General features: G+C 53.7%; 30 protein-coding genes, 4 tRNA genes and 2 pseudogenes. 16 read left to right on the forward strand and 20 right to left on the reverse strand.

Features of this window, described 5'->3' with window-relative positions; genetic code table 11:
- Positions 1–330 precede the first annotated feature (330 nt).
- A pseudogene (locus tag ACUHMQ_RS13140) lies at positions 331–519 on the forward strand (VOC family protein); the annotation flags it as partial.
- A 236-nt stretch (positions 520–755) separates the two neighbouring features.
- Here the strand turns inward: ACUHMQ_RS13140 and ACUHMQ_RS13145 are convergent.
- A tRNA-Ser gene (locus ACUHMQ_RS13145) sits at positions 756–845 on the reverse strand.
- A 125-nt stretch (positions 846–970) separates the two neighbouring features.
- Here ACUHMQ_RS13145 and ACUHMQ_RS13150 point away from each other — a divergent pair.
- The gene (locus ACUHMQ_RS13150) at positions 971–1,660 is read left to right on the forward strand and encodes a Bax inhibitor-1/YccA family protein (protein WP_445295919.1); all 690 of its coding nucleotides are present in this window, start codon (positions 971–973) and stop codon (positions 1,658–1,660) included.
- Positions 1,661–1,738: 78 nt separating this feature from the next.
- Here ACUHMQ_RS13150 and ACUHMQ_RS13155 read toward each other — a convergent pair whose 3' ends face one another.
- The 7 genes from ACUHMQ_RS13155 to ACUHMQ_RS13185 form a co-directional block, all read right to left on the reverse strand.
- Positions 1,739–2,209 carry a YehS family protein gene (locus ACUHMQ_RS13155; RefSeq protein ID WP_445295920.1) on the reverse strand — a complete coding sequence of 157 codons (471 nt, stop codon included), beginning with the start codon at positions 2,207–2,209 and terminating at the stop codon, positions 1,739–1,741.
- Positions 2,210–2,229: 20 nt separating this feature from the next.
- Positions 2,230–4,494: a RelA/SpoT family protein gene (locus ACUHMQ_RS13160; protein WP_445295921.1), complete on the reverse strand. Its 2,265-nt coding sequence runs from the start codon at positions 4,492–4,494 to the stop codon at positions 2,230–2,232.
- A gap of 386 nt (positions 4,495–4,880) precedes the next feature.
- Positions 4,881–5,606 carry a substrate-binding periplasmic protein gene (locus ACUHMQ_RS13165; protein WP_445295922.1) on the reverse strand — a complete coding sequence of 242 codons (726 nt, stop codon included), beginning with the start codon at positions 5,604–5,606 and terminating at the stop codon, positions 4,881–4,883.
- 241 nt (positions 5,607–5,847) lie between these two features.
- Entirely contained in the window at positions 5,848–6,600 is a 753-nt protein-coding gene (locus ACUHMQ_RS13170; protein ID WP_445295923.1) for a substrate-binding periplasmic protein, read from the reverse strand.
- A 133-nt stretch (positions 6,601–6,733) separates the two neighbouring features.
- Positions 6,734–7,486: a substrate-binding periplasmic protein gene (locus ACUHMQ_RS13175; RefSeq protein ID WP_445295924.1), complete on the reverse strand. Its 753-nt coding sequence runs from the start codon at positions 7,484–7,486 to the stop codon at positions 6,734–6,736.
- Between the two features lie 271 nt (positions 7,487–7,757).
- Positions 7,758–8,405, reverse strand: coding sequence for an NAD(P)-dependent oxidoreductase (locus ACUHMQ_RS13180; RefSeq protein WP_445295925.1), 648 nt, complete (start codon positions 8,403–8,405; stop codon positions 7,758–7,760).
- Between the two features lie 19 nt (positions 8,406–8,424).
- Positions 8,425–9,042, reverse strand: a complete 618-nt coding sequence (locus tag ACUHMQ_RS13185) for a DsbA family protein (protein WP_445295926.1) — start codon at positions 9,040–9,042, stop codon at positions 8,425–8,427.
- Between the two features lie 103 nt (positions 9,043–9,145).
- Here ACUHMQ_RS13185 and ACUHMQ_RS13190 point away from each other — a divergent pair, with 103 nt between their 5' ends.
- The 6 genes and pseudogenes from ACUHMQ_RS13190 (at position 9,146) to mobA (ending at position 15,873) form a co-directional block, all read left to right on the forward strand.
- Positions 9,146–10,051: a LysR family transcriptional regulator gene (locus tag ACUHMQ_RS13190; protein ID WP_445295927.1), complete on the forward strand. Its 906-nt coding sequence runs from the start codon at positions 9,146–9,148 to the stop codon at positions 10,049–10,051.
- 305 nt (positions 10,052–10,356) lie between these two features.
- A pseudogene (locus tag ACUHMQ_RS13195) lies at positions 10,357–11,784 on the forward strand (L-lactate MFS transporter).
- Positions 11,785–11,989: 205 nt separating this feature from the next.
- Positions 11,990–14,269, forward strand: a complete 2,280-nt coding sequence (locus tag ACUHMQ_RS13200) for an FdhF/YdeP family oxidoreductase (protein ID WP_445295928.1) — start codon at positions 11,990–11,992, stop codon at positions 14,267–14,269.
- 14 nt (positions 14,270–14,283) lie between these two features.
- On the forward strand, positions 14,284–14,502 hold the full coding sequence (locus ACUHMQ_RS13205) for a hypothetical protein (protein WP_445295929.1): 219 nt from the start codon (positions 14,284–14,286) through the stop codon (positions 14,500–14,502).
- Positions 14,487–15,299 carry a formate dehydrogenase accessory sulfurtransferase FdhD gene (fdhD, locus tag ACUHMQ_RS13210; protein WP_445295930.1) on the forward strand — a complete coding sequence of 271 codons (813 nt, stop codon included), beginning with the start codon at positions 14,487–14,489 and terminating at the stop codon, positions 15,297–15,299. The genes ACUHMQ_RS13205 and fdhD overlap by 16 nt, the downstream gene beginning before the upstream one ends.
- A complete protein-coding gene (gene mobA, locus ACUHMQ_RS13215; RefSeq protein WP_445295931.1) occupies positions 15,292–15,873 on the forward strand; it encodes a molybdenum cofactor guanylyltransferase MobA in 582 nt (193 codons plus the stop codon). The genes fdhD and mobA overlap by 8 nt, the downstream gene beginning before the upstream one ends.
- 228 nt (positions 15,874–16,101) lie before the next feature.
- On the opposite strand, the gene recQ is transcribed toward mobA, so the two are convergent.
- The 7 genes from recQ to gspL all read right to left on the reverse strand — a co-directional run bounded on the left by recQ (position 16,102) and on the right by gspL (position 26,764).
- Positions 16,102–17,913, reverse strand: a complete 1,812-nt coding sequence (gene recQ / locus ACUHMQ_RS13220) for a DNA helicase RecQ (protein WP_445295932.1) — start codon at positions 17,911–17,913, stop codon at positions 16,102–16,104.
- A 30-nt stretch (positions 17,914–17,943) separates the two neighbouring features.
- The gene (locus tag ACUHMQ_RS13225; protein WP_445295933.1) at positions 17,944–18,453 is read right to left on the reverse strand and encodes a retropepsin-like aspartic protease family protein; all 510 of its coding nucleotides are present in this window, start codon (positions 18,451–18,453) and stop codon (positions 17,944–17,946) included.
- An 18-nt stretch (positions 18,454–18,471) separates the two neighbouring features.
- A complete protein-coding gene (gene purL / locus ACUHMQ_RS13230; RefSeq protein ID WP_445295934.1) occupies positions 18,472–22,428 on the reverse strand; it encodes a phosphoribosylformylglycinamidine synthase in 3,957 nt (1,318 codons plus the stop codon).
- Between the two features lie 495 nt (positions 22,429–22,923).
- Positions 22,924–24,318 (reverse strand): glutamate--tRNA ligase, encoded by a 1,395-nt coding sequence (gene gltX, locus ACUHMQ_RS13235; protein WP_445295935.1) that lies wholly within the window; start codon positions 24,316–24,318, stop codon positions 22,924–22,926.
- 68 nt (positions 24,319–24,386) lie between these two features.
- Positions 24,387–25,127 carry a type II secretion system protein N gene (gene gspN, locus ACUHMQ_RS13240; RefSeq protein WP_445295936.1) on the reverse strand — a complete coding sequence of 247 codons (741 nt, stop codon included), beginning with the start codon at positions 25,125–25,127 and terminating at the stop codon, positions 24,387–24,389.
- Positions 25,124–25,585: a type II secretion system protein M gene (locus tag ACUHMQ_RS13245; RefSeq protein WP_445295937.1), complete on the reverse strand. Its 462-nt coding sequence runs from the start codon at positions 25,583–25,585 to the stop codon at positions 25,124–25,126. The genes gspN and ACUHMQ_RS13245 overlap by 4 nt, the downstream gene beginning before the upstream one ends.
- 6 nt (positions 25,586–25,591) lie before the next feature.
- Positions 25,592–26,764, reverse strand: coding sequence for a type II secretion system protein GspL (gspL, locus tag ACUHMQ_RS13250; RefSeq protein WP_445295938.1), 1,173 nt, complete (start codon positions 26,762–26,764; stop codon positions 25,592–25,594).
- 256 nt (positions 26,765–27,020) lie between these two features.
- On the opposite strand from gspL, the gene ACUHMQ_RS13255 reads away from it, so the two are divergent.
- From ACUHMQ_RS13255 to ACUHMQ_RS13290, 8 genes are all read left to right on the forward strand, one after another.
- Positions 27,021–27,105, forward strand: a tRNA-Leu gene (locus tag ACUHMQ_RS13255).
- A 73-nt stretch (positions 27,106–27,178) separates the two neighbouring features.
- On the forward strand, positions 27,179–28,486 hold the full coding sequence (tig, locus tag ACUHMQ_RS13260) for a trigger factor (RefSeq protein WP_445295939.1): 1,308 nt from the start codon (positions 27,179–27,181) through the stop codon (positions 28,484–28,486).
- A 116-nt stretch (positions 28,487–28,602) separates the two neighbouring features.
- The gene (gene clpP, locus ACUHMQ_RS13265) at positions 28,603–29,250 is read left to right on the forward strand and encodes an ATP-dependent Clp endopeptidase proteolytic subunit ClpP (protein ID WP_445295940.1); all 648 of its coding nucleotides are present in this window, start codon (positions 28,603–28,605) and stop codon (positions 29,248–29,250) included.
- 80 nt (positions 29,251–29,330) lie between these two features.
- A complete protein-coding gene (gene clpX / locus ACUHMQ_RS13270) occupies positions 29,331–30,602 on the forward strand; it encodes an ATP-dependent Clp protease ATP-binding subunit ClpX (protein ID WP_445295941.1) in 1,272 nt (423 codons plus the stop codon).
- 158 nt (positions 30,603–30,760) lie between these two features.
- On the forward strand, positions 30,761–33,187 hold the full coding sequence (gene lon / locus ACUHMQ_RS13275; protein WP_445295942.1) for an endopeptidase La: 2,427 nt from the start codon (positions 30,761–30,763) through the stop codon (positions 33,185–33,187).
- 269 nt (positions 33,188–33,456) lie between these two features.
- Positions 33,457–33,532 (forward strand) — tRNA-Val (locus ACUHMQ_RS13280).
- A 62-nt stretch (positions 33,533–33,594) separates the two neighbouring features.
- Positions 33,595–33,671 (forward strand) — tRNA-Asp (locus ACUHMQ_RS13285).
- A gap of 93 nt (positions 33,672–33,764) precedes the next feature.
- Complete coding sequence (locus tag ACUHMQ_RS13290; protein ID WP_445295943.1) at positions 33,765–35,576, forward strand: peptidylprolyl isomerase; 1,812 nt, start codon at positions 33,765–33,767, stop codon at positions 35,574–35,576.
- Between the two features lie 87 nt (positions 35,577–35,663).
- Here the strand turns inward: ACUHMQ_RS13290 and ACUHMQ_RS13295 are convergent, their stop codons facing one another.
- The 5 genes from ACUHMQ_RS13295 to ACUHMQ_RS13315 all read right to left on the reverse strand — a co-directional run bounded on the left by ACUHMQ_RS13295 (position 35,664) and on the right by ACUHMQ_RS13315 (position 39,732).
- A complete protein-coding gene (locus ACUHMQ_RS13295) occupies positions 35,664–36,536 on the reverse strand; it encodes a CheR family methyltransferase (protein ID WP_445295944.1) in 873 nt (290 codons plus the stop codon).
- A gap of 207 nt (positions 36,537–36,743) precedes the next feature.
- Positions 36,744–38,246, reverse strand: coding sequence for a serine/threonine-protein kinase (locus ACUHMQ_RS13300; RefSeq protein ID WP_445295945.1), 1,503 nt, complete (start codon positions 38,244–38,246; stop codon positions 36,744–36,746).
- A 97-nt stretch (positions 38,247–38,343) separates the two neighbouring features.
- Entirely contained in the window at positions 38,344–38,751 is a 408-nt protein-coding gene (locus ACUHMQ_RS13305; RefSeq protein WP_445295946.1) for a DUF2721 domain-containing protein, read from the reverse strand.
- A 9-nt stretch (positions 38,752–38,760) separates the two neighbouring features.
- Complete coding sequence (locus ACUHMQ_RS13310; RefSeq protein ID WP_445295947.1) at positions 38,761–39,276, reverse strand: peroxiredoxin; 516 nt, start codon at positions 39,274–39,276, stop codon at positions 38,761–38,763.
- Between the two features lie 327 nt (positions 39,277–39,603).
- On the reverse strand, positions 39,604–39,732 hold the full coding sequence (locus ACUHMQ_RS13315; RefSeq protein WP_445295948.1) for a hypothetical protein: 129 nt from the start codon (positions 39,730–39,732) through the stop codon (positions 39,604–39,606).
- Between the last annotated feature and the right edge of the window lie 717 nt (positions 39,733–40,449).

Here is a 40,449-nt window from a genome sequence, read left to right on the forward strand (position 1 = left end):
CCAAAGCTCGTCACTGAGCATCAATCGGGGCATAGCAAACCCGCAGGGTGATTAGTATAGGAACCGTAATTCTGCGGGTTTGCTGCGCTTCTTCAATATACCGAAGTCAAAACGTCAACAGACCCTAGTCACTCTCAATAGTTACCGTCGCAGACGATTACGCGAGTGTGCCACCTTATCAAGAACGCGAATTGCTCAAGAAATCGGTCAGTCTTCTGTAAGCCATTTGAACGCTTGTCATCTATCGGAGAACTGAAATGATCAGTTAAGAACACGATTTGTCTCTGGTTCAACGGTACTGTAGTGGATGCCGTGTAGTTCTACGCTGCGACGTTTCCAGACAGTTCGGTAAAGGCGATACATCACGCGCCTGGCGGTTATCCCGATGACAAGCAGGGGGATATCCTGATGGTCGAGTTTACCGTGATAGGTATCCCTTGCCTGGGTCTGAATGGCGGCTCGGCATTCACGCACAACGAGGCATTCTCCTTCCTGGTTGCGACAGATGACCAAGTCTAAACCAACCGCCTGTGGAGTGCGATCATCGGAATCGGCGGTCAGGAAAGCACGTGCGGTTGGTGTAACGACCAGTCTCGGCTATAACTACGTGCACCCCGTCGAAAGTCAGATCGTGTCATATACAGTACTTGAATTCGAAAACAGTGAAGGGGGAATTAAAGCATAGGTAGAAACGTGGGTAGGGATTTTTCGATAACAAAAAAGCCCTGAATAATCAGGGCTTTTTATGTGTATCTTGGCGGAAGCGGTGAGATTCGAACTCACGGTAGGCTCTCACCTACGACGGTTTTCAAGACCGCTGCCTTAAACCACTCGGCCACGCTTCCTTTAGCGGCGGCGATAGTACTGCAATATAAGCGTTTTGGCTATGGGTAACAGCGTAGGGGTTTGAAACTTTCTTGAATTGGCTTAATCTCATGTATTGTCTAGAACCCACTTGAGGAGTATTTCCATGCAATCGCAATGGCAAACCGTGAGTACCAGTTACGGCGGTGCCGATCTCGTCACCAGTCGCAACAAGGTACTACGCAATACCTATATGTTGTTGGCCCTGTCGATGATTCCGACTGCGCTGGGTGCGTGGGTTGGCATGAGCATGAAGTTCATGGTCGGCGGCTGGTTGGGGGTAATTGCGTTTTTGGCAGTCAGTTTCGGTGCGTTCTTTGCTATCGAGAAGACCAAGCACAGCGCCATGGGCGTGGTGCTATTACTGGCTTACACGGGGTTTATGGGGCTATGGCTCTCCCAGTACCTGCAGATAGCGATGCGTTTTAGCAATGGTGGTCAGTTGATTGCCATGGCGGCGGGCGGCACAGCGGCTATTTTCTTTTCCTTGGCGACACTGGCAACGGTGAGTAAAAAGGACTTTTCCTTTATGGGCAAGTTCTTGTTCATCGGCTTGATTCTACTGTTTGTCGCCGGCTTGGCGAATGTCTTCTTCCAGATTCCGGCTTTGTCGCTGACGCTATCGGCCATTGCTACGTTGGTTTTCTCGGCGTTTATTCTGGTTGATGTCAGCCGTATCGTGAACGGTGGTGAAACTAATTACGTTACAGCAACGCTGTCCTTGTATCTGAATATCTATAACCTGTTTGTCAGCTTGCTTAACCTGCTGATGGCCTTTGGCGGTGAACGCGACTAAGCGGTTTGCCTCTAAGCGAAAACAAAACCCCGGCTGTTTGGCCGGGGTTTTTACTTTTTTACTTTGTACTGCTGTGGTTCAGTGTGTATCTGGCCGTAATCTTAAGGTAAGGCCCTTAAGGAAATTGCGCAGGAATTGGTCGCCACAGCGGCGATAGTTTTTATGGTCCGGTTTACGGAAAAGTGCGCTGAGTTCTGGTTTGGAAACCTTGAAGCCGGCTTGTTCCAACGTGACCAGAATATCCTCTTCGCGTAATTCGAAGGCGACCCGCAGTTTTTTCAAGACGGTGTTGTTGTAGACGGGCAGTTCAATAGGTGGCGGAGGGCGGTTCTCATCTCGGCCCCGCTTGTGGATGATCAGGCCATCGAGAAAGTGCGCCATCACGGCTTCTGGGCAATCTGTATAACCTTCTTCATCTTCTTTTTTTAGATAGGCGATGATATCGGCTTTGTCGACCTCCAGCCCGCCTAGTTTGATGATGCTGGCAATGCGGGTATCGCTGATGTTGAGGATATAGCGGATGCTGCGCATCACGTCGTTGTGAATCATGCGGGTCTTTCTTGTATGGATTAGCGCCGGGTGACGCTGATCACGCCAGGTACGTTTTTTATATTATCCATGACACGACGCAGTGTTTGGGCATCACGAATCTCCAGCGTGAAGCGCATCCGGGCGATCTGGTTGCGGCTGTTGGATTGCGCGGCCGTCACATTGATTTTGTCGCGTGAGAACAAGTCGGAAATGTCGCGCAGAAGGCTGGGTCTATCGTGCGCTTCCACAGCCACATCTGCGGCAAAGACTTGGCTATGTTGAGGGCTTGTAAGCTTATCGCCCCAGTCTGCGGTAATCAGGCGCTCCGGCGCATTGGCCGACAGGCGCTTGAGGGTAGCGCAATCCCGGCGGTGGATGCTGATGCCGCGCCCTTTTGTCACAAAGCCAATCACCGCATCGGGCGGTACGGGCTTGCAACATTTGGCCAACATGGTCATCAGCTTGTCGACACCCTCAATCAAGATGCCCTCGCCATGAGTGTCGGCTCGGGAGCGCTTGATGATGTCTTCCGCGCCTACTGGTGTTGCAGCAGGGGCGGGAGCTAATGCAATGGCCAAGTCGCGTGCAGTGATTTCGTTTTGGCCAATCGCTGCCAAAAGCTCATTCAGTTGCTTGAAGCCAAGTTTGTCGGCCAGTTCTTCCAGATTCGGGTGAGTACCGGCACGGCCAATTTCACGGTCGAGAATGGTACGGCCGGCTTCGATGGCGACATCGAGATTTTGCTGGCGTACCCAGTGACGCACCTTGGTGATGGCGCGATGGCTTTTGAGGTAACCTTGGTGTAGCCAGTCCAGACTAGGGCCACCTTCCTTGGCTGCGATGATTTCGACGCGCTGACCAGTTTGCAACGGTGTGCCAAGCGGCACGATATGGCCATCTACTTTTGCACCACGACAGCGATGACCAAGGTCGGTATGCAGGTGATAGGCAAAATCGACGGGTGTTGAGCCATGCGGCAGGACTATAACGCGGCCCGCAGGGGTCAATGCGTAGACGCTGTCGTCAAATTGCTCTGCTTGAAAAGCCTCGGCCAGCGCTGCCGTATGGCCGCGCCAGGTGTTGAAGGTATCGGCCGATACATTGTCTGATTGTTCGACAGTTTGCTGGCTCATGTCGTCGCGCCAGTCGAGCAGCTGACGTAGCCAGGCAATCTTTTCTTCATAGCGGGCATCGCCTTGCCCACCTTCCTTATAACGCCAATGCGCAGCTACGCCGTATTCGGCATGCTCGTGCATGTCGAAGGTGCGAATCTGCACCTCCAGCGCTTTGTCGTTAGGGCCCATCACTACTGTGTGCAAGCTACGGTAGAAGTTACCCTTGGGCTTACTGATGTAGTCGTCGAACTCACCGGGAATGGGTTGCCAGAGGTTATGTACAACGCCCAGCGCGGTGTAACACTCGGGAATCGTGCTAACCAGCACCCGAATGGCGCGGATGTCATACATCTCACTGAAGTCGAGCCGCTTCTTCTTCATCTTCTTGTAAATGCTGAAGATGTGCTTGGGGCGGCCCATCAGATCGGCTTTGATGCCCTGTTTGAGCAGTTCCTCGCGTAGAAATACGATCGATTCCGCAATGAAGTTTTCCCGATCTACGCGCTTCTCATCGAGCAGACTGGCGATCTTCTTATAGGTAACGGGTTCCAGATGGCGAAAGCCCAGGTCTTCCAGTTCCCATTTGATCTGCCAGACACCAAGCCGATTCGCCAACGGGGCAAAGATGTCGAGCGTCTCGCGGGCAATGGGCACGCGTACAGCTTCATCACACTTGGCCAGATAGTGCATGGTCTGAGTACGCCAAGCCAGTTTGACCAGCACGACGCGGATGTCCTCTACCATGGCCAGCAGCATTTTGCGTACGGTTTCTATCTGCTGCTGGGCTTCTTCCTTACGGTTGGCCTCAACACGGCTTAGCGCCGCCATTTTGCGTACTTTGCTGATGCCATCCACCAGCTTGGCTACCGTACTGCCAAAACGGGCGTCAATCTGGTCATGCGCATCGGGCAGGTAATCCGGTAAACAGAACAGCAGGCTGGCGATCACAGTGTCGGCAGATAGGCGCAAGTCGGCGACGATGCTTGCGGCCGCAACAGCATGCGGGAAAACCGGCGCATGGATCGGTTCATAACGGCGACCGGCATACAGCGTCTGGGCCCATTCCATAGCAACGGCCAGCTGGGCCATTTCTACTGGTGAGTAACGGTCGGTCAAGCGTGAAAGCCAGGCTTGTGGGTCGGCGGCTTCAGCTACGGAAACGGCGAGGGGGCGAGTAGGAGCAACCATGGCGTAATTATGCCACGCACCCTTGAAGGGCTTGGCGATGAGAACAACGAAACGTGATTAGACAGAAGACAAAAAATAAAATCCAGAAACAGTTTGCAAATGCGAATAATTATCGATAATATTTATTCATCTGCTCAGTCAGCTCCGGCGGTTGCGATCGGGAAGCGAATGGCCTAGTTGATCTGGTAGATGCATCGCATTGAGGCGTCCCTCAACTGCCTCAATGCGATGTGTGCGTCATCACCCAGTACGGATTACCGGCCCCACAAAGGGGCCGGCTTTTTTTGTCCTAAGCAATCAGTAGGGTGAAGCGTTACGGTACATGAGTCTCTCGAGCAGCACATGAACCCTAATCATGGCTGCACAGTAAGATTGTGAATAGGTTCTTAGGGTGTAGCTTGACCCAATTCTTGTATCCAGATAGCAAGCTGTCCCGATGCGCGTAGCTTCGCAAGACCGGCATTCATGCGCTCCTGCAGCCATTTTGCGCGGGGTGACTTGATATTGAATAGCACGGTCAGTGGACCTGCCTTGATCGGTGGTTCATAGACCACGATAGGTACTGGTGGCGTAGCCATATTGGCAAGTATCCATCGTGCAACATGCCGGTCGATGGGGTAGGCATCGATGCGTTCCTGAATAAGCGCCTTCACGCCAAGGTCGTCATCCGCAATGATGATGGCTTGTTTCCCGGATTCTTTGATCATGTTGATTAATTCGGGATACTGGTTATAAGAGTAGCCATTCGGCAAACCGAGCTGGTAGCCCTTCATTTGACTGGGTTTGGTCATATCCAGCGGTTTGTTTTGCCGGTACAGTAAGATAACGTCGCTGGACATGATGGTTTCGGAAGGCAAGAAGTCGACCAGTTTTTCCGGTGTTGGTGCCCAGAGAATTGCGCCATCCAGCATGCCGCGCTTCGCGATCTCCAAACCACGCTTCCACGATAGGTAGACGAATTCCGCATTAATGCCTTCTTCGGCAAGCGCGGCGCGCACAATGCGTGTGCCAATGCCGCCATGGGGCAAGGATTCCCCTGCATAGGGAGGCCATTCACCGTTGGCCAAGCGTACGGTCTCTGCCGCATGGGCCGCTGTAATTAGCGCCAGCATGGTTAACACCCACCAACGGAGCTGCATTGTTCCCCCTCTTTTGCCAGCCTGTAAGACTAACTATGTAAGTACGATAGTCTAGAAATGGGGCAATTGAAGCGGGGGGGAGGGTAAAGAAAATATGCTGGAATTGGATTACCGGTGTGTCACGTAGAAGGTGAACAGTAATTAAGCATTGCCCTATAGATCATCCTTTTGTAGCAGGCTATATACGCTACCAGTACGCTGCCGGGCTAAACATTTAAGGAATGGCTCTGTTGATGTCATCAATCCAGATCGCCAACTGGCCTGATGCGCGGAGTTTCGCCAATCCTGCATTCATGCGCTGTTGCAACCATTTGGCGCGCGGTGATTTATTATTGAATAGCACTGTGAGCGCTTCAGATCGGATTGGCCGGCCATGCATCAGAATCAGCCCGGCAGGTATCTGTGTATTGGCCAACACCCAACGCGCGACATTCCGGTCTATTGGGTAGACATCAATCCGTTCCTGGATTAGCGCTTTTACGCCCAGATCGTCATCCGCAATGATGGCCGCGGGTTTGCCGGACTCACGCACCATATCGATCAGGGTGGGTATCGTTTCGTAGGAATATCCATTGGGTATGCCGATTTGGTAGCCTTTTGCCTGCTCAGGCTTTGTGACATTCCATGGCTTGTTCTTTCGATAGAGCAGTACGACCTCGCTGGTAATGATGGGGTCGGAAGACAGAAAGTCTACTTCGCGTTCTGGTGTGATTGCCCATAGGATTGACCCATCAAGCATGCCCCGGCGGGCAATTTCCAAGCCTCGTTTCCAGGACAGATGCACGTATTCAACCTTGATGCCTTCCCCGGCGAGGGCTGCGCTGATGATACGTGCGCCGATACCGCCATGGGGTAGCTCTTTTCCTACGTAAGGCGGCCACTCACCATTGGCCAAGCGTACAGTCTCCATCGCGTGGGGAGATGTGAGCAGGGCGATCGCCATAACCAGCCAACAGCCTAGCTGCATTGTTTTTCTCCCAAGGAAGCCTATGGGAAAACGACAATTCAATGGCTGTTCTAGGCGGGACCAGCTTGCCGGCAGGTTTGGATTGTTTTTTGAATGATGGGACACAACGAAAAGGAGGGATCGATTGAACCGGTTAAGGCGCGGGAGGCGCTGCTTCTTTAAGCCACGCATTTAGCTGGCCCGAAGCGCGTAGTTTCGCAAGACCAGCATTCAGGCGCTCTTGCAGCCACTTTGACCGCGGCGACTTACGTGAGAATAACACGACTAACTTATCTACCCTGATGGGGGGTTCATGTACAAGAATAGGTATGCTCGGTGTGGGCATGTTGGCCAGTACCCAAAGGCCGACTTGGCGGTCGATGGGGAAAATATCTATCCGCTCTTGAAGCAGTGCTTTTATGCCAGCTTCGTCATCTGCCACAACCACCGCAGTTTTACCAGACTCACGAACCAAGCTGGTCAATTCGGGCATCTTTTCGTATGAGTAGCCGTTGGCCATGCCGAATTGAAACCCTTTGGACTGCACCGGCTTGTTGGCTTCCAATGGCTTGTTCTGCCGATAGAGCAGTACGAAGTCCGTCAACATGATCGGGTCGGAGAACAGGAAGTCTATTTCGCGCTCCGGAAGAGGTACCCAAAGGATGGCGCCATCGAGCATGCCTCGTTTGGCGATTTCCAAGCCACGTTTCCAGGACAGATATTCAAACTCAGCGGAAATACCTTCTTCGGCAAGCGCGGCCCGGACAATACGCGTGCCTATACCGCCATCGGGTAGCGATTCGCCCGCATAGGGCGGCCATTCCCCATTAGCCAATTTGACGGTATTGGCTGAATAGGACGTCACGGATATAAGCAGTAAGGCAAGCAGCCAGAAAAGAAGCCGCATTCTTCCCCCTCTATCGGCAAAAGAGACCAGCCTTAAGCGTACGATAGACCTAGAACCCTATCGATTGAAATTGCTTAGCCAACTGGTCATTAATCCGAGAGGATTTGTGCTGAAAAGATAAAAAAACGGGGAAGAGGGCATAGGTGAAAGTGAATGTGCAACACGTTATATGTGTGCAGATGATCTGTGCGCCTATCTTTAATTAGGGGGATGCATGATGGGGTAGCCATTTGCGCCATATCCGATTTTTATATGGCGCAAACAAGAAGTTTTAGTGCTGGCTGGCTGCAGTAAAGCGGCGGCGTATGTGCTTGGATGTTTCGACTTCGTCGAGAATGGCGACAGCCAAGTCGGCCGTTGAAATACCGGCAGGTTGATCACCTTCGAACAGTACATCGTCCGCGCCAAGGCGATATTTACCGCTACGGGGTCCTGGGGCAAGGCCGACGGGTGGGGAAATAAAGGTCCAGTCCAGCCGGGTTTCCTTTTGGATACGATTCAAGGCTTCACGGGCTGCAAGGGCACCTTGTTTCCATTCGGCTGGAAAGTCCGGTGTGTCGATTAACTGCAATCCTGGTGCGATAAACAAGCTGCCTGCGCCACCAACGCTGACAAAGCGCTTCACCCCTGCCGCATTGACACCTGCGACGATGGCATCCTGGCCTTTCAGGAATAACTCGTAGATGTCAGCTTTATCCCATCCCGGATTAAAAGCGCTGATGACTACGTCAGCACCGGTTACGGCGTTTGTAACCTCTTTGGCGTTGTAAACATCAGCTTGTACAACCCGTAGTTTGGGTTGGCTGGCCAGTTTTGCAGGGTTACGGCTCAGGGCAGTCACCTCGTGTCCACGTTGCAGGGCTTCGGTTAGCACGGCACTGCCTACAAAGCCGGTGGCGCCGATCAGAGCGATTTTCATGGTTTGTTTCCCTTCAGATTTAAGCGGTATGAGCCGCAATGTGGTCAATCAAGTCTTGCGTTTGATAAAGCAGATGGCTCGGAACAAGCCGGCCATTCAGTAGTAGCGAAGGCACGCCTTGCAGGCGGTGCTGCTGCATCAGGCTTTGAGCCAGCATCATCTGGTTGATGGAACCGCTAGGCCAGCCGGTGTGCAAGTCGTTTTCGAATGTTGCTGCGTTCAAGCCAAATTCAGCGGCGACTTCCGCAAGCTTTGCCGGGCTGTGAGTCATGCCTTCCTTATAGCGTAGTGCCTGAATACGGCTTAAAGCTGCAAGGCTATGCGTTGGGTTGGCAGTGGCGATGCGAATCCATGCCTGGGTTGCTGTGGTGGAGTCGAACGGCAGGGCATGGTTTGCGAGTACATCGTCCCGGTAGGCGGTACTGAAAACTTGACCGGTTAATTCGGCAATGCGTTGATCGTTCTGCCAGAAGTAAGCCGCTTTCTCGGCATTCATAGATTGCGGTCTGGCGAACAGGCCGGTGGGCAGCAGCGTCCACTCGGGTTGGAATGCAGCGTCGACTGCGTTGAGTGCTGGGTGTGCGCCGTAGCACCAACCGCAGAGTGGGTCGAAAAGCAGCGTTAGTTTGGGTTGCATGATTTGGGTCCGTGTTGTTGATGGACGTATCTTGCCCATACTTATTGATCGGATAAACGCGATAATGGAGAATTTATAGTTCTTAAATAGAGAACAATAAGTCATGAAGCAATTCGACCTGAATCGCTTAGCGATCTTCGCGACGGTAGTGGAAACCGGCGGTTTTACGGCGGCAGCCGAGCGGCTAGGGATGGCCAAGTCACAGGTGAGTCAGCAGGTATCCAAATTGGAAACCGAGCTGGGTATGGCTTTGTTTACTCGTACTACGCGTCGGGTGGTGGTGACGGATACTGGCCGGATGCTATACGCCGATAGCGCCCCGCTGCTGGCGGGACTTAATAACGCGGTAGAGCGTGTCAGCGGTGATGGCCAATTGGAAGGTCGTCTACGGGTGACCGCGGGTGCGTCTTACAGTGATGGCGTATTGGGCAAGATGCTTGCAGCGTTTGCTATGCAACACCCCGGATTGGAGGTGGAGTTGATTGCGAGCGACACCACGTTCGATTTGCTGGCTGATGGCATCGACTTGGCGATCCGTGGTGGTTTCCTACGGGATTCCACACTGCGTGCAGTGAGGCTGGGTGGCTTTGACCAAGTGGCAGTTGCCGCACCTGAACTGTTGACACGATTGAGGGCACCTCAAAAGCCCAGTGATTTGAATGGGCGGCCTTGGGTAGCCCTGAGGGTGCTGTCCGCACCATTGACTTGGCACTTCAGCCAGGCCGGTACAGAAACCCAAACGATACGCGCCCGCGCAGCCATGCGGGTCAATAGCGCAACTGTAGCCCGTGAATGCGCACGTGCCGGCGTAGGGTATACGGTGCTGCCAGATTACATGCTGCCTGCTGACTTGGCACAAGGCAGCTTGGTGCAGGTTTTACCGGAGTGGCATCTGCCGCGTGCTGGCATTTATGCAGTTTATCCGTCAGCGCCTTACCTTCCTGCCAAGGTCCGTATTTTGATCGAATTTCTGCAGGAAAATCTCCAGACGGACGTCAAGCCAAGCTAGCTGTTGCTTGGACTTTCTATACAGATTTACAACGTAGCAGGCCGTATTTTCGCGGTATCTGTGCGATGTAGATGGCGTTATATTGATCTATATAAGATAATGCTCATGCATGTGTTGCTAGCTTACTTACAAGAACATAACTGTCTGAAAAATTTGTGAAACGCCCGATGTTTACTGACGGCTAACTTAGAAACCGGTTGGTCTGTCACGCCATTTCCACGACCCAAGGCTGCAATTCATGCGACACGCCATCTTCGAGTAACGGGTCATACTGCCCACAACTAGGGAGCACCTAGATGAGTTTGTTGGAAACATTGGACAAGCGACACAGCATTGCTGATTCGCATTTCAATCGCTGGCTGATTCCCCCTGCCGCTCTTGCCATACACCTGTGCATAGGTCAGGCCTATGCGTTTTCTGTATTCAACTCCCCGCTGAACAAGGCGTATGGCTGGAGTATTCCCAGCCTGGGGTGGATTTTCTCGTTGGCCATCGTATTTCTTGGCTTGTCAGCAGCATTTGGTGGCAAATGGCTGGAGCGGGTAGGACCGCGCACTACCATGTTTACTGCCGCGCTGTGTTTTGGTGGTGGGTTCCTGGTTTCCGCCCTCGGTATACATCTGCAGCAGCTCTGGCTGGTCTATCTGGGATATGGTGTGATCGGCGGTATTGGCTTGGGACTCGGGTATGTATCTCCGGTCTCGACCTTGATCAAGTGGTTTCCAGATCGCCGAGGCATGGCTACAGGCATGGCTATCATGGGTTTCGGTGGTGGCGCCATGATAGGTGCGCCACTTGCCGTAATGCTGATGGATCATTTCAAGACCGATACCACAGCCGGCATTACCGAGACTTTCGTGGTGATGGGGGTGATTTACACATTCTCGATGCTGCTGGGTGCATTTACGGTGCGTCTGCCAGCACCGGGTTGGAAACCCGATGGGTACGTCGAGAAGAACGATGGTGACAAGCTGGCGGGCGATGCCTACGTGCATGTCGATAAAGCCCATCGTGCCCCGCAGTTCTGGCTGCTTTGGGTCGTGCTTTGTATGAATGTGACGGCGGGTATAGGCGTATTGGGTCAGGCGTCGCTGATGATCCAGGAAATATTCAAAGATACTGTGTCTGCCGCCGCGGCAGCGGGCTTTGTCGGGCTGCTCTCGCTATTCAATATGGGTGGCCGCTTTTTCTGGTCGAGTGTTTCCGACCTGATCGGGCGCAAGATGACCTATCTCATCTTCTTTCTGCTGGGTGCGTTGCTTTACGCTCTGGTGCCGTCAGCGGGAGCAGCGGGTAATGTGCTGTTCTTCGTGGTGCTCTACGCGATCATTCTTTCCATGTACGGTGGGGGTTTCGCTACCATTCCTGCTTACTTGTCCGACATGTTCGGCACCCGTTTCGTGGGAGCGATCCATGGTCGTCTGCTGACAGCCTGGTCGGTAGCGGGTGTACTGGGGCCCATCATCGTGAACTACATGCGTGAGTACCAGATCGAACAAGGGGTAGCCAAGGCGGCTGCATACAACACAACCATGTATGTGATGGCGGCTTTGTTGATCGTGGGCTTTGTGGCCAATCTATTGATCAAGCGTGTTGATGCCCATTTCGTGACCAAGGAGGTTTGAATCATGAATGCCAAGACCAAAGGGATTTTTCTGTGGTTGTACGTATTGCTGCCATTGGCCTGGGGTGTATACCAGACGCTGAAGAAGACCATGGCGTTGTTCAGCTGAGATAAGAACCTGTTACGACCTTGCTGCGCAGCAAGGTCGTAACAGGTTCTAGGTATTGTCAGTACCCGCTGTGCCAATATATGCGGGTCCTGCGTATCACCCGTTTATAAGTATTCGGCTCACTAAATGGCGATTTGGCACACCATGTGGATAGTTGAGCGAGCCAAACAAAGTTTTGCCAATACCATGATGAGAAAGGGATGGCATGAGCAAGCAGGCGATCAAGTTTTATAGTAGGCCGGCCGGTGGCTGGGGAGCTTTGCGTAGCGTGTTCAAGCACATACGCGAGCAGGGCAGCATGAGTCATGGTGTAAGTACCTTGTTGCGTGTCAATCAACCCGACGGATTCGACTGCCCAGGCTGTGCCTGGCCAGATAAGAACCATCATTCCACCTTCGAGTTCTGCGAGAACGGCGTTAAGGCAGTTGCTGCCGAGGCCACGGAACACCGAGTGGAACGTAGCCTGTTTGAAACGCACACAGTAGCCCAGTTGGCAGCGCATGATGATCATTGGTTGGAAAACCAGGGTAGATTGGTTGAACCGATGCGGTTTGACAGCGCCAGTCAACGTTACGTGCCAATGGATTGGCCCGGTGCTTTTGAGCTGATTGCGCAGCATCTGAATGCGCTGGACCACCCGGATCAGGCCTTGTTCTATACATCCGGCCGCACATCCAACGAAGCCGCGTTCCTTTACCAATTATTCATCCGGGAGTTCGGCACCAACAACCTGCCCGATTGCTCGAATATGTGTCATGAGCCTTCCGGTACGGCCATGAAGGAGCAGATTGGCATTGGCAAGGGGACGGTGACCTTAGAGGACTTCGACCATGCCGAGGCGATTTTCATCTTCGGTCAGAACCCGGGCACTAACCACCCGCGTATGCTGGGTACGCTGCGGGAAGCCGCTAAACGTGGTTGCCGCATTGTCGTATTCAACCCGCTGCGCGAGCGTGGGCTAGAACGGTTTGCCGACCCACAAAATCCGCTTGATATGCTGTCGAGCCACGGCAGCCAGATTGCATCCAATTACTACCAGTTAAAGATTGGCGGCGACTTGGCGGTTGCCAAGGGCATCGCAAAGGCAGTGCTGGAGGCTGGAGCAGTCGATGAAGCCTTTATTGGCGACCATACCAATGGCTTTGCCGAATTCAAGGCGGGGGTGTTGAGCGAAGATTGGGCGACCATCGTTGAAGAATCGGGTTTGCGGGAAGTGCAGATTCGTGAGGCGGCGGCTATCTATATGCAAAGCAACGCCACCATCTGCACCTGGGGGATGGGCATCACCCAGCACAAGCATTCAGTTGCGACGATCCAGGCCATCGTCAACCTGCTGCTGCTCAGAGGCAATATTGGCAAGCTGGGTTCGGGAGCATGTCCTGTGCGTGGTCATTCCAATGTGCAGGGCGACCGCACCATGGGGATCATCGAGAAGCCTGCGCAAGCTTTTCTCGACAAACTTGGCCGGGCTTTTGACTTCACACCGCCTCAAAAGCATGGGCACGACGTTGTCGGCGCGATTGAAGCCATGCTCAAAGGCGAAGCCAAGGTATTCATCGGTATGGGGGGGAATTTCGCGGTGGCGACCCCCGATGCGGAACGCACCAAGCAGGCGTTGCAGCAGTGTGAGCTTACGGTACACGTGACCACCAAGCTCAACCGATCGCACCTCGTACATGGCAAAGCAGCGCTGATCTTGCCGTGTCTGGGTCGTACTGAAATCGATCTCCAGGCGAGCGGCCCGCAGGGCGTGACGGTGGAGGATTCGATGAGCATGGTGCATATCTCCGCCGGCATGAACCCACCTGCGTCGAGCAAGTTGTTGTCCGAACCCGCCATCGTTGCGCATATGGCTTTGGCCACGCTCAAACACAGCAACACCCCCTGGCTTTGGTTGGTGGAGGATTACGACCGCATCCGCGACAAGATCGCCGAGGTGGTCGATGGCTTTGAGCATTTCAATAAACGTGTTCATGTGCCCGGTGGTTTCTACCTCGGTAATTCGGCACGGGAACGTAATTGGCGCACCACTACCGGTAAGGCACGCTTCATGGCGCATGCTGTGCCAACCGACCTGCCGATCAAGGCGCTGCGTGCCCAGTACACCGACCAGCCGGTGTTCAATCTGATGACGGTACGCAGCCATGACCAGTACAACACCACCGTATATGGCATGGATGACCGTTATCGTGGTGTGTTTGGTCATCGCAGGGTGTGTTTCATCAACAAGGCAGATTTGGCCCGATTGGGTTTCAGTGCTGGGCAGTGGGTGGACATGACCTCGGTTTGGCATGACGGTAAACGCGAAGCCAAACGCTTTTTACTGGTCGAGTACGATATTCCGGAAGGCTGTCTTGCGAGCTATTTCCCGGAAACCAATGGTCTCGTACCCTTAAGTAGCATGGCAGACCGTGCGCGTACACCGGCTTCCAAGTCAATTCCTGTCATCTTGACCTTGAATACCGATGAGGCTGTAACTGCCTGATGGAAGAACTATTGATGGCGATCATTACTCTCCTCAATGAACGGGAGGGAATATCGGATAACCAGGTGGACAAGAAGCTGGGTATCGGTATGAGCCAACTCAATCGGGCCTTGGCAGTGTTGTGCAGCAGCGCAGAGCTGGGTGGGCTTGGCCTGGTTGAGACACGTCAGGTAGGCAAACGACGCACACTCTGGTTGACTGCCAAGGGGCGGGTATTATGTCAGAACCCATGATGACTTTAGCCGGTGGTCAGGCAGTTCAAGCCTTGCGGGTTGAACGGGGGCTGGTACAGTCACGGCAGGAGTGGGTAGCCGAGGAAACCCCCGTCGCACTGGTTTACAACGGCATTTCCCATGCCGTGATGATGGCCACGCCCTTGGACCTGGAAGACTTTGCGCTCGGGTTTTCCTTGAGCGAGGGCATTATCGAGCATGCCGGTGAACTGCTGGATATCGAGTTAGTGCCGTCCGAACGCGGTATCAGCCTGGAGCTGCGTATTACCGAGGTGCGTTTTCAGGCGCTCAAGACAAGGCGGCGCAGTCTGACTGGCCGTACCGGTTGTGGCTTGTGTGGGCAGGATACGTTGGAGCAGGCAATCCGGCCTATTCCCGTTGTGAGCACGCACTATGCAGTGGCGCATACCGCAGTCAGCAATGCGATGGGGCTGCTTGCAGATCACCAACCGTTGAATGCTGTCACAGGGGCGGTCCATGCTGCCGGGCTTTGGTGTATGGAGGGGTTCCAGGTTCGTGAGGATGTCGGCCGCCACAATGCGCTCGATAAGCTCATCGGCGCTAATGCCCGCACAAGCCGTGATGGTCTGATAGTGATCAGTTCGCGCGCTTCCTACGAGATGGTGCATAAGGTAGCCACGGCGGGCTTTCCCATCGTCGCGGCGATCTCGGCGCCAACTGCGCTGGCCATCAGGCTGGCTGATGAAGCAGGCGTCTGTTTGATTGGCTTTACCCGTGAGTCGCGCATGACGGTTTATACCCATCCACGGCATTTGCTGGGGGTCAGCCATGACTGAGGTAAAGTCTGAACGGCCGGACGTGGTAATCCTGTGCGGTGGGCAAGGTAAACGTATGGGTGGGTGCGACAAGGGACTGCTTGAACTGGCTGGGCGGCCGCTCTACCAGCATGTGCTTGAGCAGTTGCCGGTTGATTTGATCGGCCAAGTCTATCTTTCCGCCAACCGTAATCAGGCTATTTATGCCAGTAAGGGCCTGCCAGTGGTAGTGGACGTACGGCTTGGCTTTGCTGGTCCATTGGCCGGTGTCGAAGCGGTGCTGATGACAAGCCTTTCGGACTGGTTGTTCGTACTGCCTTGCGATATGCCAAAGCTCCCGACTGATCTGTTGCCTCGCTTATGGGCTGTACGCGAGCAGGCCCCGATTATCCGGGCGAAGGCAGGGGACAGAGTGCAGCCTTTGTGCTGCCTCATCCATCAGACGGCATTGCCGGCGCTGCGGTTGGCTTTGGATGCGCATCAATATGCGGTAATTCCCTGGCAGGACTCGGTAGGCGTGTTGGAAGTGGCATTCGAGGGGAGTTGGATCAATGCCAATGACCCGGACAGCCTATCGAAGCTGGCAATGGATTAGAACCTGTTCACAATTTTACTACGCAGCTGTGATCAGGGCTTATGTGCTGCTTGAAGCACTCATGCACCCAAGTACATTCCGGTTTTCACCCTGCGACAGCTGCTCGTGGTAGATCGTAAGCAGGTTCTTAGAGCCGCTAACAAAACCCAGCGAAGCGGTGTAAGCGCAGACAGTACGCGGGTACGGCAAGCTTACACAACAACGCCATAAGGGCTTTGTTAGCGGCTCTTAGCCGAAATCCGCTTGTAGGATATCCAAGAAAGCCTGCCCATAGCGCTCCAGCTTCTGCGTACCGACGCCAGAGACATGCGCCATATCAGCCAAGCTGCTGGGTCTTGCATCCAACATGGCCTTGAGGGTGGCATCGGTAAAGATCAAATAGGCCGGTACGCTCTGCTGGTCCGCAAGCTCGCGGCGTTTTGCCCGCAGAGATTGCCATAGGCTTTCGTCGGCTGGCAGGATGTCGAGGCTGGCAGGGCGTTTCTTTTCGCGTTCGGTTTTTTCGCGTTTCTTTTCAGGCAGACCGCGCAGATGCAGTTCCAGCTCTCCGCGTAATAATGGTCGTGATGTGTCGGTTAACTGTAAGCCGCCGAATTCAGGCTCGGTTTGCAAAAAACCGGCAGCCAGCAGCTGGCGCAAAACCGACCGCCATGCGGCTTCGGATAGATCGGTCCCGATGCGGAATGTACTTACCTGGTCGTGGAAGTGTTGTTTGACTTTGTCGGTGGCTTTACCCAGCAGTACATCAATGATATGCCCCGCTCCAAAACGTTGACCCGTGCGAAAGACGCAGCTCAGTGCTTTACGTGCGGCATCGGTCGCATTCCAGGTCGTGGGCGGGATAAGGCAGTTATCGCAATTGCCGCAGGGTTGCGATGCTTCTCCAAAGTAATTCAGGATGACCTGCCGGCGGCAGACCACAGTCTCAGCCAGTCCCAGCATGGCATTGAGCTTTTGCCGCTCCACCTGCTTCTGGGCTTCAGGGGCCTGACCGCCTTCGATCATCTCCTTGAGTTGCATCACATCATTCAGGCCATAGGCCAGCCAGGCGTTGGACGGCAAGCTGTCCCGGCCAGCACGGCCGGTTTCCTGGTAATAGCCTTCCAGACTCTTAGGCAGGTCGATATGCGCCACAAATCGGACATCGGGTTTATCGATCCCCATACCAAAGGCAATGGTTGCCACCATCACAATGCCATCTTCGCGCAGGAAGCGGGTCTGGTTACGGGCCCGGAGGTCCGCTGTCATACCGGCATGGTAGGGCAGGGCGGTAATCCCGTTGTCTGACAGAAACTGGGCAGTGTCTTCGACCCGTTTGCGCGAAAGACAATAAACAATGCCTGCATCGCCATCATGCTCGCGCTCGATAAAGGCAAGCAGCTGTTTCTTGGCATTGTCTTTCTCGACGATGCGATAACGGATGTTCGGTCTGTCGAAGCTGGAAATAAATTGCGCTGCATCTTCCAACGCCAAGCGTTGTACGATTTCACGTTGCGTGGCCGCATCTGCTGTGGCGGTCAGGGCGATACGCGGTATCTGCGGGAAGCGCTCGTGCAATAGCGACAGGCCGATATATTCCGGGCGGAAGTCATGCCCCCATTGCGATACGCAGTGCGCCTCATCAATCGCAAACAACGCAACCGGGCCGCTTTCCATGAGCCCGAGAAAGCGTGGCGTCAGCAGCCTTTCTGGTGCGACATACAACAGCTTGAGCGTACCGGCCATGAAGCGCCGTTCCACTTCCCGGGTTTCCTCAAGACTTTGGGTCGAGTTGAGAAAAGCGGCGTTGACGCCCTGCTGATGTAACCCTTCGACCTGATCCTGCATCAAAGCAATCAGGGGTGACACGACGACGGCGCAGCCTTCGCGCAGCAGAGCAGGAATCTGGTAGCAAAGCGATTTCCCTCCACCTGTGGGCATAAGCACCAAGGCGTCGCCACCATTTGCAAGGTGGGCAACGATCTCAGCCTGCCGGCCGCGAAAGCGTTCATAACCGAATACGGTCTGCAGCAGTGAAAGGGCTTGATTCGAGATGGTCACAAAGGGGTAGGCAAGGAGATAGGGGTAGGCTTACGGCTGGTTTGGCACGCTGATGGTCAAGGTATCGCCACGCATGCTGACTTCCAGATGCCGGAGGGCGCTCATACCGAGCAGTACTTCACCCGGCTCGCCGAAGTTTGGCGCAACAGTAGCCGGGATATCACGCAGTACGATATCACCCAGCCGCAATTCATCGATACGTGTCGAATTGCCCTCTACTGTTCCATTTGCGGTAGAAAGCAGGATGGTTTGGCCACGTGGTAAATGCAGTCTGTTGGCGAGACGTTCATCCAGCGAGACGCCACTGGCGCCGGTATCCAGCATCAACCGGACCAGTTGGCCATTGATCCGACCTTCCAAACGGTAATGTCCATCGCGTGCCCGTTGTAGCTCAAGCACCCGGCCGCTTAGATTGCTGATCCGGTTGGGCATGGCTTGCCGTTGAATCAGCCAGTCAATACAGAGGTAGAAACCAGCAATCACCAGGAGCCACAGTATTACTGCCGGCCCCCAGTGACGCCACCAGGCTTTGCTTAACACGCGTCTAAGGGCTTGGAATCAACCCAACCATTTACGGGCATTGCGGAACATGCGCAGCCAGGCGCCATCTTCACCCCAGCTATCTGGATGCCAGCTCATATTGACGGTACGGAAGGTGCGTTCCGGGTGCGGCATCATGATGCTGAAACGCCCATCGGCAGTAGTGACGCCGGCAATACCATCGGGCGAGCCGTTGGGGTTGAGCGGATAAACCTCGGTTGGGTTGCCGCGGTCGTCGATATAGCGCAGTGCAGTTAGCACAGACTTGCGATGCGCATCCTGCCCGAATACCGCTCTACCTTCGCCATGCGATACAACCACCGGCAGCCTTGATCCACCCATGCCACCGAAGAACAGCGAGGGGTTGTTGGTGATTTCGGCCATGACCAGCCGCGCTTCGAACTGCTCGGAAGCATTGCGGCGGAATTTCGGCCAGGCATCCGCACCGGGGACGATTTCCGACAGGTTGGACATCATCTGGCAGCCATTACAGACGCCCAGCGCGAAGCTGTCGGCCCGTTTGAAGAAGGCTTCGAACTCGTCGCGAGCACGGGTGTTGAACAGGATCGACTTGGCCCAACCTTCGCCGGCACCCAGCACATCGCCATAGCTGAAACCACCACAGGCAGCAAAACCTTGGAAGTTCTTCAACGAAACCCGGCCGCTGAGGATATCGGACATGTGGACATCGACAGCACCAAAGCCGGCGCGATCGAATGCGGCGGCCATTTCAACCTGGCCGTTTACACCTTGCTCGCGCAGGATAGCGATCTTGGGTTGCGTCTTCTTGGCAACGTACGGTGCGGCAACGTTATCGTTGGGGTCGAAGCTCAGCTCGGCGTAAAGGCCGCGGGAATTTCTCTCATCGATCAACGCGTATTCACTGTCGGCGCAGATTGGGTTATCGCGCAGACGTTGAAGCTGCCAACTGGTTTCGGACCAAGCCTTTTGCAGATCCACCCGGGTCTCGTTGAAGACCAGGCGGTTACGCTTCTTGATCTTCAGCCGATCATCATCATTCAGTGTACCGATGACATGCAGCTGGCTACGGATGCCGGCGGCGAAGAAGGCTGCCATGACCGTATTCGTGTCGCTGCGGCGTACTTGCAATACGGCACCCAGTTCTTCGTTGAACATCACACCCATCAGACGGCCATTGTCGGCACGTGCGACGGATTCTGGTGTCACATCACCATACTCACGTTCGGTGCGACGACGTTCGATACATACTTCGTCCACGTCGAGCGTCACGCCGACATGGCCCGCAAACATCATTTCGGCAACGGTGACCATCAGGCCGCCATCACTACGGTCGTGGTAGGCCAGGATCTTGCCGTTGGCATTTAACTGCTGCACCACCGTGAAGAAGCTTGCCAGAGCTTGAGTATCTTCCAGGTCGGGTGCGTGGTTGCCCACCTGCTTGTACACCTGGGCCAGCGCCGAGCTGGAAAGGCGGCACTTACCTTTACCCAGGTCAATCAGGATCAGGTCAGTATCTCCCTGGTCGGACTTGAGCTGCGGCGTCAGCGTACGGCGTACGTCGGTGACTGGCGCGAAGGCTGTGGCGATTAGCGACAACGGCGCTATTACGGCTTTGTCGCCTTGCTCGTCTTTCCAGACGGTCTTCATCGACAGGCTGTCTTTGCCAACTGGAATGCTGATGCCCAACGAAATCGCCAAGTCACGTACAGCCTGCACTGTGTCGAACAGATTGGCGTCTTCACCTGGATGACCAGCAGCGGCCATCCAGTTAGCGGACAGCTTCACATTGCCCAGCTTGGCAATCGGCGCGGCAGCAAGGTTCGTCAGCGCTTCGCCGATCGCCATGCGGCCGGAAGCCGGTGAGGAGATCAGCGCAAGCGGTGTACGTTCACCCATCGCCATGGCTTCGCCGTGATGGGTATCAAAGCCCATGGCGGTGACAGCAACGTCGGCAACCGGTGTCTGCCACGGACCAACCATCTGGTCGCGGACTGTCATACCGCCGACGGTGCGATCGCCAATGGTGATCAGGAAGCGTTTGTCGGCAACCGAAGGCAGGCGCAGCACGCGGTAGGTCGCGTCGTGCAGGTCCAGCGAACTGGAATCGAATGTCGGGATATCGCGCTTCAAGCGCTTCACATCGCGGCTCATTTTGGGCGGTTTGCCAAGCAGTACATCCATCGGCATATCGACCGGCTTGTTGCGGAAGTGGCTGTCTGCAACCTCCAGCTGCTTTTCCATCGTGGCGGTGCCGACGACGGCAAAAGGGCAACGCTCGCGTTCGGCAATAGCGCGGAATGTATCGAGCGCATCGGCCGGGATAGCTAAAACGTAACGTTCTTGCGACTCGTTGCACCAGATCTGAAGCGGGGACATGCCCTTTTCTTCGATATGGATGTCACGCAGCTTGAACTGAGCGCCGCGTTCGGCACCATGGACCAGTTCGGGCAAGGCATTGGAAAGGCCACCCGCTCCCACATCGTGGATGCTGAGGATGGGGTTCTTATCGCCCAGCTGCCAGCAGCGGTCGATCACTTCCTGCGCACGCCGTTCAATTTCCGGGTTGCCACGCTGTACCGAATCAAAATCAAGGTCAGCAGCGTTGGTTCCGGTATCCATGGATGATGCGGCACCACCACCCAGGCCAATCAGCATGCCTGGGCCACCCAGGACGATGATCAGCGCACCAGCAGGAATATCCTGCTTGCCCACGTGGTCGGCATCGATATTGCCAAGACCGCCGGCAATCATGATGGGCTTATGATAGCCACGTACCTCACCGGTGACCTTTTCTTCGAAGGTACGGAAGTAACCGGTCAGGTTGGGGCGGCCGAACTCGTTATTGAAGGCTGCGCCGCCAATGGGGCCGTCCAGCATGATGCGCAGGGCGGAAACGATACGGTTGGGTTTGCCATACTCAAGCTGGCTGTCTGAATAAACTTCCCACGGTTGCTTGTAGCCGGGAATATTGAGATTGGAAACGCTGAAACCAGTTAACCCTGCTTTGGGACGTGAACCACGGCCGGTAGCACCTTCGTCACGAATCTCACCACCCGCACCTGTGGCCGCGCCGGCAAAAGGCGAAATGGCCGTCGGGTGGTTATGGGTTTCCACCTTCATCAGGATATGGGTAGGCCGCTGCTTATAGGAATAGGCCTGGTTGCCTGCTTGTGGGTAAAAGCGCTTGATCTTGGCGCCTTCGATAACCGAGGCATTGTCCGAATAAGCTACTACGGTGCCCTTGGGGTGGGCAGCGTGGGTGTCGCGGATCATGCCGAATAGCGATTTGTCCTGCTTCTCGCCATCAATGATGAAGTCGGCATTGAAGATCTTATGCCGACAATGTTCTGAATTTGCCTGGGCGAACATCATCAATTCGATGTCGTTCGGATTGCGCTTGAGTTTTTTGAAGTTCTTGACCAGATAGTCGATTTCATCGGCGCTGAGCGCAAGGCCCATATCGCTATTGGCTTTCTCCAGTGCAGCTTTGCCACCACCCAGGATATCCACACTGGTCAATGGTTGTGGTTTGGCGTGACGGAACAAAGCATCGATGCCGTCAAAGTTCGGCAGCACTGTTTCGGTCATCCTGTCGTGAGCTACCTCCGCAAGCGTGGCGAGTTCCGCCGCACTGAGCTTGCGGCCGGCATACAGCGCCATGCCGCGTTCCACCCGAAGCACTTTGCTCAGACCACAGAGATGGACGATATCGCTGGCTTTGGATGACCAGGCGGAAATAGTACCAATACGTGGTGTGATCAGAATCATGCTGCCCGCTGCCCGGGCCGGTTCTGCAGCATTTCCGTCGCTAAGAATCTTACCTAGCTTGGCTTCTTCATCGGCGCTTAGCGCGCCTTCCACTTCAGCAAAATGCCAGAACTCGGCATAGGGTGCCAAGTCACGGACACCTGCTGATTGCAAGTCATTGAGCAATTTTTCGATACGGAAGGCGGAGAGAGCAAGGCCGCCGCGCAGCTTAAGAAGGGTGGGCATGGATTGCGAACCGGTCGGTTGAGCTGGGAGAGGGGACGAATTTTACCGGAAAAGTGTCCGCGCTTGGGGGCGGCAGCCGGCATAAAATCGCCTTTTCCCTAGCATAGCAGCCAATGACCACCTTTTTCTCCTGGTGATATCGGAGGGGTGGTGCTGGGAATGTAGGGTATGCAGCAGGTGGGTAAGACGATTTACGCTCTGCTGCATTACACAAAGTACATGGGCTAATAGCGTAAATGACTGACTGAAAGCCTGAATAGTCCTTGGATATGAGGGAGTTCGGGTCAAAACTGGCTACTGGATGCCTGCTTGGTGCCTAATGGACAAACGGGTACCAAAACTGGATGCTGTATGAGTATGTAAGCGTTGATTGGTGCGGGTGTAGCGCTAAAAACAGACAAGCCACCGAAGAGTGGCTTGTTGTATCTGCGACATAAAGCAGGCTTTTTGGTGCATGTTCACGATCTAACTGCGCAGCAAGATCGTGAATGGGTTTTAGGCCAGCGTATGTTTCAAGCGCTTCAGCACCTCTTCTTTACCCAGCAGCGTCAACACCAGGTCGATCGAAGGGGTCTGCGTCGTGCCACATACTGCTGCGCGTAATGGCATGCCAACCAGAGGCATCTTCACGCCTTCGCTGGTGACAAAAGCTTTGATGGCTGCTGAAAGCGCGGGGACTTCCCAGGTAGTATCGGCCAGCACCAGTTGAAAGCGACCGAGCCGGGCACGGGATTCCTCAGTCAAATGCTGTGTGGCTAACTCTGTGGGTGCGGCATCGTGGCGGTAGAAGTAGGTCGCCTGTTGAGCCAGATCTACCAGATTGGTCACGCGGTCCTTCAGCAGTGCGATTGTGTCAGCTAGCGCAGGGCCTTGGTTGGTATCGCAGCCGAGTTTTTCCAGGAATGGACGTGTCAGAGCAGCTAGGCGACTGTTGTCGGCCGCCTTCATATGCAATTGGTTGATCCACAGCATCTTCTCGCGGTCGAAACGCGAAGGGCTGGGGCTGACGTTCTTCAAGTCAAACCATTCGACAAACTGATCCATAGTGAAGAATTCGTCGTCGCCGTGCCCCCAGCCAAGGCGCGCCAGATAGTTCAGTAACGCTTCCGGCAGGATGCCCTGTTCGCTATAGTCAACCACGCTGACGGCGTCGCGGCGCTTACTCATTTTCTGGCCGTCGGCATTCAGGATCATCGGCAGGTGGCCATACACTGGCAATGGAGCATCCAAAGCGGTCAGGATATTGATCTGGCGCGGTGTGTTGTTGACGTGGTCATCGCCCCGAATTACATGGCTGATACCCATGTCCCGGTCGTCCACCACAACGCAAAAATTATAAGTAGGCGTGCCATCTGGGCGGGCGATAATCAAGTCGTCCAGTTCGCTGTTGGCGATTTCGATGCGGCCTTTGACGGCATCATCCCATGCAACGACGCCCTCAATCGGGTTACGAAAACGTACGACGGGTTGCACACCTTCGGGCTTTGGTGGGAGTGTCTTGTCACGCTCGGGCCGCCAGCGGCGGTCATAACGGGGTTTTTCGCCACGCGCTTCAGCTTCGGTGCGCATCTGGTCCAGCTCTTCCTTGCTGGTGTAGCAATAGTAAGCCGTACCGGCCAGCAGCATTTCCTGGATGACTTCCTTGTACCGCTCCATCCGCTGCATCTGATAGAACGGACCTTCGTCATAGCCCAGTCCTACCCAATGCATGCCGTCCAGAATAGCTTGTACTGATTCGGGCGTTGAGCGTTCGAGATCGGTATCTTCAATACGCAGTACGAATACGCCTTTGTTCTTGCGGGCATACGCCCAGCTGAAGAGCGCAGTACGAACGCCGCCAATATGCAACAGGCCTGTGGGGGAGGGGGCAAAACGGGTGCGGACAGTCATTTGTTGGGCCGGGAAGAGAATATCGGAAACGGGTATTTTACCCGGCCCAAGTGGCAGGCGGCGAGTGGCTAGCGTAAGTTGAATTGAAGGCGACGTGGTGTTTCCGGACTGCCGTCACCAATCTGGTTCAGAAAGGGTGCAAGAGCTGGTGCGGAACCGGGGGAGGCTTGCAGTGTGACTTCTGCAGTCAGCCCCTGGCTGGCTTGCCAGTTGCCCGAACCATTCAGAAGCAACTGACCGCTAAGTGTACTAAGCTGTATCTGCCACGCATTGCCTGCCGGTGAAAGGTTGGCCCGATAATCACCCAGTACAGGCATTGTTGGCGCCAGACTCGAACCAGCACCGCGCCAGTCAACACTGAGCTGACCTTCCGACTGTTTGGTCGGCCAGTGCAGTTCAGTAGTAGCTAGGCGAAGCTGCCCGGTTAGCCCATAAGCGCGGGTACGCTCGGCAAGTTTGAACAGGGGGCTTGCTGCAATCGTGAGGTCTGCATTGCGCAAGCTGATGTCCTTGGGACCAAGATTCAGCTGGGCCTGCCCGGTGTCGAGTTTCAGGTCGTAACCAATGCTGGCTTTTAACAGGTCAGCCGGGCGCCATTGCCAAGTAAGCTGCTCGGCCAAGGCTTGCCCATCGACTACTGGCTGGCCAGCCCCTTGCCAGATGCTCCCACTGGTGCCGGCAAGCGTGAATTTATTGCCTGTCTGTGCGGCTATGATGGTGCTAACCAAGCTCGCAGGCAGACGAACAACCATAAACAGCAGGGTAAGTAACAACAACGCTACCCACCAGACCCAACTCAATCGCTTCATCGCTGCCACTCCACATCGACATCCACCGCGGTATCGCCGTCTGGGGAATTGACCTGAAGTTTCTTCAGTGTCCAACCTTGTGTTTCTGCATCTGCTAAAAGTTTTGTAATCAGGGGCCAGTCTGCTGCCTTGGCATGCATTGTCGCCTGCTTGGCACCATTCAAACGGACGGCGTCGTTGGGTAGCCCTGCAGCAGTGGCAAGCCCAGGCAAATCAGCCTTCTGGCTGCTGTTGCCTTTGCCGGTAGCCAATGCCAAATCCCGGGCGAAACGTGCTGTGTCGGCACGCAGTGTGGGTAGATTCTTCTCCAGGCGTGCGCGGTCTGTGGTGATCGGGTCGATGAGTAGGGAGTACACAAGCGCGAACAACAATATGGCCGCACCAAGTAACAAGATGGCTTGTTCCCGGCTGTTGCGCTGCTTCCAGTATTCCATCAAGGGGGAAAAGGCTGCGTTCATGTTGGTCTATTGCGGGGTCAGGGTTAGCTTTACGCGGCCGTCAGCAGCACTGGTTGTTTCCACTTTGCCAAGAGACTGTAAGCTCTGGACCAAGCTGGTAATCTGATCAGGTTTGGCATTGTATTCCGCACTGATACGGCCATCCTGGTAATTCAAACCGACTAATTTGATATCGGCACCTGCGGCGAATCGTGGCGCCAGGCTCAGCAACTTGGCCAGCGCAGCATCGCTAACAGGCGTTGCGGTGTTTGTTCCTGCTCCGGTTTGCAATTTGCTTTGCAACTGCAATTGGGCGTCGACAACCGGCGTACCAGGAAAGGCCGCCAGAAAAGCGCTATTCATTTCTTGCTTCAGGGCTTTTTCCTCGGCACGCCATGACCACCACTGGCCAACCAATGTAATAGTCGCCAATATCAATGCAGCGCCGGCCAGATAAGCCGTGGCACGTAATTTGGGCCAGTCAAAATCGAGCTGAGGGCCGCTGGCGAACTCACCTTGCATCAGGTCAATCGCATCGCGCTGGATTGGTAGGCTCAGCGGGTCATGATCAAGGACACGCAAGTCGCTGCCAAGCACCCCTTGCCAAGCTGTCAGGTCTAGGTTACCTGCATGTTCCTCCGCAATGGCCAGAGTAGTTGGTGGTACTTCTCCCAGGCTGGCTGCCAATAGAGGTGGTGGGTGGTGAGGGGTCGAAGCATCAAACCATTGGGCGGTAGATCCATCTCTGCGAGCCCAACCGTTGCCGCACCAGAGCAGAACACTGCCATCGGAAGGTGCTAGGACATCTGCAGACCAACTCGCACGTGGACGATGGCCAACTTCGCTAAGTGTATTGAGTAGGTCAGCCAACAGACTTCGTTGGATGGCGGCTACCCGGCATTCCTCATCAACAAAGGCATAGGCCAGGTGTTGTTCTGTGGGTTCACCGAGCAGGACCTGGTCCAACGCAAACGGTAAAAGCTTGCGCGCCTGTTTGCGCGCGCCAGCAGGGAGGGTAACGGCCGCTCTTAGAATGCGTGCTGGGGGTAAAAAGAGCTCGATGCGCTCAGCTTTGGGCAACTGAGCCAACGTGGCGCGGCCGCCGCGTGTGCGTGTGCCATCCAATAGGCGCCACTCGACTTCTGTCGTTGAACTGGCAGGGAGGGCGGATTCGTGGGGAAAAAGTCGCAGCGTAGTCACGGCGGTTAGGCACCGGGTAGGTGAGAAGGTTTTTATGCGAAGAAATAGAGTTGTCAGTATGACACAGGGACAAGGCGACGCGCCAAGCGCTGCATGGGCTGTGCCGGGCTATTGGCGTACGCGCCAATGAAAATTGTCCATTGGGTTTGTTTTTTCCCCCGAGTCTGCCCTATAATCGCCGACTCACTGCAAACAAGGGGTGCTGTGTTAATGTGGCCGACAAGGCTGGCTTCCCTGAAAGTGGGTACGTGAAAGCGCGAGCGTGGCGGAATTGGTAGACGCACTGGATTTAGGTTCCAGCGCCGCAAGGCGTGAGAGTTCGAGTCTCTCCGCTCGCACCACAGATTTAAAAGCAATCGCCGGCACTTGCCGGCGATTTCACGACATGAATGTCGCAACACAGGATCGATCCACATGCAAGCACAACTGGAAACGCTGAGCCAACTCGAGCGCCGTCTCGACATCGCCATCCCTGCTGCCGATATCGAATCCGCCGTGGATGCCCGCCTAAAGCGTGTAGCCCGCACAGCTAAAATCCAGGGGTTCCGCCCAGGTAAGGCCCCGATGAAGATGGTGGCTGCCAACTATGGCCCACAAGTTCGTGAAGAAGTGCTTGGCGAACAAGTGCAAACCGCTTTTGCCAAGGCAGTGCAGGAGCAAAAACTCCGCATTGCTGGATATCCACGTTTTGAAGGTAAGCCTGCTGAAGGCGAATCGTTTGCCTTTGCAGCGATATTTGAGGTTTACCCAGAAGTAGTGGTGGGTGACCTGTCTGGTAAGGAGCTTGAGCGTCCTGTATTGACTATCTCTGATGTTGAAGTCGAGAAGACAATCGAAATCCTGCGTAAGCAGCGTACCAAGTTCGAACGCGTTGAACGCGCTGCCCAGAAGGGTGACCGCGTTATTGTTGACTTCAAGGGTACGATCGACGGCGTGGCCTTCCAGGGTGGTTCCAGCGATAACTACGCTTTTCTGGCTGGCGAAGGCCAGATGTTGCCTGAGTTTGACAACGCTGTCCTTGGTATGAAGGAAGATGAGACCAAGACTTTCGACTTGGTCTTCCCTGAGGACTATCAAGGCAAGGAAGTGGCTGGCAAGACAGCTCAGTTCACTGTGGCAGTTAAGAATGTGGCTGGTGCCAATCTGCCTGCTGTTGATGCCGATTTCGCCAAGGCCATGGGCATCGTCGATGGTGATGTAACCAAGTTGCAGGCTGAGATTCGCAAGAATGTTGAGCGTGAAGTGAAGCGTCGTCTGACCGCTCGCGCTAAAGAGACAGTCATGCAGGCTTTGCTTGATGTAACACCGCTTGATGTGCCGAAGTCGCTGATCGGTGTTGAAATCGGCCGTTTGGCCGAGCAAGCTCGTGAAGAAATGAAGCAGCGTGGTTTTGATCCTAAGAACATGCCGCTGCCGCCTGATCTGTTTGAAGCGCAGGCTAAGCGTCGTGTCAGTTTGGGGTTGATTCTGGCGGAAGTAGTGCGTGCCAATGGACTGGAAGCCAAGCCTGAACAAGTCAAGTCTATTGTGGCTGAGTTTGCTGAAAGCTACGAGCACCCGGAAGAAGTGGTCAAGTGGTACTATGGCAGCCGTGATCGTCTCGAAGGGCCTGAGTCATTGGCTTTGGAAGACAATGTGGTCGAGTTCGTGTTTGCTAAGGCCAAGACCGTTGAAAAACAGCTTTCTTTCGATGAGTTGATGGGTCAGCAGCAAGCTGCATAAGACTTTACTTGCAGTATTGAAAACGGGCTCGTCCGCCTCACCTTAGGGTATAGGCCGGCCGGGCCCGTTTGCTTCCTGGCCATTTCTTCTATCGCCACATACTTAGTCGGGACACTATGAGCACCTGGAATCAAGCTGATTGGAATACGACACATACCGAGCCGCAGGGCTTGGGCTATGTGCCCATGGTCATTGAGCAGAGCGGCCGTGGTGAACGGGCCTACGACATTTACTCAAGGCTGTTGAAAGAGCGCGTGATTTTTCTGGTGGGACCGGTAAACGATGCCACCGCAAACCTTGTGGTTGCTCAGATGCTGTTCTTGGAGTCGGAAAATCCCGACAAGGACATATTTCTGTACATCAACAGCCCAGGTGGTTCGATTTCTGCAGGCATGTCGATCTATGACACGATGCAGTTCATCAAACCGGATGTTTCTACTTTGTGTGTGGGTATGGCTGCGAGCATGGGGGCGTTTCTGCTGCAAGCCGGTACGAAGGGCAAGCGTTATGCGCTTCCGAACTCGACAGTGATGATCCATCAGCCGCTGGGTGGCTTCCAGGGGCAGGCAACAGATATCGAGATCCATGCCAAGTACATTCTCAGCTTGCGCGAGCGGTTGAATAAATTGATGGCCGAGCATACTGGCCGTAGCTTGGAAGAAATTACACGCGATAGTGATCGCGATAACTTTATGACTGCCGAAGAAGCCCAGTCCTATGGTCTGGTCGACAAGGTAATTAACTCGCGCGACGTTATAGCCTGATATGAGGAGGGGCTGGTTTTACCTGCTCTTACTCATCAGGACAACATTGCTCGAGCAATCATTTCAATGGCGAGGTTGCCATGACTGACAAAGAGAAACTCCTTTACTGTTCCTTCTGCGGCAAAAGCCAACATGAAGTACGCAAGCTGATTGCAGGCCCGCAAGTATTCATTTGCGACGAGTGCATCGAGCTATGCAATGACATTATCCGTGAGGAGTTGCAGTCGGGTGCTGGTGGTGCGACGGCAGCCAAGACAGGTACTACAGGAAAGCTGCTTACGCCAGCCGAGATCCGTCAATCGCTAGACCAATATGTGATTGGACAGGACAAAGCCAAGAAGTCCCTGGCTGTCGCGGTGTACAACCATTACAAGCGGTTGGCTAATCCTGCGGCTAAAGCTGGTGATGTGGAGCTGGCGAAGTCCAATATCCTGTTGATTGGCCCGACGGGGTCTGGTAAGACCTTGCTTGCTCAGACCTTGGCGCGCCTGTTGGATGTACCCTTCGTCATGGCGGATGCCACCACGCTGACTGAAGCCGGCTATGTCGGTGAGGACGTTGAGAATATCGTTTCCAAGCTCTTGCAAAAGTGCGATTGGGATATCGAGAAAGCACAGCGTGGGATTATCTACATCGATGAGATCGACAAGATTTCGCGTAAGTCAGACAATCCTTCAATTACTCGCGATGTATCGGGCGAGGGTGTGCAACAGGCGCTGTTGAAACTGATTGAAGGTACGGTTGCGTCGATTCCGCCATCGGGTGGTCGTAAGCATCCTAATCAGGAGTTTCTGCAGGTCGACACCACCAACATTCTGTTTATCTGTGGTGGTGCTTTCGATGGTCTGGCCAATGTTATTCGTCAGCGCTCACAGAAAAGCGGTATTGGTTTCGGTGCTTCAGTCCATTCCAAGGATGAAAGCAAGAGCGTTGGTAAGACATTGCGGGAAACCGAGCCGGAAGATCTAATCAAATTCGGCTTGATTCCAGAGTTCGTAGGTCGTCTGCCTGTAGTGGCAACCTTGGATGAGCTGGATGAGGCAGCGCTGGTAACGATACTGACCGAACCGAAGAATTCTTTGGTCAAGCAATACCAGAAGCTATTTGAGCTGGAAGGTGCTGAGCTGGAAGTGCGCCCGGAAGCTTTGGTGGCGATTGCGCGTAAGGCATTGGTTCGTAAGACCGGTGCGCGTGGTTTGCGTTCGATTATTGAAGGCGCATTGTTGGAGACGATGTATGAACTGCCCTCGCAAGAGAACGTTCAGAAAGTCGTTATCGACGAGAATGTAATCGAGAATGGTGGGCAGCCGATTTTGGTGCATGCTGACCCTCAGCAGGTCCAAGCTGCGTAGCTTGATTGCAGTTATGTAGAGAGAAACCGCCTTAGGGCGGTTTCTTTTTTTGCGCAGATTTATTGCCATACTGGTTATATTTCGGTGAATATGGTTCTGTGGGCAATTGAAAAATGTCCGTTAAAACCCCATCTTCCAGCCATTGACTATCGCACTGGATGCCATCTATGTCCCAGCACGCTGAATTACCTTCTCACGCCATTGACTTACCGCTGCTCCCGCTGCGTGATGTGGTGGTTTTCCCTTATATGGTCATCCCGCTATTTGTTGGTCGGCCTAAATCTATCCGCGCTTTGGAAACCGCTATGGAAGCCGGTAAGCAAATTTTGCTTCTGGCACAGAAAAATGCAGCTAAGGATGAGCCCTCGGCAAGCGATATGTACGATATCGGTACCGTGGCTACGATTCTCCAAATGCTCAAGTTGCCCGACGGTACGGTGAAGGTACTGGTTGAAGGTACGCAACGTGCCTTGGTGGATGAGATTCAGGAACATGAAGGCTTCTTTACGGCGACAGCTCATCCTGTTCCTATGGATGCGGCTGAAGATACTGAAACAGAAGCGATGCGCCGTGCTTTACTGGGGCAGTTCGACCAGTTTGTGAAACTGAACAAAAAGATTCCGCCTGAGGTGTTGACCTCGTTGGCGGGGATAGAGCGTGCCGGTCGCTTGGCCGATACGATTGCTGCCCACCTGCCCCTTAAGCTCGAACAGAAGCAGGACATCCTGGAAATGTTCAATGTGGGCGAGCGCTTGGAGCATCTGCTTAAGCAGCTTGAGGCAGAGCTGGACATTCTGCAGGTGGAAAAGCGTATCCGTGGTCGTGTTAAGCGGCAGATGGAAAAGAGTCAGCGGGAGTATTACCTCAACGAGCAGGTGAAGGCGATACAGAAAGAGCTGGGCGAGAATGAAGAGGGTGCCGAGCTCGATGAGTTGGAAACGAAACTCAAGTCGGCCGGCTTGCCCAAAGAAGCTAAGACCAAGGCAGAGGCTGAACTGAAGAAGCTGAAGATGATGTCGCCCATGTCGGCTGAAGCCACGGTGGTGCGCAACTACATCGATACTTTGATCGGTTTGCCCTGGAAGAAGAAGACCAAGATCAGTCACGATCTGGCAGGGGCTGATCTTGTGCTGGAAGAAGACCACTACGGTCTGGAGAAGGTCAAGGAACGTATTGTTGAGTATCTCGCTGTACAGCAACGTGTAGACAAGCTGAAGGCGCCGATCTTGTGTTTGGTAGGACCTCCTGGCGTGGGTAAAACCTCCTTGGGGCAGTCTATCGCTCGCGCAACCAATCGTAAGTTCATCCGTATGGCGCTTGGTGGTGTACGGGATGAGGCCGAGATCCGTGGCCATCGCCGTACCTATATCGGTTCAATGCCCGGTAAGATTCTTCAGAGCATGACCAAGGCCGGGGTGAAGAACCCGCTCTTTCTACTCGATGAAGTGGACAAGATGGGGCAGGACTTCCGTGGTGATCCCTCATCAGCCTTATTAGAGGTGCTGGATCCCGAACAGAACCAGAACTTTGTCGATCATTATATTGAGGTCGAGTATGACCTGTCGGATGTGATGTTTGTGGCGACAGCCAATTCATTGAACATCCCTGCACCGTTGCTTGATCGGATGGAAATCATCCGCTTGGCAGGCTACACGGAGGATGAGAAGGTTAATATCGCTCATAAGTACCTGGTGCCAAAGCAAATGAAAGCCAATGGCCTGAAGGAAAATGAGCTGGTAATCCAGGAAACAGCATTGCGCGATATCGTTCGCTTCTATACCCGAGAAGCGGGCGTGCGCAGCTTGGATCGTGAAGTGGCAAAGATTTGCCGCAAGGTGGTCAAGGCATTGCTGCTCAAGCCGACCGAGAAGAAAGTTACGGTCAGCGCCAAGAATCTGGAAAAGTACTTAAGCGTGCGCAAGTACACTTATGGTCTGGCTGAAGAGAGCAATCAGATTGGCCAGGTTACCGGTTTGGCTTGGACTGAAGTGGGCGGTGAATTGCTGACCATTGAGGCGGTTTCGTTACCCGGTAAAGGGAAGATGATTACGACCGGTAAGCTGGGTGAGGTAATGCAGGAATCGATTCAAGCGGCCTTGTCTGTCGTGCGTAGTCGTGCCGCCAGCCTGGGTGTGGACATAGACTTCTATCAGAAGCATGACATTCATATTCACTTACCGGAGGGCGCCACACCAAAGGATGGCCCCTCGGCTGGTATCGCTATCACGACTGCAATGGTGTCCATCCTTACAGGCATTCCGGTGAGGGCAGATGTTGCCATGACGGGTGAAATAACCTTGCGTGGGGAAGTATTGCCGATCGGTGGCCTGAAAGAAAAGTTGCTCGCAGCCCATCGCGGCGGTATCAAGCATGTTCTGATTCCAGATGGAAACATGAAGGACTTGGTGGAGATTCCGGACAACATCAAACAGAAGCTGGAAATCCATCCTGTGAAGTGGATCGACCAGGTATTGACCTTGGCTTTGGAGCGCCAGCCTGTACCACAATCTGCTGAGGTTGCTGTAGCGCCGGCAGAGGCTGTGACGCCTCCTGCAGCGGGTACTGCGGTATTAACTAAGCACTAGACTTTCCTCATTACGTTTAAAGCCACAAAAGCCCTGTTTGTTTGGGGTGGATGTGGCTTTATTCGTATCAGCCCCCGAGATTTTCTGCTGGATTAGGGGGTAGACGCATAAGTTGTAATAAGGCCGGGGTAATAAAATCAATACCATGCAAAAAATCTAGATTCCATGCTGGTAAACTGCAAAAAGCTAAGGTATAGTTGCGGTCTTGTCAGGTTGGTATGTTTCAAAAAACGACCTGTCCCTTGTTTCGCTTCACAAGCAACAACAATGGGTGGTTAGCTCAGTTGGTAGAGCGTCTGCCTTACACGCAGAATGTCGGCGGTTCGATCCCGTCACCACCCACCAGTTTAATAAACGACCGATTCGAATGCTTTAATAGCCACTCACTCGGGCGTAGTACCGAATCTGGAGCGGTAGTTCAGTTGGTTAGAATACCGGCCTGTCACGCCGGGGGTCGCGGGTTCGAGTCCCGTCCGCTCCGCCAGACAAAAAGGGTGAACTTTATAGTTCGCCCTTTTTTATTGCCTTTTCGGCTTATCCACCATAACGCCGGTTTTGGCGTGGAGATGCGTATCCGATGTTTGAATTTGTACATAACAATCGAACTTTGGTGGCCGTTGCGCTCGGCCTGGTTGGTTTAGGGTTGCTAGTGGGCGGTGGTGTAGCCGGTTATAGCGCAAGTGTTGGCGAACCCTACCTGGCGAAAGTGAATGGCGTAAAGATTACGGAACGCGACTTGGCGATGGCTTCCAATGGTGAGCCCTTGGCCGATGTTGCCAAAGCCAAGCTTTTGCAGGAACTGGTACAGCGCCAGGTATTGCTGAGCGAAGCGGGTAGCCGCCATGTTGTTGCCAGCGATGCGCAGCTGCGTGATCAGATCATGACCATCGACGCATTCAAAGAGAATGGGAAGTTTAGTGTCGACCGTTACAAGGACCTGTTGGCCGCACGGCAAATGACGGTTGAGCAGTTTGAATCCCGGATGCGGGAAGATTTGCGTTTGCAATTATTGGCGGGCGCAGTAGGCATCAGTGGTTTTGGCTCGCAGCTTGCTGCCGACCGTGTGGTAAATGCCCTGGCGGAGTCACGGGAAGTGGCAGGGTTCCAATTCTTGCCAGCTGCATATGCTGGGCAGATCAATGTGTCTGATGCTGATGTCAAAAAGTATTACGAGACCAATCAGCGTGAATTCAGTTTGCCAGAGCGCGTAAAGGTTTCCTACGTAGTTTTATCTCGTGACGAGATGGCTGCGGGGCTGACGGTCGACGCGGAAAAAGTAAAAGCTTTTTACGAATCAAACAAGAAAGAGTTGGCACCGGAAGAACGCAGGGTGCGGCATATTCTGATCAGCGCAGATGCTAAAGCCACGGCAGAACAACGTGCTACTGCAAAGAAGACGGCAGAAACATTACTTGGTCAGCTTAAGCAGAACCCAGCCAGTTTTTCTGAGCTGGCCAAGCAAAAGTCACAGGACCCGGGCTCCGCAACGCAAGGTGGGGAATTGGGTTATTTCGGCCGTGGTGCCATGGTGAAGCCGTTCGAGGAAGCTGCGTTCAAGTTGGCAAAGGGCGAAATCAGTGGGGTAGTTGAAACAGAGTACGGCTACCACATCTTAATGGTGGACGATATCCGCTCTAAGTCGTTTGACGATGTGAAGCCGGTGGTCGAACAGCGTCTGAAGCAGGAAATGGCGCAGAAGCGTTTTGAACAGGCGCGTGACGAGTTTTCTGATCTGGTTTATCAGCAAGCGGATAGTCTTAAGCCTGCTGCAGACGCGTTTAAACTTACTGCCCGTGAAAGTGACTGGCTGACCAAAGACGCTGCTACAGATGCAATGCTGAATGAAGCCAAGGTCCGGGAAGCGCTGTTTACCGATGATGTCTTGAATAAGAAGCACAATACTGAAGCGATTGAGTTGAAACCAGGAACCTTGTTGGCCGCGCGGGTGGTTCAACATGAGCCTGCAAAGGTGCAAACCTTGGCAGAGGTTTCCGGCAAGATCGCGGAGCAGCTGAAGACGGACCGTGCTAAAGCCAAAGCACTGGAAGAAGGTAAAAAGGCGTTGGCCGCGTTACAAAAGGGCGAAGTAGTCTCTTTGAGTTGGCAGCCAGCTAAGACGCTAAGTCGTCTACAGCCGCAAGGCTTGGCTAAGCCCGACCTGAACGCTATTTTTTCGGTGGCTGCTAAGGAAAAGGCGTCCGCCTATACCGGTTTGGAGTCACCTGCTGGGTATACGCTGTACAAGGTAGCGGTGGCCTCTGTTTCAACCCCAATGGAACCGGCAATGCGCGAGGGATTGGTGGATAGTATTAACAGCGCCAATGCGCAGATGGAATTAGCTTCTTATCTGCAAAAGTTACGCGGCTTGCACAAGGTCGAGAGACCTTGATAGTTGCCCCTCGCTAAAACAAAAGGCACCTGAAAAGGTGCCTTTTGTTTTAGCACTTGCTCTCAGTCTGTTGTAATAAGCTGGAAGCTATTTTTCCAAGGTATAGACTGTTTTTCCACGAAGCTTGAACAGATGCGTGGCGTGATACAGGTTTTCCGAATGGCCTACAAAGAGCAGGCCATTGGGGTGTAACAATGGGGCGAAGCGCTCCAGAATCTTCAGCTGTGTGGCGCGATCGAAGTAGATCATCACATTGCGGCAGAAGATAGCATCGAGTGGACCACGTATAGACCAATGAGGCTCGATCAGATTCTGGCGGCGGAAGGTCATCATATCCCGCAGTTCCGGTTTGATTTCAAACTGCCCGTCACTGCGTTTCGTGAAGAATTTGTTTAATTGTGATGGGGTAAGCTTGTCGACTTTATCAAAGCTATATACACCTGCCTGCGCGGTTTTGAGCACATTGGTGTCGAGATCTGTCGCGATAATTTTGACAGGGGGTTTCAGACTGTCAAAAGCTTCGGCAGCGGTGATAGCGAGTGACCAGGGTTCTTCGCCTGTCGATGAGGCCGAGCACCAGATATTCAGCGTCCCGTTAGCTTTATTTGCGCGTAGATGCTCGATCAAGACTGGGAAATGATGTGCCTCTCGGAAGAATGAGGTGAGATTGGTGGTCAGCGAGTTGATAAACGCTTCCCACTCTGCTTCGTTACCCCGTTCCAGCAGTACCAGATACTCCTGAAAGGTACTGAAGTTGTGTGCCCGCAATCGCTTGGCCAAACGACCATAAACCATGTCCTGTTTGCTGTCATTCAGTGCAATGCCAGCGTAATCGTAGATTAATTGCTTAACACGATCGAAATCCTGCCGAGTGAATTTAAATTCACGATTGGCTGTGCTGGAAACGCCCGGGGTGCTTGGTGCGTTGGCACTAACTGGGGGACGTTGATCTTTTATCATGAACTTATCTTAGCAGTCCGTAGCAGGTTGCCAAACACGCAGCATACGAAGCTGTTCACAACATAACTTTACAGCCGTGATCAGGGCTTATGCACTGCTCTTTCCACATGCATTTCCGTTTCTGCACTGTTCTGCCCTAAGTTGAGGGCAGCTCGTGAGAAACCTTGACCCCAAGTTCTATTAGAAAGCTGGGTGGCGGGTATATACCTAGCGATCACGTGTTTCGCGTTTCTTCGGTGTTGGGCAGCGTCCAGAGCTATCGCAGCCGGTAATTTTTTGCCAAAGGTTTCCATCTTCTTTTTTCGGTGCCGGGGTCGGTTCGGCATGTTTGGCGGGTGTAGGCGCAGGTGCAGGCTTTGGCTGAGGGGCGGGTTGTTCTTCTCGTTTGGGTTCTACATAGGTTGGCTTAGGCTTACGCTTTTCAACCGGCGGTTTGTAAGCAGGGCGTGAAGGTTTCGTTGCCGGTGTGGGAACGGGTGCGGGAGTCTCCGTTGTCGTCTCAGTGCCGGGTTTGGTTGGCTCACTTTCGAGCATTTCGTTCAGGCTCGATGGTGTTGTTGCACCTGCTTCCGACGTGGTTCCTGGTTCAGGTTTGGATTCTATCGGGGCAGAAGGTGGTTCTGTAGGTGCCGGCGCTGGCGGCGGTACAGGAGTAGTCGCCACAGCAGGTTGGACAGATTGGCTGTTAGGCGTCTTGGGCGTAGTTGGCCGGGTATCGTGGCGCAGCCAGAGAAATCCTACCCCAATGAGGAGAACCCCTGCCGTCGCAGCGATGATAGGCAGGATAGGCAGCTCGGTTTTTTTTGAGCGTTTCTCCACCATAGGTGATGAAGTGGGCTTAGGCTTAGGAGCGGGGGGAGGTGCAGGGTTGCTGACAGGAGCCGGTACTGGTTCTGTCTTAGGCAGCTGTACCTCACGCAGCGCGCCACGGGCTTCTTTTGCAGTAATAAAGCGGGCTTCAGGCGCTTTCTCGAGGCACCGCATAACAACGTCGACCAACCAGTCCGGTACCGTGGGATTCAGGCTGCGGATGTCGGCTGGTTTCTCATGCAAGATCTTGTAGGCGATGCTGGCCATATGATCGCCATCGAAGGGCCGTTTCCCTGTCAGTACCTCATACAACACGATCCCTGCGGCAAATATGTCGGCTCGCCCGTCCAGTTTCTTGCCCTCTATCTGTTCTGGCGCCATATGGCGTGGAGAGCCAATAATGGTGCCGGTGCGTGTCAGGTCGCTGGTAGGGAGCTGGGCAATGCCGAAGTCGGTAATCTTGAGTTTGCCATCGGCCTTCAACATCAGGTTGGCAGGCTTGATATCGCGGTGGACGACGCCGTTTTCATGCGCGTAGGCCAAAGCGGCAAACAACTGGTCTGCCAGTTTCAATACCCGATTCAGGGGTAAGCGAATACCTTGATCCAATAGCGATTGTAGCGTCTTACCTTCAACAAATTCCATGGCCAGATAGGCATGACCATTTTCATCGCCACAGTCGAACATGGTGATGATGCCAGCATGGTTGAGCCGGGCTGCCGAGCGGGCTTCCTGCTGTAAACGAGCGGCATATTCCGCTCTTTCTGCCGCGTTCAGGTGTAAGCGAAGCACTTTGATGGCGACTGTCCGATCGAGTCGCTCATCTACGGCACGATAGACGACACCCATCGCGCCTTCGCCCAGCGTTTCCTTAATGCGGTAATGACCTAGTTTTTCCATCTATCTATTCTAGCCTGCAATACGCACTGCTTTGCCTGTTAATACGCCATCGTCATGGAATTATTAGAATTACGGTGACTCATTTCAAAGAATGGGTTTAGTTCCCAGTATGGCTTGCCAAATCGTCTTCGATATCCGCCAACAAAATATTTAGTGCATCACTCGACATGCGTATCTCACTAATCGATATTCCCAATGAGAGAAGCATAGCGAACAAGCTGATACCAAACACAATATGAGCTGCAGATTGCATGTCAAAGAAAATCAGAAACATGCAAAGCACACAAAGCAGCATGGCGCTTGCTCCTGCAGCCTGCATGCTTCGAATCAGGGCAACCCGGCGGCGCAGGTTGGCAATCTGGCGCAGGATTTTGGTATCCGGATTCGCTTTATAGTCCTCGTGCAGTTTTCGGATAACGCTGGAAAGACCGAGAAAACGATTGGTGTATGCTAATAACAATAGCGAAATAGCGGGAAAGAGAAGGGCGGGTACATTGATCTCCATGTACATGTTTCATTGTTTCCCGGTCATTGCACGTAGGTCGTTAATGATGGTTTTAGCGTAAGTCTTGGTATCCACATCGGTGTAGCGTTTGACGATGCGGCCCTGTGGGTCAATCAGGAAAGTGTGGCGCTTGGCGAATTTCATAACACCAAGATCCAATAGTGCGTCGTAGCGTGCTGAGACAACGCCACCGGGATCGGCTAGTAGCGCGAAGGGTAGCTGGTGTTTCTTACTGAATGCCTGAATGTCGGCAATAGAGTCGGTACTGACGCCAACCACCTCCGCACTCAATGTACGTAAAAGGTCAATATCGTCCCGAAAGCTGTGTGCTTCTTCGGTACAGCCTGGTGTATCTGCCTTCGGATAGAAATACAGGACCAACCATTTGCCTATGAACTGCTCATTGGCTCGTTTCTGCCCCTGCTGGTCTGTAAGGGCAAAGGGAGGCGCTGGCTGTCCAGGTATGGCAGCGGCATGAGCAAACAAGTTGCAGGACAGGCATAAAGAGATAAGGAGCGATCGCATGTTAGGTCCGTATAGAGAAGTACATCGTGTGGTGCCAAGCGCTATGCGAGAGAACTTCACCAAATGTTGGCACATAGCATTCCATACAGGGTAAAGGACAAGGTAATCATAGGATACCAAGTTATGCGTCTTCGTATTATGTGATGGCCCTCATGTTCTTTGGAGTCGATAGGGTGTAGAGAGTGCCCGTAGAACCAGTAGCCTGAGCAACAAAGCTTCGATTTGGCTATTCACTGAAGGGCCAGAAATAGGCGCCTTTAGGAAAGACTCGGTAAAAAAAAGCGCGCAGGGTGTGCGCGCTTTACATATGCCAAATTAATGATGCTGCTATTTCTTTGCTTTTTTCTTATCAGCTGGAGCCTCGGGGGCGCTTTTAACGCTGAGAGGTGCTTTTGGAGCGGATGAAGCAGCAACCTTTGGCGATGCTTTTTTGGCTGATGTTTTCTTTGCTGGCATGGAAGCCTCCTTGGGTAAGGTGATTGACATGGGGATTAGCCATAAATCAACACAGCCATAAGGTAGCTGAAGCAGCACCTCAACAGAAAAGTTCCCCAACCCCTCTCTGTAACTGGTTTATAGCGCCAATGTGTAAAAAATCACCCCGTTTGACCTTGTTGTGTAATCGAGTTGACGGACGTGTGTGGCAGATTGCAACAGATTATTAAAAGAGGGGTTGGAGATACCCTGCCTAACTCAATTGATGGGCCCTTTTATATATTCTTCCCAAGCTGCATCAATAGCGTCATCACGGTATAGATATTCGTAAAACAAGTGCATGAGGGTACAAATAGGAGATGCCATTACCTTCCTGATGCGTAGTGTAAGCACGGTATTACTGATGTAGAGCGGACTATTGAGGCCTTCTGGTTTTGAATGCGGTAATCCAGCAATCAACTGGATGGAGCAAGAAGATTGTCATTTGTAGGAGAGATGTCGAGTTAGAAGGGGAAGCGCAACAACTAGGTCTTTCCTGAATGGCAATCATCCGCATAGCAACCCAAGATAATGCAACTGAAGAGTTGGCTGTAACCCGCACGGGTTAACGGGGGGGTGTCAGGATTTCCGTGTTCAAGGCGGGTTTGAGATTCACACGGATGATCGAATAAACCGATCCGCGTAAAGAATAGCGAATTGGTTCATGGCCGTCTTCCAATCCTTGGCGGCATAGCCCCA

The sequence above is a fragment of the Chitinimonas violaceus genome (assembly GCF_052601015.1).

Excerpts from the sequence above, each read along its gene's own strand:
- ACUHMQ_RS13180 (WP_445295925.1), bottom strand. The coding sequence starts at position 8,405 with ATGAAAATCGCTCTGATCGGCGCCACCGGCTTTGTAGGCAGTGCCGTG.
- ACUHMQ_RS13165 (WP_445295922.1), bottom strand. The coding sequence starts at position 5,606 with ATGCTGGCGCTAATTACAGCGGCCCATGCGGCAGAGACCGTACGCTTG.
- lon (WP_445295942.1), top strand. The coding sequence starts at position 30,761 with ATGCCATCTATGTCCCAGCACGCTGAATTACCTTCTCACGCCATTGAC.
- ACUHMQ_RS13150 (WP_445295919.1), top strand. The coding sequence starts at position 971 with ATGCAATCGCAATGGCAAACCGTGAGTACCAGTTACGGCGGTGCCGAT.
- ACUHMQ_RS13245 (WP_445295937.1), bottom strand. The coding sequence starts at position 25,585 with ATGAACGCAGCCTTTTCCCCCTTGATGGAATACTGGAAGCAGCGCAAC.
- gltX (WP_445295935.1), bottom strand. The coding sequence starts at position 24,318 with ATGACTGTCCGCACCCGTTTTGCCCCCTCCCCCACAGGCCTGTTGCAT.
- tig (WP_445295939.1), top strand. The coding sequence starts at position 27,179 with ATGCAAGCACAACTGGAAACGCTGAGCCAACTCGAGCGCCGTCTCGAC.
- ACUHMQ_RS13175 (WP_445295924.1), bottom strand. The coding sequence starts at position 7,486 with ATGCGGCTTCTTTTCTGGCTGCTTGCCTTACTGCTTATATCCGTGACG.
- ACUHMQ_RS13305 (WP_445295946.1), bottom strand. The coding sequence starts at position 38,751 with ATGGAGATCAATGTACCCGCCCTTCTCTTTCCCGCTATTTCGCTATTG.
- ACUHMQ_RS13155 (WP_445295920.1), bottom strand. The coding sequence starts at position 2,209 with ATGATTCACAACGACGTGATGCGCAGCATCCGCTATATCCTCAACATC.
- ACUHMQ_RS13315 (WP_445295948.1), bottom strand. The coding sequence starts at position 39,732 with ATGCCAGCAAAGAAAACATCAGCCAAAAAAGCATCGCCAAAGGTTGCT.
- ACUHMQ_RS13170 (WP_445295923.1), bottom strand. The coding sequence starts at position 6,600 with ATGCAGCTAGGCTGTTGGCTGGTTATGGCGATCGCCCTGCTCACATCT.
- ACUHMQ_RS13185 (WP_445295926.1), bottom strand. The coding sequence starts at position 9,042 with ATGCAACCCAAACTAACGCTGCTTTTCGACCCACTCTGCGGTTGGTGC.
- gspN (WP_445295936.1), bottom strand. The coding sequence starts at position 25,127 with ATGAAGCGATTGAGTTGGGTCTGGTGGGTAGCGTTGTTGTTACTTACC.
- ACUHMQ_RS13160 (WP_445295921.1), bottom strand. The coding sequence starts at position 4,494 with ATGGTTGCTCCTACTCGCCCCCTCGCCGTTTCCGTAGCTGAAGCCGCC.
- ACUHMQ_RS13310 (WP_445295947.1), bottom strand. The coding sequence starts at position 39,276 with ATGCGATCGCTCCTTATCTCTTTATGCCTGTCCTGCAACTTGTTTGCT.
- mobA (WP_445295931.1), top strand. The coding sequence starts at position 15,292 with ATGACTGAGGTAAAGTCTGAACGGCCGGACGTGGTAATCCTGTGCGGT.
- fdhD (WP_445295930.1), top strand. The coding sequence starts at position 14,487 with ATGTCAGAACCCATGATGACTTTAGCCGGTGGTCAGGCAGTTCAAGCC.
- ACUHMQ_RS13290 (WP_445295943.1), top strand. The coding sequence starts at position 33,765 with ATGTTTGAATTTGTACATAACAATCGAACTTTGGTGGCCGTTGCGCTC.
- ACUHMQ_RS13190 (WP_445295927.1), top strand. The coding sequence starts at position 9,146 with ATGAAGCAATTCGACCTGAATCGCTTAGCGATCTTCGCGACGGTAGTG.
- ACUHMQ_RS13295 (WP_445295944.1), bottom strand. The coding sequence starts at position 36,536 with ATGATAAAAGATCAACGTCCCCCAGTTAGTGCCAACGCACCAAGCACC.
- clpX (WP_445295941.1), top strand. The coding sequence starts at position 29,331 with ATGACTGACAAAGAGAAACTCCTTTACTGTTCCTTCTGCGGCAAAAGC.
- ACUHMQ_RS13300 (WP_445295945.1), bottom strand. The coding sequence starts at position 38,246 with ATGGAAAAACTAGGTCATTACCGCATTAAGGAAACGCTGGGCGAAGGC.
- purL (WP_445295934.1), bottom strand. The coding sequence starts at position 22,428 with ATGCCCACCCTTCTTAAGCTGCGCGGCGGCCTTGCTCTCTCCGCCTTC.
- clpP (WP_445295940.1), top strand. The coding sequence starts at position 28,603 with ATGAGCACCTGGAATCAAGCTGATTGGAATACGACACATACCGAGCCG.
- ACUHMQ_RS13205 (WP_445295929.1), top strand. The coding sequence starts at position 14,284 with ATGGCGATCATTACTCTCCTCAATGAACGGGAGGGAATATCGGATAAC.
- ACUHMQ_RS13200 (WP_445295928.1), top strand. The coding sequence starts at position 11,990 with ATGAGCAAGCAGGCGATCAAGTTTTATAGTAGGCCGGCCGGTGGCTGG.